37 protein-coding genes and 3 pseudogenes (1 of these 40 running past the window's edge) are annotated in these 41,746 nt (G+C 43.9%); 19 read left to right on the forward strand and 21 right to left on the reverse strand.

The window, feature by feature from the left end; translation table 11 throughout:
* Nucleotides 1-104, forward strand: a pseudogene (locus tag ACED41_RS05375) (M15 family peptidase); its annotated part reaches 58 nt to the left of the window's first position; the annotation flags it as partial.
* Between the two features lie 61 nt (nucleotides 105-165).
* Here the strand turns inward: ACED41_RS05375 and ACED41_RS05380 are convergent.
* From ACED41_RS05380 to ACED41_RS05395, 4 genes and pseudogenes are all read right to left on the reverse strand, one after another.
* Nucleotides 166-690, reverse strand: a pseudogene (locus tag ACED41_RS05380) (helix-turn-helix domain-containing protein); the annotation flags it as partial.
* A 304-nt stretch (nucleotides 691-994) separates the two neighbouring features.
* Nucleotides 995-2,716, reverse strand: a complete 1,722-nt coding sequence (locus ACED41_RS05385) for an ATP-binding protein (protein WP_371724608.1) — start codon at nucleotides 2,714-2,716, stop codon at nucleotides 995-997.
* Nucleotides 2,716-3,900: an FIST signal transduction protein gene (locus ACED41_RS05390; protein ID WP_371724609.1), complete on the reverse strand. Its 1,185-nt coding sequence runs from the start codon at nucleotides 3,898-3,900 to the stop codon at nucleotides 2,716-2,718. The genes ACED41_RS05385 and ACED41_RS05390 overlap by 1 nt, the downstream gene beginning before the upstream one ends.
* A 114-nt stretch (nucleotides 3,901-4,014) precedes the next feature.
* On the reverse strand, nucleotides 4,015-4,380 hold the full coding sequence (locus ACED41_RS05395) for a hypothetical protein (RefSeq protein WP_371724610.1): 366 nt from the start codon (nucleotides 4,378-4,380) through the stop codon (nucleotides 4,015-4,017).
* A 252-nt stretch (nucleotides 4,381-4,632) separates the two neighbouring features.
* Between ACED41_RS05395 and ccoN the strand changes: the two genes are divergently transcribed.
* The 10 genes from ccoN to uspE all read left to right on the forward strand — a co-directional run bounded on the left by ccoN (nucleotide 4,633) and on the right by uspE (nucleotide 13,637).
* Nucleotides 4,633-6,066, forward strand: a complete 1,434-nt coding sequence (gene ccoN, locus ACED41_RS05400) for a cytochrome-c oxidase, cbb3-type subunit I (RefSeq protein WP_009846707.1) — start codon at nucleotides 4,633-4,635, stop codon at nucleotides 6,064-6,066.
* Between the two features lie 11 nt (nucleotides 6,067-6,077).
* Nucleotides 6,078-6,698, forward strand: a complete 621-nt coding sequence (ccoO, locus tag ACED41_RS05405; RefSeq protein WP_017059643.1) for a cytochrome-c oxidase, cbb3-type subunit II — start codon at nucleotides 6,078-6,080, stop codon at nucleotides 6,696-6,698.
* 9 nt (nucleotides 6,699-6,707) lie between these two features.
* The gene (locus ACED41_RS05410; RefSeq protein ID WP_004733679.1) at nucleotides 6,708-6,881 is read left to right on the forward strand and encodes a CcoQ/FixQ family Cbb3-type cytochrome c oxidase assembly chaperone; all 174 of its coding nucleotides are present in this window, start codon (nucleotides 6,708-6,710) and stop codon (nucleotides 6,879-6,881) included.
* On the forward strand, nucleotides 6,881-7,855 hold the full coding sequence (gene ccoP, locus ACED41_RS05415; protein ID WP_017063857.1) for a cytochrome-c oxidase, cbb3-type subunit III: 975 nt from the start codon (nucleotides 6,881-6,883) through the stop codon (nucleotides 7,853-7,855). Before ACED41_RS05410 ends, ccoP begins: the two co-directional genes overlap by 1 nt.
* A gap of 108 nt (nucleotides 7,856-7,963) precedes the next feature.
* Complete coding sequence (locus ACED41_RS05420) at nucleotides 7,964-8,443, forward strand: FixH family protein (RefSeq protein ID WP_017059641.1); 480 nt, start codon at nucleotides 7,964-7,966, stop codon at nucleotides 8,441-8,443.
* Nucleotides 8,444-8,448: 5 nt separating this feature from the next.
* The gene (locus ACED41_RS05425; RefSeq protein WP_029235846.1) at nucleotides 8,449-10,821 is read left to right on the forward strand and encodes a heavy metal translocating P-type ATPase metal-binding domain-containing protein; all 2,373 of its coding nucleotides are present in this window, start codon (nucleotides 8,449-8,451) and stop codon (nucleotides 10,819-10,821) included.
* Nucleotides 10,821-11,057 (forward strand): cbb3-type cytochrome oxidase assembly protein CcoS, encoded by a 237-nt coding sequence (gene ccoS, locus ACED41_RS05430; protein WP_017059639.1) that lies wholly within the window; start codon nucleotides 10,821-10,823, stop codon nucleotides 11,055-11,057. Before ACED41_RS05425 ends, ccoS begins: the two co-directional genes overlap by 1 nt.
* Nucleotides 11,047-11,721, forward strand: coding sequence for a sulfite exporter TauE/SafE family protein (locus ACED41_RS05435; protein WP_017059638.1), 675 nt, complete (start codon nucleotides 11,047-11,049; stop codon nucleotides 11,719-11,721). Before ccoS ends, ACED41_RS05435 begins: the two co-directional genes overlap by 11 nt.
* Nucleotides 11,722-11,807: 86 nt before the next feature.
* Nucleotides 11,808-12,554 carry an FNR family transcription factor gene (locus tag ACED41_RS05440; RefSeq protein ID WP_017059637.1) on the forward strand — a complete coding sequence of 249 codons (747 nt, stop codon included), beginning with the start codon at nucleotides 11,808-11,810 and terminating at the stop codon, nucleotides 12,552-12,554.
* A 132-nt stretch (nucleotides 12,555-12,686) separates the two neighbouring features.
* The gene (uspE, locus tag ACED41_RS05445; RefSeq protein ID WP_371724611.1) at nucleotides 12,687-13,637 is read left to right on the forward strand and encodes a universal stress protein UspE; all 951 of its coding nucleotides are present in this window, start codon (nucleotides 12,687-12,689) and stop codon (nucleotides 13,635-13,637) included.
* Nucleotides 13,638-13,740: 103 nt separating this feature from the next.
* Here the strand turns inward: uspE and ttcA are convergent, their stop codons facing one another.
* From ttcA to ACED41_RS05465, 4 genes are all read right to left on the reverse strand, one after another.
* The gene (gene ttcA, locus ACED41_RS05450) at nucleotides 13,741-14,634 is read right to left on the reverse strand and encodes a tRNA 2-thiocytidine(32) synthetase TtcA (RefSeq protein ID WP_017059635.1); all 894 of its coding nucleotides are present in this window, start codon (nucleotides 14,632-14,634) and stop codon (nucleotides 13,741-13,743) included.
* Nucleotides 14,635-14,954: 320 nt separating this feature from the next.
* Nucleotides 14,955-15,605: a DUF2987 domain-containing protein gene (locus ACED41_RS05455; protein WP_136974288.1), complete on the reverse strand. Its 651-nt coding sequence runs from the start codon at nucleotides 15,603-15,605 to the stop codon at nucleotides 14,955-14,957.
* 123 nt (nucleotides 15,606-15,728) lie between these two features.
* Entirely contained in the window at nucleotides 15,729-16,580 is an 852-nt protein-coding gene (locus ACED41_RS05460; RefSeq protein WP_371724612.1) for a glucosaminidase domain-containing protein, read from the reverse strand.
* Nucleotides 16,573-17,388, reverse strand: a complete 816-nt coding sequence (locus ACED41_RS05465; protein WP_371724613.1) for a hypothetical protein — start codon at nucleotides 17,386-17,388, stop codon at nucleotides 16,573-16,575. The genes ACED41_RS05460 and ACED41_RS05465 overlap by 8 nt, the downstream gene beginning before the upstream one ends.
* A 329-nt stretch (nucleotides 17,389-17,717) precedes the next feature.
* On the opposite strand from ACED41_RS05465, the gene potA reads away from it, so the two are divergent.
* From potA to ACED41_RS05490, 5 genes are all read left to right on the forward strand, one after another.
* Complete coding sequence (gene potA, locus ACED41_RS05470) at nucleotides 17,718-18,833, forward strand: spermidine/putrescine ABC transporter ATP-binding protein PotA (protein ID WP_017059631.1); 1,116 nt, start codon at nucleotides 17,718-17,720, stop codon at nucleotides 18,831-18,833.
* Nucleotides 18,817-19,674: a spermidine/putrescine ABC transporter permease PotB gene (gene potB, locus ACED41_RS05475; RefSeq protein ID WP_017059630.1), complete on the forward strand. Its 858-nt coding sequence runs from the start codon at nucleotides 18,817-18,819 to the stop codon at nucleotides 19,672-19,674. Before potA ends, potB begins: the two co-directional genes overlap by 17 nt.
* Nucleotides 19,674-20,444 carry a spermidine/putrescine ABC transporter permease PotC gene (potC, locus tag ACED41_RS05480; RefSeq protein ID WP_017059629.1) on the forward strand — a complete coding sequence of 257 codons (771 nt, stop codon included), beginning with the start codon at nucleotides 19,674-19,676 and terminating at the stop codon, nucleotides 20,442-20,444. The genes potB and potC overlap by 1 nt, the downstream gene beginning before the upstream one ends.
* 149 nt (nucleotides 20,445-20,593) lie before the next feature.
* Complete coding sequence (locus tag ACED41_RS05485) at nucleotides 20,594-21,628, forward strand: extracellular solute-binding protein (RefSeq protein ID WP_017059628.1); 1,035 nt, start codon at nucleotides 20,594-20,596, stop codon at nucleotides 21,626-21,628.
* Between the two features lie 210 nt (nucleotides 21,629-21,838).
* Nucleotides 21,839-22,876, forward strand: coding sequence for an extracellular solute-binding protein (locus tag ACED41_RS05490; RefSeq protein WP_017059627.1), 1,038 nt, complete (start codon nucleotides 21,839-21,841; stop codon nucleotides 22,874-22,876).
* Between the two features lie 94 nt (nucleotides 22,877-22,970).
* Here ACED41_RS05490 and cobB read toward each other — a convergent pair whose 3' ends face one another.
* The 11 genes from cobB to ACED41_RS05545 form a co-directional block, all read right to left on the reverse strand.
* Nucleotides 22,971-23,705 carry a Sir2 family NAD+-dependent deacetylase gene (gene cobB, locus ACED41_RS05495; protein WP_017063867.1) on the reverse strand — a complete coding sequence of 245 codons (735 nt, stop codon included), beginning with the start codon at nucleotides 23,703-23,705 and terminating at the stop codon, nucleotides 22,971-22,973.
* A 256-nt stretch (nucleotides 23,706-23,961) separates the two neighbouring features.
* Nucleotides 23,962-25,182, reverse strand: coding sequence for an ammonium transporter (locus tag ACED41_RS05500; RefSeq protein WP_371724614.1), 1,221 nt, complete (start codon nucleotides 25,180-25,182; stop codon nucleotides 23,962-23,964).
* A 376-nt stretch (nucleotides 25,183-25,558) separates the two neighbouring features.
* Entirely contained in the window at nucleotides 25,559-25,975 is a 417-nt protein-coding gene (locus ACED41_RS05505; protein WP_017059624.1) for a hypothetical protein, read from the reverse strand.
* Nucleotides 25,959-27,032, reverse strand: coding sequence for a formate dehydrogenase subunit gamma (locus tag ACED41_RS05510; RefSeq protein WP_102333340.1), 1,074 nt, complete (start codon nucleotides 27,030-27,032; stop codon nucleotides 25,959-25,961). Before ACED41_RS05510 ends, ACED41_RS05505 begins: the two co-directional genes overlap by 17 nt.
* A 13-nt stretch (nucleotides 27,033-27,045) precedes the next feature.
* Complete coding sequence (fdh3B, locus tag ACED41_RS05515) at nucleotides 27,046-27,654, reverse strand: formate dehydrogenase FDH3 subunit beta (protein WP_004733723.1); 609 nt, start codon at nucleotides 27,652-27,654, stop codon at nucleotides 27,046-27,048.
* A gap of 11 nt (nucleotides 27,655-27,665) precedes the next feature.
* Nucleotides 27,666-30,521: a formate dehydrogenase subunit alpha gene (locus ACED41_RS05520; RefSeq protein ID WP_017063869.1), complete on the reverse strand. Its 2,856-nt coding sequence runs from the start codon at nucleotides 30,519-30,521 to the stop codon at nucleotides 27,666-27,668.
* Between the two features lie 10 nt (nucleotides 30,522-30,531).
* Nucleotides 30,532-30,732: a twin-arginine translocation signal domain-containing protein gene (locus ACED41_RS05525; RefSeq protein WP_371724615.1), complete on the reverse strand. Its 201-nt coding sequence runs from the start codon at nucleotides 30,730-30,732 to the stop codon at nucleotides 30,532-30,534.
* 78 nt (nucleotides 30,733-30,810) lie between these two features.
* On the reverse strand, nucleotides 30,811-31,449 hold the full coding sequence (locus ACED41_RS05530; protein ID WP_017059621.1) for a molecular chaperone: 639 nt from the start codon (nucleotides 31,447-31,449) through the stop codon (nucleotides 30,811-30,813).
* A 9-nt stretch (nucleotides 31,450-31,458) separates the two neighbouring features.
* Nucleotides 31,459-33,126: a 4Fe-4S dicluster domain-containing protein gene (locus ACED41_RS05535; RefSeq protein WP_371724616.1), complete on the reverse strand. Its 1,668-nt coding sequence runs from the start codon at nucleotides 33,124-33,126 to the stop codon at nucleotides 31,459-31,461.
* Nucleotides 33,127-33,425: 299 nt separating this feature from the next.
* Nucleotides 33,426-34,139, reverse strand: a complete 714-nt coding sequence (locus ACED41_RS05540; protein ID WP_371724617.1) for a DUF3306 domain-containing protein — start codon at nucleotides 34,137-34,139, stop codon at nucleotides 33,426-33,428.
* Entirely contained in the window at nucleotides 34,129-34,593 is a 465-nt protein-coding gene (locus ACED41_RS05545; protein WP_136974282.1) for a DUF3305 domain-containing protein, read from the reverse strand. Before ACED41_RS05545 ends, ACED41_RS05540 begins: the two co-directional genes overlap by 11 nt.
* 397 nt (nucleotides 34,594-34,990) lie before the next feature.
* On the opposite strand from ACED41_RS05545, the gene ACED41_RS05550 reads away from it, so the two are divergent.
* Nucleotides 34,991-35,812 carry a formate dehydrogenase accessory sulfurtransferase FdhD gene (locus ACED41_RS05550; RefSeq protein ID WP_017068189.1) on the forward strand — a complete coding sequence of 274 codons (822 nt, stop codon included), beginning with the start codon at nucleotides 34,991-34,993 and terminating at the stop codon, nucleotides 35,810-35,812.
* 222 nt (nucleotides 35,813-36,034) lie between these two features.
* Here ACED41_RS05550 and ACED41_RS05555 read toward each other — a convergent pair whose 3' ends face one another.
* Nucleotides 36,035-37,618: an ABC-F family ATPase gene (locus ACED41_RS05555; protein WP_009846736.1), complete on the reverse strand. Its 1,584-nt coding sequence runs from the start codon at nucleotides 37,616-37,618 to the stop codon at nucleotides 36,035-36,037.
* Nucleotides 37,619-38,080: 462 nt separating this feature from the next.
* On the opposite strand from ACED41_RS05555, the gene ACED41_RS05560 reads away from it, so the two are divergent.
* Nucleotides 38,081-40,426 (forward strand): ATP-binding protein, encoded by a 2,346-nt coding sequence (locus ACED41_RS05560; protein ID WP_371724618.1) that lies wholly within the window; start codon nucleotides 38,081-38,083, stop codon nucleotides 40,424-40,426.
* A 1-nt stretch (nucleotide 40,427) separates the two neighbouring features.
* Entirely contained in the window at nucleotides 40,428-41,315 is an 888-nt protein-coding gene (locus ACED41_RS05565) for a mechanosensitive ion channel family protein (protein ID WP_017059614.1), read from the forward strand.
* A gap of 137 nt (nucleotides 41,316-41,452) precedes the next feature.
* Here ACED41_RS05565 and ACED41_RS05570 read toward each other — a convergent pair.
* A pseudogene (locus tag ACED41_RS05570) lies at nucleotides 41,453-41,746 on the reverse strand (IS4 family transposase); the annotation flags it as partial.

The raw sequence follows: 41,746 nt of genomic DNA on the forward strand, positions 1-41,746 counted from the left end.
CTTACGATGAAAACAACAACGTGACATTGGACTTTTGGGGCGGTGAATGGAAAAGCATTAGAGATGGTCCACACGTTGAATTGAATCGTTTGGTGTACCCATGATTAGCGCGTTACTGAATCTTGTGATCGGTAGCGTAGCGACGTATAAACAGCTTAATCAATAACTGAATCTTAGGTTCATCAAGCGGCCAGTTGCATCATCAATGAACACCAATAGGCAGCATTTGTCGCTTCGGCCTTCAAACCAGTCATGATGTGAGCCATCTATCTGAATCAATTCTCCAAGACAGTCTCGACGGTAACGAGGTTGATAGACTCTAGGTTTTCGTTGTGAGTGCGGGATCCAAAGATTGTCGGCAATCATCCATTGGCGAAGTGTCTCTAACGAGATAGCTAAATTATGATTTTCTATGATCTTTTCACGTGCAAATGTGGGCGAGAAATCAGAATAGTGTTTATGGATAGTCGAAAGAATCTCTTTGCGATATTCGTCAGAATAACGCCGATTACTGGGTTTACCTCTAGAAGCATGGGTTAAACTAGCCGCACCATGTTCACGTAGTTTGTTCATTAACCTTTGAACTTGACGCTCACTTAACGAAAGTATCTCTGCCGCATCAGTACGACGCAAACGATGTTCACAGACGTCTTGAATAACTTTGAATCGACTAATTTCTTTTTCACTCATGGCAATCAACATCTCAGTAGTCCTTAGTAACCGAAGCTGGTACATGAAATGTAGTCAGCAACCAGTACTAAGGTGACATTTTAATCTAGCTCAAAAGTGACATTACTATCTGGGGCTTACACTCAGATTCAGTGCGTATTATGTATATTATGTTAAATTGACTTTGGCTTTTACAAGGCAGGTCTTTGTGTGATGCCCTGCCTTTTGTTTATCTACCAAATTGGCGTTCTATTTAACAGTAAGGCTATTTACCATAAAATACCTAATAAACATATATCCTAATCTTCGATTAAGAATACGTTTATTAGACTTCAAGCATTAATCGATCAATTGCTTCTGTGATCTCTTTAGTTCTTACTGGCTTGGTCACGAAATCATTCATGCCGACATCTAAGCACGAACATTTGTCTTCTACTGATGTGTGTGCTGTTAGCGCAACGATTGGTGTTTTGATGTTTGCGTCTCTCATGTATTTGGTTGTGGTTAATCCATCCATGACCGGCATCGACACATCCATTAAGATAATGTCTATTGATTCGTTGCCTCTTTCAATAAAGCCAATCGCTTCTTCACCATTACTTGCGATGAAAACCTCGTGGCCTTGTCTTGTAAGGATTAACTTTATCACCATTTGATTCGTTGGATTGTCTTCGACAACTAACACGGAATAACGGCTTCTTAACTCTCGTGAAGATTCGTCTTCTTTGTTAGCCAGATTATTCGTAACTCTAGTAAGCACTGGCAACTGTACTTCGAATTTGGAGCCTTTTCCAGGCTCACTCTTTACCGATATGCGCCCGCGCATCAGTTCAACCAGTCTTTTAGTGATGGCCAAGCCTAAACCTGTGCCACCAAATCTACGTGTGATTGTGCTATCAGCTTGCACAAATGGACTGAACAGCGACGAAAGTTGTTGCGAGCTAATGCCAATCCCTGTGTCTTCCACCGTTATATAGAAAGAGCTCTGCTGGTACTTTATAGAAACATGGACATGCCCACGCTCAGTGAACTTAATCGCGTTACCGATCAAATTAAATAGGATCTGTGCCAAGCGACTTGGGTCGATGTAATGAAGTTCACCTTCAGGGATATCGCTAGTTACTGTTAGCGGCAAACCTTTATCGTCTGCTGTCTTCTTTTGTTCAGATAATACAAAAGTTACAGTGTCTCTTACGTTGCTCCATTGAGGAGCCAACGAGAAACACCCAGATTCAATCTTAGAAAAATCCAATACGTCACTGATAATTGCCAACAATAGCTCAGATGAAGTGCTCATATTAAGCAGTATAGACTGTTGTTCTTCGTTCAATGATGTGGATTTTAGGGCGTCTATTAGGCCAATTATGGCATTTAGCGGTGTTCTTAATTCATGACTCATCATCGCGAGGAATTCAGACTTGGCCTTGTTGGCTCTTTCTGCGTCTTTTCTTGCTGTGACAAGCTCTGCGGTACGTTCTCGAACGGTTGCTTCAAGCTTTTCTTTGTTCTCAATATCGAAAACAGCACGCTCTATCAACGGTCGAAAACGGTTTAGTGTGGCCTTAGTTTCAATACTAAAGTGCTTGGTATTCGAGTGGATAAAGATGATGACGGATTGTGTTAGTCCGCTATCGATACCAGTAATTAGAACAGAGTTGATTTGATCGAGGATAATGGGATGTAAGGAATTGAATTCACCCAGAGACTTGGGTTCAAAAAGGATGGCGCATTCTCCATTGATCACTCGAGATAACTTGCCACAATCACTCCAATTCATCTCTTCGAAGACTTTGTTATTGCTTAGCAGGGTTTTGAAACTGCCTTCGTTCCCTACCCTTGATACCACGATAAAGTCATCAAACTTAATGTATTTTTTGAGCACGAACTCGAGACTGGAGAATATCTCAGATATGTTACTTGCCTTACTGATCGCAGAGATGGTTGATAAGATCACCCTGTTCTCTTCAGCCAGCTTTCGCTCACGGGCTTTTAGTTTTTGCAGTTCAATACGTGCTTCTTGCAGCGCTTCTTGACCTTCAGAAACCATTACTTTTTCAACCTATAAAACGTTGCAGACGATACCATTAAATTCCCGTGTGCATTCTCGTCACCAGAGAGCCTGCCTTGTTCACCAAACGTAAATGGACATATGTATGGGAGCCCATTAAGTGCTTGATTTATTTGGTCACAAACCTCATCCATATCTTGTTTAAGGTTCAACATTGGGCCTGCACAAAAGATATTGATCGCCCCTAGTTTCTCTTCAAGATCCATGTCGTTGTAGTATGAGGAGTGAATGATATTCGCGGCGCGGCTAATCAACTGCTGCTTAGACCCTTGCATCAGGTAGATGGTGTCGCCTTCACTGATGTCTGTGAACAGCTCAATCCCATTACACTCCGTCTCTCTGATCGAATGAGACAATTTGAAATATGGGTAATCGTAAGAAGAGCCGACTTTCCTGCCTAATGGGTAGACTGACGACTTTTCGAATATGTAGCCATCATCACTGCCATCTAAGTGGAAATTAGTCCATTCGTTGTAAACGGTGACGGCTGGCCTGTGGTCTATCTCCAACAAAATTCGGTTTCTTACTTTGGTCACGGTGCCTGAATACCGCGTAGGCGTATGACCCGCGCTGAAAGAGGAATAGATGGACTGAGACGCAAACACTACCGTTAAAGACACACCATTTATAGACAGCGACTCTTCGGTGAAGATACTCCAATTTCCGGAAACCTGGTTGTCTGCAGCACTGCCACCAATAATTGGCACTTCAGTACCAAATTTCTTATCGATAGCCGCCATCACCTTTTCTTCGTTACCCGGTGTGGAATGCAGCAAGATAAGATCAGGAATTTCACCTTCTCGGTTGGCGTTCTTGAGTGCTTTGTCTATCGCGCTGAAGGTACTGCGGTCTATGGAGTCGCTGAAATGTTCGATTCCCGTACCATAGGCGTTGATCCCCGAGTCATAAATAATGAGGACGCCAATGACTGGACCAGAATGAAAACCAGTTTCGGTCATAATGCCGTGACAAGTAGTACAGCCATGTATGGGAGTGTTCGGGAGAGCATCTACGAAATATCTCTGCACAGCGAGTGTCGAATACTCTTCTGTGCAGTAGCAAATAAGACAAGCAATATCGTCAGGGTTTTCCACCCCGCTGAGCAACTCATCTACTGCGATTTTATCGTCTAGGGAGTAAGAGACTTTTGATAGAAATTTCATAGATTCTGGGTAACTTTATTAATGCTCTCTTTATAACACTTTAATGCATTGTGTTTCACTGATTTGGTACATGTTTCTATCAAAAGAACCGAGGTGTGCCCCAGTTTCTCTCTGTTACTCCTTAGAAAGGTTTACAGAAAACGTGCTCACCTGTTGTGGAAATGTAACCGTTATTGAGGAGGTCTTATCACTAGTTTGTAACAGCCAATTTGATGGTCTTTTTTCTTCCAGAATTCCGCTTTCATTATAGCTAATGATAAATTTGCCAGTTTTAGATGTTTCGATCGAATACCCTAGGTTATTGCTTGAAACTGAAACATTATGATTATCAATGCCAAATTTACAAGGTTTTGAAACTATACAGTTTACTGTTTCGTTATTATCGTATGTTACTGTTCTCCAAGTAAATGCAGCTATTAAAATAACCAACATGACGATAATTTGAACAAGCCTGCCTTTTGTTAGCTTTTGTGCCGCCATTATAATCTTTACTCCTTGTTACAAAGTTCAAAGTTTTTAAATAAAAATCCAATTCCAGACCAAGCGTAAGGTTACTACTCTGTCATTGATTTGTTAATTCAAGTATAGTGTCGCGTTGAAAATGCCACTTTTTTTTAAAATCAGCAAGTGGAAATAAAGCCCTGAATAGGCTGAATTTCCTTTTCTAATTTGGGTGGCATTACGACGTGAGTCGTGTTGGAAGTAAAGTGTAGTAAATAAGAAATTGGAAGCATGCAAATGAGCCAAGAAAAGCAGCTTGAACAAAACTACAACTATACGGTCGTCCGTCAATTTACCCTAGTTACAATTTTGTGGGGTATTGTCGGTATGGGCGTTGGTGTTTTGATTGCCGCTCAATTAGTTTGGCCACAGCTAAACTTTGATACGCCGTGGTTGACGTACAGTCGTTTACGTCCCCTGCATACTAATGCGGTTATTTTTGCGTTCGGTACAAGTGCGCTGTTTGCAACATCATATTATGTTGTACAACGTACCTGTCAGACGCGTCTCTTTGGTGGCCCTCTCGTAGCCTTTACCTTTTGGGGTTGGCAAGCGATTATCCTGTCCGCTGCAATTACTTTACCGTTAGGTTTAACCTCTGGTAAAGAATACGCAGAACTTGAATGGCCAATCGATATTGCTATTACTCTTGTGTGGGTAGCTTATGCGGTCGTGTTCTTCGGAACCATGATTAAACGTAAGACATCGCACATTTACGTAGCAAACTGGTTCTTCGGAGCCTTCATTATCACGGTTGCCGTGTTGCACATCGTTAACAGCCTAGCTGTTCCTGTCTCTGCGTTTAAATCGTACTCGATTTATTCCGGAGCGATCGATGCAATGGTGCAATGGTGGTACGGACACAATGCGGTAGGCTTCCTATTGACAGCTGGTTTCCTAGGCATGATGTACTACTTCGTTCCTAAACAAGCTGGTCGCCCTGTTTACTCTTACCGTTTGTCGATTGTTCACTTCTGGGCTCTCGTGTCTCTGTATATCTGGGCTGGTCCTCACCACCTACACTACACTGCACTTCCTGACTGGACTCAATCTCTAGGTATGGTTATGTCTTTGGTTCTGTTTGCTCCATCTTGGGGTGGTATGATCAACGGTATTATGACTCTATCTGGTGCGTGGCATAAGCTTCGCTACGACCCAATCCTACGTTTCCTAATCGTTTCTCTATCATTCTACGGCATGTCGACTTTCGAAGGCCCAATGATGGCAATCAAAACGGTTAACGCACTATCTCACTACACGGACTGGACTATCGGTCACGTTCACTCTGGTGCGTTAGGTTGGGTTGCAATGGTTTCTATCGGTTCGGTTTACCACTTAGTTCCTAAACTATTTGGTCAAGAGCGTATGTACTCTGTATCCCTAATCAATGTTCACTTCTGGTTAGCAACGATTGGTACGGTTTTCTACATTGTAGCAATGTGGATCTCTGGCGTGATGCAAGGTCTGATGTGGCGTGCAGTTAACTCTGACGGTACATTAACTTACAGCTTCGTTGAATCTGTAGAAGCGTCTTACCCGTTCTACTTTGTACGTTTCTTAGGTGGTTTCATCTTCCTATCTGGTATGTTCTTAATGGCATACAACACGTACAAAACTGTTTCTGCACCTAAAGATAGCCTTAAAGCTATCCCTCAACCGGCTTAAGGAGATTTAGAATGAGCTCAAATTCAAATAATCGCCATGAGTTGGTAGAGAAGAATGTTGGCCTACTAGCGATTCTTATCGTTATTGCTATCAGTTTTGGTGCTTTAGTAGAAATTACCCCACTTATTTTCCAAAAGCAGACTACTGAACCTGTAGAAAATCTACGTGTTTACTCTGCTCTGGAAATGGAAGGTCGTGATATCTACATTCGCGAAGGTTGTAACGTATGTCACAGCCAAATGATTCGTCCTTTCCGCTCTGAAACTGAACGTTACGGTCACTACTCTGTAGCTGGCGAAAGCGTTTGGGAACACCCATTCCTATGGGGTTCTAAGCGTACTGGTCCTGATTTAGCGCGTGTTGGTGATCGTTACTCTGATGAGTGGCACCGCGTTCACCTTATCGACCCTCGCGAACTTGTTCCTGAATCAAACATGCCTGGTTTCCCATGGCTTGCTGAGAATGTACTTGATGGCAAATTGACTAAACAGAAGCTTGAAATCTTCCGTAATCAATTTGGTGTTCCTTACACAGACGAACAAATTGCTAACGCTAAACAAGATGTTGAAGGAAAAACAGAGATGGATGCAATCATCGCTTACCTTCAATCGCTTGGCCACGCAATGAAATAAGGAATAATTATGGACATTATTACATTTCAAAGTGTTTGGACTGTTACTGTTTTTGCTTGTTTCATCGGCATCGTTTGGTGGGCTTTCGGTAAAAATCGTAAGTCGCGCTTCGACGAAGATGCAAACCTAGTGTTCGCTGATGAAGCACCTGCGAAAGATAAAAATCAAGGAGTGACGAAGTAATGAGTACATTCTGGAGTATTTGGGTAACAGTAATCACAATCGGTACATTGATTGGCTGTGCAGCCTTACTTCGTTGGTGTTCCAACGATAAAACAGGTGTAGAAGAAGGTCAGGATATGGGCCATGAATACGATGGTATTCGTGAGCTTAATAACCCGCTACCTAAATGGTGGACATACCTTTTCGTTAGCACAATTGTGTTTGCAGCTGTTTATCTAGCTCTATACCCAGGCCTTGGCAACTTTAAAGGTCTACTAGGTTGGACGAGTTCAAACCAAACAGTTCGTAGCGTAGAAGAGTCTCGCTCTGCAATCGCTGCTGCGCAAGCAAACAAACAGTTAGACGCATACGCGAAAGAACTTGATGATGCTGACACCTACTTTGGTGAAGCTTTCAGAAAGCTAGCTCACGACGAAAACGGTCTACGTTCTGTCCCTGACATTGCATCAGATGCCGATGCAATCAAAGTGGGCCAACGTTTGTTCCTACAAAACTGTTCTCAGTGTCACGGCTCTGATGCACGTGGTCAGAAAGGTTTCCCGAACCTAACTGATGACGCATGGCTATATGGTGGTGAACCACAAGCTATCGTTACTACCATCATGCATGGTCGTGTCGGTCAAATGCCAGGTTGGAAAGACGCTCTTGGCGAAGAAGGCGTAAAAGAAGTAGTTAGCTACACGCTTAGCCTTTCTGGTCGTAGCGTAAACGCACGTGAAGCAGAGGCTGGTAAAGCGCGCTTTGTAGTGTGTGCAGCCTGTCACGGTACTGATGGTAAGGGTAACCCTGCTGTTGGCGCACCTGACTTGACTGACCGCGACTGGCTATTTGGCGATTCTCGCGCTGATGTGACGGAAACAGTCATGTACGGACGTTCTGGTGTAATGCCGGCTTGGAAGGACATCCTTGGTGAGGATAAGGTTCAGCTCGTCTCTGCCTACGTCTGGAGCCTCAGCAACTCAGATAAAGAGTAACATAATAATAACAGCCCCTTCTTAAGGGGCTGTCTTTCTTTTACAGTTATAACCTTAAGTGTTTGTAAAAATTAGTTTTATTTCATTGTATATATTGAGAATAATAATATGGAACAACCTTGGTATAAGCAGTTTTGGCCGTGGTTTTTGATCTTCCTAACCGTTGGCGTTTCTATGCTAACATTGGTTCGAGTCGCGATACTTACCAACCATTCAGTTAACGTTGTCACTGAAGATTACTATAAAAAAGGTAAAGGTATTAATGTCGACATTTCGAAAGTAAATGTTGCTAAAGAGCTTGGCTTATCAGCTTCAGTTAGCGAGAAAGGTAACTCAGTTATCATTACTCTCGACAAAGGCAAACTAGACCACTTCCCTGCTATTAGCGCAATGTTCGTGCACCGAACGCTGCCTGACCGTGATTTTACTCAGCTACTGACCGCTGATGCGAGAGGCAACTACACGTTGACTCTGGATCATGAAATGCAAGGTCCATGGTTTATCGAGCTTTCTCCGCATGATTCTGAATGGTTAGTGCAAGGTCGCATGAACTTCCCTATTGATACTCCTACTCAACTAACGAACTAAATCTTATGTGTGAATCCTGTTATCACTGCGGTGAAGATGTACCAGCGGAAACGGATTTTAAAGTAGAAATCTTAGGATCGGTGCGACCTATGTGTTGTCCGGGTTGCGAAACCGTAGCCCAGACAATCGTTGATAGCGGTCTGGTCTCTTACTACCAATATCGTACCGCTCCAGCTGAAAAAGCGGATCTCGTGCCAGAGCAACTTCTGGCACTCAGTCATTACGACAACGAAGATGTTCAATTGGAGTTCGTCCGTAACTCTGAAAATACCTCTGAAGTGACATTGTCACTAGAAGGTGTCTCTTGTGCTGCTTGTGCTTGGCTTATTGAAAAGCAAGTCTCTTCAAAGTTAGGGGTTGTTAGTATTCGTGTTAATACCACGACTAACCGCGCCCTGCTCAGTTGGGACAACACTCAGACGAAACTGAGCGAGCTGTTGTCTGCAATCCATACCTTAGGCTACAAAGCCGCACCTTTTGAGGCTGATCAACAAGAAGCCGCCTATCATCGATCGATGAAGAATTATCTCTATCGTCTTGGTATTGCTGGTTTAGCAACCATGCAGGTCATGATGCTGGCTGTGGCGTTGTATCTTGAAGTCTTCGGTAACCTTGAGCCCGAATTCAAAAGCTACTTCCGTTGGGTGAGCTTAATCTTTGCAACACCGGTTCTGCTCTACTCTGCATTGCCTTTCTATATCAACGCGTGGCGTAGCCTCAAAGGTCGAACATTGGGTATGGATGTACCTGTGTCGATCGCTCTTTTGTTTGCCTACGTTGCAAGTTTGGTCGCAACGGTGACAGAGAAAGGTGAAGTATTCTTCGAATCTATCTCGATGTTTACCTTCTTCCTACTGCTTGGTCGTTTCCTTGAAATGCGCGCTCGTCGTAAAGCCGCCGCTGCTAGTGGTAACCTGCTTAAGCTCGTTCCTGCTATGGCAACAACGTTAGATGGCGAACAAGTTCCAGTCAAAACCTTAAAAGTTGGCGACCAAATTCGCGTTCTACCGGGTGAGCACATTCCTGCCGATGGCAAAGTATTGTCTGGCAGAGTTCATATCGATGAATCGATGCTGACTGGCGAATCTATCCATGTGGTCAAAAACGAAGGCGATACCGTCTTTGCTGGTACATTGAATGGTGATGAATCATTTGAATTGGAAGTAATGACGTCAAAAGCGGATTCGGTTATTTCCAATATCGTTCGCCTGCAAGACGAAGCGCAATTGTCTAAACCCCGCATTGCAGAAATTGCTGATGTTGTGGCTCGATACTTTGTTGCGGTGATCTTAATCATCTCATTCGGTACTTGGTTTTACTGGCACCAAACACGACCAGAAGACGCTTTCTGGATCATGCTTTCGGTATTGGTAGCAACGTGTCCTTGTGCTCTGTCACTGGCAACACCGACGGCGATTACTTGTTCAACGTCTCGCATGGGTAACTTCGGTATTTTGCTGCGCAAAGGCCACGTATTCGAAACCTTGTGCAAAGTGAATCACTTGATCATCGATAAAACAGGTACATTGACTGAGGGTGATATTCGTATCAGCCAAGTTGAAACCTTCGCTGAACTTGATAAAGACACTTGTCTCAAAGTAGCGGCGAGCCTGGAACAACACGCTAACCACCCTATCGCTAAAGCGTTCAAGACTCATCTTTCTGATGAGATCGAAGTAGAGTCAGTTAATAACGTGATTGGTTCAGGTATCACTGGTGAGTGGAATGGCCAAGAAGTTGCGATTGGTAGTAGTGAATTCATTCTAGGTGAAGCTCAACCATCGGAAAGCAACGGCATTTACTTGTCGATGGCGGGTCGTCATATCGCTACATTTACTTATGAAGATCCAATCCGTAAAGAAAGCATCGAGTTTATTAAGCAATTTAAAGAAGCGGGCATCAAAACAACTCTGCTTACTGGCGATTCTTTGATTAACGCGAAGCCTGTTGCTGAAGAGATTGGTATTACTGATATTGTTGCTAACGCGAAACCTGAAGATAAACTTGCTTACCTGAACTCTCGAGATGCAAGTGACATTACCATGATGGTTGGCGATGGCATTAACGATGCCCCTATTCTTGCAGGTGCCCACCTTTCTGTAGCTATGGGCGGCGGTACAGACGTGGCGAAAGCTTCTGCGGATATGGTGTTACTGGGTGATAAGCTCGATAGATTACTTAAGTCGCGTACTTTGGCGTTAAAAACACGTAAGATAATTCGTGAAAACCTAGCTTGGTCATTAGGATATAACTTACTTATCCTTCCATTGGCTGTCGCGGGTTTGGTTGCTCCATACATTGCCGTTGTGGGCATGTCTGCCAGCTCTATTATTGTTGTGTCTAACTCGTTAAGGCTTTTAAAAGAGCAAGGTAAATAATGGAAAGTTTATACATCCTGATCCCCATTGCGATTGTACTGGTGTGCATCGCTGTTGGTATTTTTCTATGGGCGGTGAAGAGCGAACAGTTTGAAGACCTAGAACGTCAAGGTCACAATATACTGTTTGATGAAGACGAAAAGGCTCACAACCATTCTGATAGTAAACCTGTCAAGAATGAGAAAGCTAACAGCGAAAGCCAAACTAACGTAGACAAAAAGAACGATGACGCCTGATTGGATCGGAGCCTTTGTTGTTGGATTGATCGGCGCAGGCCATTGCATGGGAATGTGTGGTGGTATTGCGTCGCTTCTTTCGATTGGCAACAGTAAACCTTCCCCTGTTATTCCCCTACTTTATAACCTAGGGCGCTTGCTAAGTTATGCCGTGATTGGTGGTGTGATTGGCGGTGCAATCTCTTCGATAGGTCAGCTAAGCGATTTTAACGCTCTGCTAGGTTGGCTGCGATTATTTGCAGCTGGCTTTATGATCGTCTTAGGTTTGTATATCGGTAAATGGTGGTTCGGCTTGTTGTTCTTTGAAAAAGTCGGGCAGAAACTATGGCGCTATATCTCTCCTTTAGGTAAATCATTTCTACCCTTGAAGCACCCTAGCCATGCTTTGCCGTTTGGCTTTATTTGGGGTTGGCTACCATGTGGCTTAGTTTACTCAATGCTTACGTGGGCGGCTGTATCAGGAAGTTGGTACAACGGTGCCGGTATCATGCTTGCTTTCGGTTTAGGTACGCTTCCAGCGATGCTCACAGTAGGCATGGGCGCTAATTTCCTCAAAAAACTGCAACAAGCTGACTTATTTCGCCAATTAGGCGCAATTTTAATCCTCCTTTACGGTTTCTATACCGGATATATGGCATTGCAGCTCATTATTTATACCGTATAGGTAATCTTTAAATCCGGTTTTTTTACTACCCAACTGGATAAAGGAATGCTAAAATATTGACGTATATCAAATAGTGAAAGATTGTTATGATTTCTGAAAAGCCTGTGACGAAACGTGTTCAGTCTGGTGGCTGTGCGATCCATTGCCAGGATTGTAGTATTAGCCAGCTCTGTATTCCGTTTACTTTGAATGAATCTGAACTCGATCAACTTGATCAGATCATTGAGAGAAAAAAGCCTATTCAAAAAGGCCAAGAGTTATTTAAAGCCGGTGACGAGCTTAAATCTCTATATGCTATTCGCTCTGGAACGATCAAGAGCTACACGATTACCGAGCAAGGTGATGAGCAGATTACTGCATTCCACCTAGCGGGCGATCTTGTTGGCTTCGATGCGATTACTGGTGACCAACACCCTAGTTTCGCACAAGCGCTAGAAACTTCTATGGTATGTGAAATCCCATATGAGATTCTTGATGACCTATCAGGAAAAATGCCTAAATTGCGTCAGCAAATTATGCGCCTGATGAGTAACGAGATTAAAGGTGACCAAGAAATGATTCTGCTTCTTTCTAAGAAGAACGCGGAAGAGCGTCTTGCTGCATTCCTTTACAACCTTTCGACTCGCTTCTCTCAACGTGGCTTCAGCCCGCGTGAGTTCCGCCTAACGATGACTCGTGGCGATATTGGTAACTACCTTGGTTTGACTGTTGAAACAATCAGCCGTCTTCTAGGTCGCTTCCAAAAAGCAGACATCTTGAGCGTTAAAGGCAAATATATCACTATCGAAGATCACGATGCGTTGATGGAACTTGCTGGCGTTTCAAAAGAATAGTCTAGATATCAATGATGTAGTTCAATAATGAGCTGCATCATGTTTCTCCCTTAAAACCTCTTATATTTCTCTTAATCTCTCCATAACTACGCTACATTATTTATATGTTCGGTCTGAAAAGTAGGCTTAGTTATGAGTATCTATAACAAAATTTTAGTTGTCGCAGACATTAATCACGATGAGCAGCCTGCTCTATTTCGTGCTATCCAACTTGCTAAGAAAAGCACCTCAACAAGCCACATCACTTTCTTTTTGTCGATATACGACTTCTCGTATGAAATGACATCTATGCTCTCTATCGATGAAAGAGACGCAATGCGCAAAGGCGTAATTCATCAACGCGAAATTTGGATGAATAAAGTCGCAGAACCTTACCTAGATGATTCTATTGAATTTAATGTACAAGTGGTTTGGCATAACCGCCCATACGAAGCGATCATTGCCGAAGTTTACAGTGGTGAGCACAACATCTTAATCAAAGGTACGCGTAAACACGATACTTTGGAATCTGTCATCTTCACTCCAACCGATTGGCATCTGTTGAGAAAGTGCCCTAGCCCAGTGCTATTGGTTAAAAACGATTTCTGGCCAGATCGCGCGAAGATTTTTGCTTCAGTTCATGTAGGTTCTGAAACAGAAGCTCATTTAGAGCTTAACGATACGATGGTCGACAGATTGCTAGAGATCACCGGTCGTTTGGATGCGGAACCGTTCTTGGTGAATGCCTACCCTGTGACACCTGCGAATATTACCATTGAACTGCCAGAGTTTGATCCAACGTCTTATACCGATGCGGTTCGTGGCCATCACTTAACGGCAATGAAAGCATTGCGCCAGAAGCACGGTATGTGTGAAGAACAAACTGTGGTTGAACAAGGCTTGCCAGAAGATGTTATTCCTCGCGTCGCTTCTGAAAATAACGCTGCGATGGTGATTCTGGGTACAACGGGTCGTACTGGCTTGTCTGCCGTGTTTATTGGTAATACCGCGGAACATGTTATCGATAAGATTAACTGTGATGTGTTGGCTCTTAAACCGTCTGGTTACGTCAGCCCACTAGACCCTAACCTTTCGAAAGGTTAGGTCAGGGATAGTTTAACTTATAAAAAAACGCCTCAAGCATTGCTTGAGGCGTTTTTGTTTGTCTGTTGTAGGCGCATCTATTGCTCTACAACGATTATTCTTATTATACGTTCGTTACGTCGATGAACATTGACTCATCGATGTTAGAAGATGAAATTTCAGCTTCTTCGAATTCGTACGCTTTGCGGTCTTCACTACGGTCTAGTGGAAGGTTCACGAAGTCAAACAGCTCGCGGTCAGCCAGTTGGCTTGGACTTACGTTCTGGATTGACTTGAAGATCTTCTCAACACGACCTGGCGTTTTCTTATCCCAATCAATTAGCATCGCTTTAATGTTCTGACGCTGTAGATTCTCTTGAGAGCCACATAGGTTACAAGGAATGATTGGGAACTCTTTATGTTCTGCGTATTTGATTAGGTCCGTTTCACGACAGTAAGTCAGTGGACGAATAACAACGTTACGACCATCATCTGAACGAAGCTTTGGTGGCATAGCCTTTAAGCGCGCACCGTGGAACATGTTTAGGAACATGGTCTCAACGATGTCGTCTAGGTGGTGACCCAGAGCGATCTTAGTTGCACCAATCTTCTCTGCGAATGAGTACAAAGTACCACGACGAAGACGAGAACATAGGCCACACGTTGTTTTACCTTCTGGCACTTTCTCTTTAACCACTGAATACGTGTCTTTATCTACGATGTAGTAAGGAATGTTCAGCGTTTCAAAGTACTCAGGAAGAATGTGTTCAGGGAACCCAGGTTGTTTTTGATCTAGGTTTACTGCCACAACATCAAATTTGATCGGTGCTGCTTCACGTAAACGTAGTAAAATATCTAGCATCGCAAATGAATCTTTACCGCCACTAATACATGCCATTACTACGTCATTCTCTTCGATCATGTTGTAGTCGATGATGGCATTTCCAACATTTCTTCTCAGACGTTTCTGAAGTTTGTTGAATTCAAGTGTTTCTTTTCTATTATCGTTTTGGTTCATTGCGACTCTCACACCGTCGTATTACCGACTGTAGATTGCTAGTGGGACTGTTTTAGGGCGTGGATTATACGGATTTTTATTTAATGTTGAAATAGTAACGGCAGGATAAACAAGCTGAGTAATAGAAAGATTCTGCTTTTATTGTTCGATAAGCTCCCTAGCTGGTAGAGAAACGCGGTTTCACATGCTCTCGGTTGGTATCGCAGATAAAGAAAAGCAGCCTGATCTAATTCGATGAGGCTGCTTTAAGATATGTCGTAAAAGCTTAGGGGAATGATTCCGCTAAGCTTTTACTTCACTAACAATGATTCCGTTAAAAACTATTGCGCGGGAATGTACGGCAATACGCGAACTGTTGGTTCTGGTAACGTGATGCTGTCACTTCCATGAAGTTCTTCTAAGGTGAATTTCGCTCGCCCTTCTTTGATTGGTAGTTGCTTACCATTTGAAAGCTCGATGTTGCCTTCCAGCTTATTAGCGAACTCTAGCGTTAACCCTTGGATATCTGGCGTGAACCAACCAGAGAACATGCCGCTGACGTCTTCAAGCATCGCCTGCATCTGTGGCAATAGATTTTCTATCTGTGTAACTTCAACAGTTCCAACTAAAGGCTCTTGAGTCATCACGACCAAAGAATACGCACATTCTTGTTCTTGAGTTTGTACAAAGATAAGAGGGTTTGCTGAGCGTAGGTTTTGATCTACCGGTAGAAGCAGTTCATTGGCCGGAGAGACTTTTAGCTCTTCGTAGTGCTCTTCTTTTTCCATCCAAGCTTTGCTGATGTGACAGGTTTGCTGAGCTTGTTGATCAACAAAGAAGACCGCAACTTTGACATCATCATGCCCTTCTTTGGTGTTGTTTTTCAGCTGAGTATAAAGCTTAGAATACGTGAACATGTATTCTTGCGCTGTAGCAGGAAGAGAAACCCCAAGGCTTAATGAGGCTAATAAAGCGAGTGCTGTCTTTTTCATTATTATAATCTTGTCGAAGTTGAGCGTTTATAAATAGAAAGAGCAGCCAATGAGCTGCTCTTTTTGTGATATTACTTGGTATAAGCCGACTATCGAAGGCAACCAAGTTGGTATCAAAATGAGTTACTTTTTCCAGTATACCTCGTTGTGACGGATCATAGCTTGTAAATCAGTCACATAGTCGGAACCTCGCTCAGAATATTTTAACAAGCCATTGGTGAGCTCTGTCGCCGTTGCAGTTGTTAAAAGATCATCACCTTGCGCATCAAGTTTTGCACGAATCACTCTTAGATCGGCGTAAGCACGATTACGATTAAGGTTCATGAAATACCGATGTACGGATTCTTGGCTTGAAGAGAATGTTGCGACTTCATGCGAGCTACCTTCGTTACGTTGTAGCGGAACAAGGCCACAACCTTTGGTGTAACACCAGTGTCCAAAATAGTTATTTGCTTTAGTGGCGAAACGAGATGTACCCCAAGCTGATTCATTGGCCGCCTGAGTTAACACAAGCGCTTCAGGTAGCACGTTTACACGATTCAACATTTCTTTCAGCCAAGCGTCATCTAAGCCCGATGAAGGTACAGGCAGGCTATACAGCTTCCCTAGTCTCTTTGCGTATGACGCGTCTTCAGAGTCAACATTGTTCAACCCCGTCTCTGAAAGCTTGGTTAGAAACGCACGTTCTTTGGTGATTCGCTTGTTTTCGATGTTGATACTTGGGCGAAGATAAGAAAAGAAGGTGCCTTTCTTTTTATTTACATCTTCAATCGCTGCGAAATCTGGCTTATCAGAAGAGACGGTCAAGTCACCAACGTTTTGCTCTGAGTCTGGAGCCTTTTGCCCCGCTCGCCTGCGCTCTTCTTCTTGTTGGTAAAGCATTGGGCCAACTAACGAGATCGAGCTAACTAAGGCTAATGCTGTCACTTTTAGCGCAAGTGATTTACTTGCGCTTAATTTAGAGTTGTTATGCATCGAATACCTGTGGGTCTTTATTGTTGCTACCGTTGTGGTCGTCGTCGCTCTTTGGTCTGTCTGACGCGATCAGTTTGAGTTTAATGCCAAACATCTCGCGGTAAAGAATCCCTTTCACGTGGAAGAAGAAAGGTAAAACGAAGATAAGGCCAATGCCGTACATCATTGCCGCGACGATGAACATCAGCATTACTAATAGGTAGATAGAAGCAACGGTGAAGATTTTTTTGTTGACAGCACGCAGAGAAAGCAGCAGCGATTGCATTGGCGGCACTTTCTTATCACAAATCAGCAGAATCGAATGGCTGAACGCCAGTGAGAAGTAGATAGACAAGAACGGCAGAATCATACCTGCGATGCCTTGAAGCATCAGGCTGAACAGAGTCACAAGAATTACTGGAATCGTAAACTGTAAGCCTTTACCAATGTGGCGTACTTTGGTCTGTAGGCCAGCGGCGTGGCTCATTGCCATTAAACAGATACCGGCATAGATAGGCGCGCTGATCACTTCATAGCTAAAGTTCGCAATAAAAATCGATTCAACGATTTGTGGCGTGAACGACTCTGGGTCGATAACCGCATCCAAGATAACCGCAGGATCACCAAGCTGTAGTTTTAGTGCGATATAAAAGATAGCGAGCTGCACAAACATCAAAGCAATAATCGCTGGGGAAAACGAAAGAAAGTGACTTATCGTATGTTTCCAAGCTTCTTGGAATACAGCCGTTGCTTTGAGCTCATAATCGCCAGAAAGTGCACGGTTGATACTACCGCCCAAATTAAAATCTTTTTCGATGTCGTTGTTCATATTGATACCTAGGTGTGCCGATTAAGCGAAGCCACCTAACTTATTGATAAAAAATTACCTTCATTATACTCATATGTCGGATACAAACTAAAATATGAATCTGTAACAAGGCTTGCTTTTGCGTCTTGATGGTTAATAATTAGACACTTGTTAGGGTGTAAACCCAGTAAATAACAGTATGGTAAAGGATGTTTACTTTTACCTGCGAAATTTTTTATCTTCGAAAGGTAAAAAATGCTTTGAATTCACGTTTTTGGTGATTATGATGCGCGCCTTAAAGGTGTATAGCAACAGGTCTCAAATAGAACCAAGGTGGAGAAAAACAGACGTTGAACGCTAAAAAATCAGTAGGAAAGCCAGTAGTACAGCTAACTGGCATCAGTAAAAGTTTCGATGGTAAGGAAGTCATCGGCAATCTGGATTTAAACGTAAATCATGGTGAGTTTCTCACGATTTTAGGCCCATCAGGTTGTGGTAAAACAACCGTGCTAAGAATGATTGCGGGTTTTGAAACGGCAGATAGTGGTCAAATACTATTAGCTGAACAAAACGTAACCCAAGTTCCTGCTGAACAAAGGCATGTAAACACTGTATTCCAAAGCTATGCCCTATTCCCGCATATGACCGTTTTCGACAATGTGGCATTTGGCTTACGCATGCAGAAAGTTCCAAACAGCGAGATTGAACCTCGTGTAATGGATGCTTTGAAAATGGTGCGCCTAGAACAAATGGCACAACGAAAGCCACACCAGCTATCTGGTGGCCAACAGCAACGTATCGCAATCGCTCGTGCTGTCGTTAATAAGCCTAAAGTTCTTTTGTTGGATGAATCTCTATCTGCTCTGGATTACAAACTACGTAAACAGATGCAAATCGAGCTGAAACAATTACAACGCCAACTTGGTATCACGTTCATTTTTGTAACGCATGACCAAGAAGAGGCGCTGTCTATGTCTGACCGTATTATTGTTATGCGTGATGGCGTGATTGAACAAGACGGAACACCAAGAGAGATCTACGAAGAGCCTAAGAACCTATTTGTAGCGCGTTTCATTGGTGAAATTAACGTATTCGAAGCGACAGCGAAATCTCGTCAAGATGAAAAACGCATTGTTGCGACAATCGAAGGTGAAGAGTCCATTATCTATCACGATAAAGACGTAACACCGGGTCAAAAACTGCAAGTATTGCTTCGACCTGAAGATCTTCGAATCGAAGAAATTAAAGAGTCAGAGCAACGCGGTATTGTTGGCCACATTGTCGAGCGAACCTATAAAGGCATGACATTAGATTCAGTCGTAGAACTTGAATCTGGTATGCGTGTCATGGTTAGCGAATTCTTCAACGAAGATGACCCTGATGTTGATCACTCACTGGGCCAAAAAGTTGCAGTAACTTGGGTTGAGAGCTGGGAAGTGGTATTAGAAGATGAGCAAGAAGTTTAATTTACAAAACGCAATTGTTGCTTTAATCACAGGTTGGTTAGTGTTGTTCGTGATGATTCCAAACATCATGATCATTGGTACTAGCTTCTTAACTCGTGATGAAGCGAACTTGATCGAGATGACCTTCACTCTCGATAACTACGTGCGTTTGGCTGACCCGCTGTATTTTAAAGTGTTGATGCACTCTTTCTATATGGCAATTGTCGCAACCCTACTTTGTTTGATTATTGGTTACCCATTCGCTTACATCGTGGCAAAAATGCCGGCGAAGTGGCGTCCAATCATGTTGTTCCTAGTGATAGTACCATTCTGGACGAACTCTTTGATTCGTACATACGGATTAAAAATTGTACTGGGTACGCAAGGTGTCTTGAACAAAAGCTTGTTAGCGTTAGATATCATTGATAAACCGCTACGTATCATGTACTCAGAAACCGCAGTAATGATCGGTTTAGTGTACATCCTACTTCCGTTTATGATTCTGCCGCTGTATTCAGCGATTGAAAAACTGGACGATACGTATTTAGAAGCGGCTAAAGATTTAGGTGCGAACAAACTGCAAACGCTATTGAAAGTGGTACTACCACTAACAATGCCGGGCATTATTGGCGGCTGTTTGTTAGTGCTACTGCCAGCGTTAGGTATGTTCTACATCTCTGACCTATTAGGCGGAGCTAAGAACCTATTGATTGGTAACGTGATTAAGAGCCAAGTGCTCAACGCTCGAGACTGGCCGTTTGGTGCAGCGACGAGTATCGCACTGACCATGGCAATGGCTGTGATGCTGTATGCCTACTACCGAGCAGGTAAGCTATTGAATAAGAAAGTGGAGCTAGACTAATGGGGCGCACAGTTAAGTTCAGCTTTATGGCGCTGGTATACGCCTTTCTATACCTACCTATTATCGTATTGATCGCTAACTCGTTTAATGCCAATAAGTTTGGTATGAAATGGGGTGGCTTCACCACTAAATGGTATGACGCGCTTATTAACAACGACAGCCTAATGCAGGCTGCGTGGCACTCGATCAACGTAGCGGTGTTCTCAGCAACAGCCGCAACGATTGTCGGGAGCCTTACAGCAGTAGCCCTATTCCGTTACCAATTTAAAGGTAAAGGCATCGTAAATGGCATGCTGTTCATCGTAATGATGTCTCCAGATATCGTAATGGCGATTTCGCTTCTTGCGCTATTCTTGGTAATGGGTGTTCAACTTGGGTTCTTTACCCTACTTGCTGCTCACATTACCTTCTGTCTACCGTTTGTTGTAGTAACGGTATACAGTCGCTTGAATGGCTTTGATGTGAAGATGCTAGAAGCCGCAAAAGACTTAGGTGCAAGTGAATGGACGATTCTAAAACAGATCATTCTGCCTCTTGCTAAGCCAGCGGTTGCTGCGGGTTGGTTATTGAGCTTCACTCTGTCTTTGGACGATGTAATCATTAGCTCTTTCGTAACCGGCCCAACGTATGAAATCTTACCACTGAAGATTTACTCAATGGTTAAAGTGGGTATCTCTCCTGAGGTAAACGCCCTAGCAACAGTGATGTTAGTGGTGTCGTTAATACTGGTGATCATTTCTCAGTCATTAGCGAGAGAAAAAATCAAGTAAGTCTCCTACTCTATATAGAGACTGGCTTGATTAAGAAGTTAAGAGACTTCAAGTTCAAAAAAAGTGTTAATCATAAACAGAATGGTAAATTGCCATTCTGTTTTTCTATCTACTGCCTTCGGGCAACGTTTAGTTTGGAGCTAACGTCAATGAAAAAATGGGCTACTCTATTAGCTGGTAGTGCATGTGCGCTTTCAATGTTATCTGCACCATCATTTGCAAAAGATAACAAAGAATTGGTATTCATGAATTGGGGACCTTACATCAACAGTGAGATTCTAGAACAGTTCACTGATGAAACTGGTATCAAGGTGATCTACTCGACTTACGAGTCGAACGAAACCCTGTACGCAAAGCTAAAAACACACAACAAAGGCTATGACCTAGTTGTGCCGTCGACTTACTTCGTATCTAAGATGCGTGACGAAGGTATGCTACAAAAGATCGACAAAACTAAGCTGAACAACTTCAAGAATCTAGATACTAACTATCTAGATAAGCCGTACGACCCAAGCAACGACTACTCTATTCCACACGTAGTTGCGATCACAGGTCTTGCTGTTAACACTGACATGTACGATCCAGAAGATTTCCAAAGCTGGGCTGATCTATGGAAGCCAGAGCTTGAAGGTCAACTGATGATGATGGACGACACTCGTGAAGTGTTCCACATCGCACTGCGTAAGTTAGGTTACTCTGGTAACACAACCAACGAAAAAGAGATCGACGAAGCGTACGCTGAGCTACAAAAGCTTATGCCAAACGTTCTAGTATTTAACTCAGACAACCCAGGCGCGCCTTACATGTCTGGTGAAGTCGGTCTTGGTATGCTGTGGAACGGTTCTGCTGCTGCAGCGCAAAACGAAGGTCTACCAATCAAACTGGTTTTCCCTAAAGAAGGCGGTATCGGTTGGGTTGATAACTTTGCGATTAGCTCTGGTGCGGTAAACGTAGAAGCAGCTCATAAGATGATTGATTTCCTACTTCGCCCTGAAATTGCTGAGCAAATTTCTCGTGACACAGGCTACCTAACGGCCGTTAAAGCGTCTAACGAGAAGTTCAAAGATAGCCCTGCGCTATTCCCATCGCAAGAAGACCTTGATCGTGTTGAATGGCAAGCTGCGGTTGGCGATAAGACAGTGAAGTACGAAGATTACTTCATGAAACTTAAAGCAGGTCAGTAATTTAGCTTATTATCTAACTGTGGCTAAGTAACCAGTTTACTTAACAGGTCAACGCAGATAATCAATAAGTTAAAAATAAGAATATCAATGAATAGGCAGCTTAGGCTGCCTATTTTATTATATCGCTGCTATAATATAGCGCGATTTTTCGAAATCCTTTACCTTGGGTTCACTACCCAGCTCCAAATCAAACAAATGAACGGAACAGTAATGAAAAAAACACTGTATACCGGCGCATTGTGTGCTGCTACTTTACTTTCTACACCCTCTTTCGCAGCTGACCAAGAACTGTATTTTTACAACTGGTCTGAATATATTCCAAATGAAGTACTAGAAGACTTCACAGAAGAGACGGGCATTAAAGTCTACTACTCAACTTATGAGTCTAACGAAAGCATGTACGCTAAGTTAAAAACTCAAGGTACGGGTTACGACTTAGTGGTTCCTTCTACTTACTTCGTTTCTAAGATGCGTAAAGAAGGCATGCTTCAAGAGCTTGATAAAACCAAGCTAAGCCACTTTGCAGATTTGGATCCAAATTACTTAGATAAGCCATTTGACCCAAATAACAACTACTCAATCCCATACATCTGGGGTGCGACGGGTATTGGTATCAACTCAGACATGCTAGACAAGTCTTCAGTTAAAAACTGGGGCGATCTGTGGGATACGCAGTGGGAAGGTCAACTGATGATGATGGATGACTCTCGTGAGGTTTTCCATATCGCTCTATCTAAACTGGGCTACTCTCCAAACACGACTAACCCTGAAGAAATCAAAGAAGCCTACGAAGAACTTCGTAAGCTAATGCCAAACGTATTGGTATTTAACTCAGATTTCCCAGCGAACCCTTACCTAGCAGGTGAAGTGTCTCTTGGTATGCTTTGGAATGGTTCTGCTTACATGGCACGCCAAGAAGGCGCAACGATTGACATTATCTGGCCAGAAAAAGGCGCTATCTTCTGGATGGACAGCCTAGCAATTCCAGCAGGCGCTAAGAACACTGAAGCGGCTCATAAGATGATCGACTTCCTTCTTCGCCCAGAGAACGCTGCGAAAATTGCTCTAGAGATCGGTTACCCGACACCAGTTAAAACCGCTTACCCTCTTCTTCCTAAAGAATTTGCTGAAGACAAGAACGTTTTCCCACCACAATCAGTGATGGATAACGGTGTGTGGCAAGATGAAGTTGGTGAAGCGAGCGTTATTTATGACGAGTACTTCCAAAAACTTAAAGTAAACAACTAAGTTATTGTTAGTTAAGAAGTTAAGTAAATAAAGCGGCGTAAGCCGCTTTATTTTTTCAGATTCAGAAACTGATGTGTGTTATTAAAGACAAGGCTTAGGCCGTTAAAGAACCTTTCTCTGTACATAATAACTCGCCAACCAGTTTAGGCACCTCGATACTCGCCTTGCCGTAGCGCTTCTCTTCAAATTCACTTTCAACCGCACTTGGTTCGAGGTTTATCTCGATAGTATGTGCACCATGCATTTTCGCATCGTGAACAAAGCCTGCCGCTGGATAAACAACACCTGAAGTTCCGATAGAGATAAACAGATCCGCTTCTTCCAGTGCGGAATAAATGTCGCCCATTCTTAGTGGCATTTCGCCAAACCAAACAATATGTGGACGCATTTGTGCAGGGATTTGGCAGCAATGACAAAGTTCACCCGTTTCAATATCGCCTTTGTGCTCTACAACTTGATTGGATTCACTGCAACGCGCTTTTAAAAGTTCACCATGCATGTGAATAATGTTGTTGCTACCGCCTCTCTCGTGCAAATTGTCGATGTTTTGAGTGATGATGGTAACTTTGCCATCAAGCTTGTCTTCGAGCTCTCCTAGCGCCTTGTGGGCTGAATTGGGCTGAATGCTCTCACTTTGCAGGCCGTGACGACGCTTGTTATAGAAGGCTTGTACCAAGTCAGGATCTTTTGCGAACCCTTCAGGCGTCGCTACATCTTCGATTTTGTGGTTTTCCCATAGCCCGTCTTGTGCTCGGAATGTTTGTATCCCCGACTCTGCAGAGATGCCAGCGCCAGTAAGAATTACGATATTTCGATATGGGAAATGCATATAACGTCCTTTTAGATATGTCACTTTGTAACAGCTTAGCACTGTTCAAATTCCAACAATAGTTTTGGGGATTAGACCATAGTCTTAGGCAACTGAATTCATTGGCTATTTGTGACATAACTCGCTTGATAGTTGTGGCTGTTATTACTCAAATTCTCTGTTTTGCTATCCATAGAAACAAAAAAGCGACCGAAGCCGCTTAGTTCTGTTCAACAGTTGTCTACTTGATGTGCTTTAACCCACCAAGTTAATAACGTTAGTCTTCGTTGATAGAAGAGATCTTATGGATAGAAAGATCCGCACCGTTGAACTCATCTTCTTCACTTAAGCGTAGGCCTGTTAGTTTGCTCAACACACCGTATACGATTAACGCGCCGACGACAGCAACTGCAACACCTGCGACTGTACCAATCAACTGAGAAGCTAAGCTCACGCCGCCTAGACCCCAGAAAGCTTGTTGGCCGAAGATACCAGCTGCAATGCCACCCCAGGCACCACATACGCCGTGTAGAGGCCATACACCCAATACATCATCAATCTGTGTTTTGTTTTGCATGTAAGTAAATAGGTAAACAAACAAAGCGCCCGCCACGCCGCCAGTAATCAGAGCGCCTAATGGGTGCATTAAGTCTGACCCTGCACAAATTGCTACTAAGCCAGCCAAAGGACCATTATGAATAAAGCCTGGGTCATTTTTACCTGCAACAAGCGCCGCCAGAATACCACCAACCATTGCCATCAGTGAGTTCATCGCCACTAGGCCGCTGATGCCGTTGATTGCTTGTGCAGACATCACGTTAAAGCCAAACCAACCCACACATAAGATCCAAGAGCCTAGTGCTAAGAATGGGATATTCGATGGTGCGAAGTTGGTGTGTTTGCCTGCACGGATTCGACCTTTACGCATCCCTAAGAAGTAAACTGCGACCAAAGCAATCCAACCACCTACGCCGTGAACCACTACCGAGCCTGCGAAGTCATGGAACACGTAACCAAACTGACCTTCTAGCCAATCTTGGAATCCAAAGTTGCCGTTCCAAATGATGCCTTCAAAAAATGGATAGATGAAACCAACCGTAAACAGTGTCGCAATCAAAATTGGATAGAAACGAGCACGCTCTGCGATACCACCAGAAACAATCGCAGGAATTGCCGCTGCGAATGTCATTAGGAAGAAGAACTTAACCAGTTCATATCCGTTGCCTTGCGAAAGTGTTTCTGCGTCTGCAAAAAAGTGTGCACCGTAAGCAACCCAGTAACCGATAAAGAAGTAAGCAATGGCGGAGACACCAAAGTCGGAAAGGATCTTAACCAGCGCGTTGACTTGGTTCTTCTTTCGAACGGTACCGACTTCTAGAAATGCAAAGCCAGCGTGCATCAAGAAAACCATGATGGCGCCGAGTAATAGGAATAAAGTATCTGAACTTTGGGTAAGGGTTTGTACTGCACTATGAACTTGAGTCACCGTTTCACTCATTAAAGCATTCTCCTTCGCTTTATTTGATTTGCACTGATATCGTGCGATTCAATGTTGTAATTAATTAAAGACTCAACAGTGAACGCAAGATGCGTTCCAAGTGTGTGGTGTAATTTTCGTGCAACAGTTTTTGCTTTTAACTTACTGATTAATTGATAATAAATTTATCGGTGCACTTTCTTGGTTCTTAATGAGCGTGAAAATGGAAACAAGAATTGCACCAATTAAGGGAGTTGCACCATATTGAAGCGGTCAATACTATGCTTCATTAAGTTTCGTTGCTGATTAGAAACAAAAAGCCCAATGACCGAAATCATTGGGCTTTCAAAAGGACTATTGTGCTAGATAATTCGCTATCTAGTGAGCCGATACTCGACTACAAGTTTGGACCTGTTGTCGGGTTTTGCGGTAGGTTTTGACTTAAACGCTGCATACCTTGATACATACGAATAAACCAAACCACAATCGCAACACCACCGAACAACATGCCTACATACGGTATGTAGTAAGCGATGTCATCGATAATATGATTTTGATACCAGTAATCGTTCACACCGATCAACACGCCATTAGAGGTCGCTACTGTCACGATAAGTACAACAAAGAACGTCAAGTTCAAGAAGAACGAGCGAATCAAGCCGTAGTAATGGGTATCCACTACTTCACCATCTTCGCCTTTATCTAAACGATAGCCCGCGTAGATGATGGCAACCACACCAGAGAGAAGACAAGTAAATGGCGTAAAGCAGCTTAGTATGTAAGCGACCCAAATACCTTTATGAGGTTTGTTCATTCTTATTCACCCCTTCCGTTTTCTCTGTTGCTGCGTTAGCGCTTTGTTCAACGCCGTTTTTCTCTTGTTCCATCACTTCTTTGTACCAAAGATCATGGTGCTCTTTAGCCCAAGTCTCATCAACTTCGCCTGTTACCATGCCTTCTAGTGCCCCTTCCATACCGAACAAGCCGATGTAGATGTGGAACACGAAACCACAGATAAGGATCAAAGCAGCCAACATGTGGACTAGGTTTGAGAGCTCCATATCTCGACGGGTTTGACCGAAGATTGGGAAGTCTAAAACCAAGCCACTGATCGCAGCCACACTACCCATAACAATCAATAGCCAGAACAGTGCTTTTTCACCCGCGTTGGAAAACTCTGCAGATGGATGAGAACCTTTATGTTTCCCGACCATACCACCCAGTTTCATGAACCACTGTACATCGACCATCTTGAAAATAGACTTGCGCCACCACTTGATGAGAACAGCCATCAACAGCACATAGAAAATCGGGCCGATGTAGTTGTGGTATTGCTTCGCCAATAGAACGATGAAGCCCCAAAGGTCTGTTGGAATGTACGGCTTCAAGAAGTGCTTACCGTAAACCAACATCAAACCACTGAACGCCAGTGTTAAGAAGGTAAACGCCATACTCCAGTGCAAGGCACGGTCTAGTCGAGACCAACGTTTGATCTTACGGCCTGTTCTTGGCGCACTCAGCATTAATGGGCCAATCACAACGTACATTAGAGTAACGAAAGCAATACTGCCAAAGATAGCGACAGCACCGGCTGGTGACATCCACTTCTCTTTCAATATGTACCACGCTTGACCTGGGGTACTGATCAACACACCGTGCTCAGCCGATTGAGATGTGGTGTAACCTTCTTCACCGTTTCTTACTTGTCGCCAAAAATCAGCGCCAGCAAGTTGTGTGATTTCTCTTTCAGCAGAGCTCGATTGAGTTTGTGATGAGTTCGTCTCAGATGCATGACTCAAAGGAGACAGCATTGTTAGTGCTGCCAACATTGGCAGCACAACAAGGAAGAGACGCTTAAACATTGTAAGCATATGTCTCTCCTAACTAGCTCTTCATCGCATCGTAAGAAAGGTCATTGCCGTCTGTCCAGCCTGCACCCTTCGCACCACGTTCAACAACACGCTGGCGGAATACATCAGAGACTTTCTCTGCATCACCCGCTAGCAGTGCTTTGGTCGAACATAAAGAAGCACACATTGGTAGCTTGCCTTCAGCAATACGGTTCGCACCGTACTTCTGACGTTCTTCCACAGAACCTGGCTCTGTTTCTGGGCCGCCAGCACAGAAGGTACATTTGTCCATTTTACCGCGCTCACCAAAGGCTTCCTGTTTAGGAAATTGAGGTGCGCCAAACGGACAAGCAAACAAGCAGTAACCACAACCGATACACAGATCTTTATTGTGAAGTACGATGCCGTCTTCCGTATGTTCAAAACAGTCTGCCGGGCAAACTGCCATACAAGGGGCATCAGTACAGTGCATACACGCTACTGAGATAGAGTTTTCACCTGGTTCGCCATCGTTCAGTGTCACAACGCGACGACGTTGAATACCCCATTCCAGAGCATCATCATTTTCATTCTTACATGCAGTGACACAACCGTTACATTCGATACAACGCTTGGTGTCACAAAGAAATTTCATTCTAGCCATTTTAAGACTCCTTACGCTTTACGAATATTACAAAGGGTTACTTTCGTTTCCTGCATTAACGTGACAGGGTCGTAACCGTATGTGGTTGCTGTGTTAGCAGCTTCACCAATAACGTAAGGATCAGTGCCTTCTGGGTATTTAGAACGCAAATCTTCGCCTTGGAACTTACCACCGAAGTGGAATGGGATGAATGCCAGACCCGGTTTCACACGACGTGTAACCATCGCTTTCACCTTAATACGGCCCTTCTCTGCACCCTCAACCCAAACATCGTCACCGTCTTTAAAGCCGATGTCGTTTGCATCTTTCGGGTTCACTTCAACAAACATCTCTTGCTGTAGTTCTGCTAGCCAAGGGTTAGAACGGGTTTCTTCACCACCACCTTCGTACTCAACCAAACGACCAGAGGTCAGGATAATCGGGTATTCGCCAGATTTGTCTTGCTCTTGAATCGACTTGTAAAGCGTAGGAACACGGAAGATAGCTTCTTTGTCGTCCCACGTTGGGTAATCAGCAACTAGGTCGCGACGTGGCGTGTAAAGTGGCTCACGGTGCAGTGGTACACGGTCTGGGAATGTCCAAACAATCGCACGTGCTTTCGCATTACCAAATGGGATACAGCCGTGTTTAATTGCCACACGTTGGATACCACCTGAAACGTCAGTCTTCCAGTTTTTGCCTTCAGCAGCCGCTTTCTCTTCTGCAGTTAGATCATCCCACCAACCCAGTTGTTTCAGTAGTTTGTCACTGAACTCTGGGTAGCCGTCTTTGATCTCACAGCCTTTCGAGTAGCTGTCTTCTGCCAGTAGGCTTTGACCTTCAAACTCAACACCAAAACGAGTACGGAAGTTACCACCACCTTCAGCAACCGTCTTAGACGTATCGTAAAGGATGTGTGTGCCTGGGTGTTTCATTTCTGGCGTACCCCAACATGGCCAAGGAAGACCGTAAGTCTCACCATTTGCTGGACCGCCTTCTGCTTCTAGAGACGTTTTGTGGAATGTGTGCCAATTCTGTTGGTGTTCTTTCAAACGCTCAGGGCTTTGGCCTGTGTAGCCGATTGTCCACATACCTTTGTTGAATTCACGTGTAATATCTTCAATCAGTGGTTGGTTGTTCTCAACACGGATGTTTTTGAACAGCTGATCAGAGAAACCAAGCTTCTTAGAAAGCAGGTACATGATTTCGTGGTCAGGTTTAGATTCGAATAGAGGATCAACAACCTTGTCACGCCACTGTAGAGAACGGTTTGACGCCGTTACACTGCCGTAGGTTTCAAACTGAGTCGTTGCTGGTAGCAGGTAAACGCCGTCGGTACGATCATTCATTACCGCTGCAACCGTTGGGTATGGGTCAACAATAACCATCATATCCAGCTTCTGCATCGCTTTTTTCATCTCTGGACCACGAGTCTGAGAGTTCACCGCGTGACCCCAGTAGAACATGGCACGGATGTTTTCGCGTTGGCGAATCTTGTCTTTGTCTTCAAGTACGCCATCAACCCAACGAGATACAGGAATACCTGCACTGTTCATTGGTTTTTGACCGCCGTATGCGTTGTCGTCGAAACGGCCTTTCACCCAGTCAAAGTCGATATCCCAAACTTTTGACCAGTGACGCCAAGAACCTTCAGACAAGCCGTAGTAGCCTGGAAGTGTGTCTGACAGTACGCCAAGGTCAGTTGCGCCCTGTACGTTATCGTGACCACGGAAGATGTTTGCACCGCCGCCTGATTTACCGATGTTACCTAGCGCAAGCTCAAGTACACAGTAAGCGCGTGTGTTGTTGTTACCAGTCGTGTGCTGAGTACCACCCATACACCAAACGATACAACCCGGACGGTTTTCAGAAAGTAGTTTCGCGGTGTGGTATACGTCTTTTTCACTAACACCAGTTACGCGTTCAACTTCTGCTGGGTTCCACTTCGCGACTTCTTCACGGATCTCGTCCATGCCGAATACACGTTGTTTAATGAACTCTTTGTCTTCCCATTGGTTTGCAAAGACGTGCCATAACACACCCCAGATAAACGCAACGTCAGAACCTGGACGAAGAGAAACGTAGTGATCTGATTTCGCAGCAGTACGCGTACGACGAGGATCCGCAACAACGATCTTACAGTTGTTCTTCTCTTTCGCGATCAAGATGTGTTGCATCGCTACTGGGTGAGCTTCCGCTGGGTTTGAACCAATGAACAGCATCGATTTACAGTTGTGCATGTCATTGAACGAGTTTGTCATTGCACCGTAACCCCAAGTGTTCGCAACACCGGCTACTGTGGTTGAGTGACAAATACGTGCTTGGTGGTCAACGTTGTTGGTGCCCCAAAGCGAAGCCATCTTACGGAATGCATAAGCTTGCTCGTTACTGTGTTTCGCACTACCTAGGAAGTAAACTGAATCAGGGCCAGACTCTTTACGAAGTTCTAGCGCTTTGTTACCGATCTCTTCAATCGCTTGTTCCCAAGAAAGCTTCTTCCACTTACCGCCTTCCAATTTCATTGGGTACTTAAGACGACGTTCACCGTGGCCGTGCTCACGAAGTGCTGCACCTTTCGCACAGTGTCCACCAGCGTTGAATGGGTGATCGAATGCAGGCTCTTGACCTGTCCATACGCCATTTTGAACTTCAGCGTAGATACCACAACCCACAGAACAGTGAGAACAGATAGTACGTTTCACTTCTGTTTTCGCTTCTGGATCGACTGATTTAGCCTGTGCTTTCTTCATCATACCTGGTGCAAATAGACTTGCGCCTACCACTGCGCCACCAGCAGCTAATGAAGTGTTTTTCATGAAGGCACGTCGAGACACACCTAGCTGATTGGTTTCTTTGCTCACACTATCGGAGCGTTTGACAAGTTTCATCCGTTATCTCCTAAAGTGTGTCGTAGTAATCGCGAATGTGTTGCGTCTCACGATACCCTGTCTTCTTCACGTCTTCTGTCGAAATTTCAACAGTTTCTGAAGCGGTTGCCACTTTAGTTGTACCAGCGACAACGGCACCAGCAACGGCTGCAGTCGTCAAGCCTTTGAGTAGATCCCTACGGCTTGTATTTATATCTTTATTATCTTTCATCATTGCTTCCTTACCTTACGGTAGATCTTTTTTTGGAGGCTTAATGCCCCTCTATCGATATAATCGCGTACTGCTCGATTACTCGTAATCAGTGACGTTTTTCACATCAATCTTTAATTTGTGCTTACTGCTTTTTGTATTCACGCTAAAACGCACTTGTTCTAACGTTAAGAATGCTTCACAGAGTTGAGCGGCCGATTTGTAGAAGTTCGCGCTTTCTGCCCCTTCAAGCTGACGCGTGAAAGAGTTAAACCAAGGGCCAAGGTGCTTATTGAATACCGCCTGTTGCAGTGCTTCTTCTTCAGCCGTTAGCATCGCCATCACTTCACACAGTGCTGCGATATGATCTTCCGGCTCTTTCACTTGATCGTCACGCTCAATGCCTAAAAGCTCTAAGTCATGACGAATCTCTGCCAATGGTTTTTCCATCATGGCGCCAGTGCGATGCCAAGAACCAAATGGAACGACTTCTCCACGCCCAATACCGATGAACAAATCTTGATATTCGTCTTCAAGAGCTTCACGGTTTGATTCTGTTGCCGCTTGTTGAATGGCAATCCAAGCCTTTTGCATTGCGCTTTCAGACGCTTCAATATCGAGTGTTTTTAGAAAGTCGATCACCTCTTCAGAAGGTGCGCTGCGAAACAGTGCGGATAGAACCAAATAGATCTCAGTTCTTAGTGTCTGTTCTTGTGCCTGATCCAAATTCGTTTCCAAGGCTAACTCCTAGTATTTCAATTGTTTCAATGGGTCTTGAGCCATTGAATCGAACATATCCACCACACGGCAGTCTTCACACATAGCGATACGATTAATCGCTGCTTCATCTGAAAAGTGAGAGTGACCGCGTAACTTGTTCTGTAACATGTCAATCATAGACTGAGGTGCGAATGGTTTATGGCAACGTACACATTCCGCAGCTTTCTCTTCATGAATCACAACTGCTTTTTGACGTTCTTCTTTTACCCAGTTCATACGAGGCGTAAGAGTCAGAACATTTTCAGGACATGCCTTTTCACACAAGCCACATTGAATACAGTCTTGTTCTACAAATTTAAGTGATGGAGAAGCCCCGTCGGTATGAAGTGCACGTGTCGGACACACAGCCACACAGCTCATACATAACGTACAATCTTTGCTATCACACGAAACGTTGCCGTAAGGTGCGTTTGACGGAAGCTCAACAATATTTTCAACAGGAATACGAGCTGAAGACATCGCATCAAGTGCTGTAAATAGACGTTGGCGCTTGTTGCCTTGAAGATCGCCAAGTGCAAGGTCGAATGAATCCACACAAAGTGTTGGAGGACATTCACGTAGAGATTCTAAGTACAGAATATCGATGGTTTCTTTTGGAATACCGATTTGATCTAGTAGTTCTTGAGCAATCCCTACTTCGTTATTTAGAACACGAATGATCGTTTCTGGCATAAAGCGAGATGCGGCAAACAGAACCTGAGTTGCGCCATTAACTAAAGCTGCAAACCAAGTATCGATACCAATAGATGGCAGTTCTTCTACGACAATTGGAATCACGTTATCTGGTAGCGCTTTAAGAGCCATCACGTTGTAAGTCTCATGACGTGAGCTACAGATAAGTACGATTGGATCCAGACCACCCGCTTGCTCGTAGTTAGCTAGCGTACGTTCAATGAATTTTTGAGTATCGTCAGGGTTAGGTAATGCGTAAGAGATAGCTTCTGTCGGACAGCTCGTTGCACACGTACCCACGCCTTGACATAGGTAAGGGTTAATCTCAATCTTGTGACCCGTCTTATCAGAGCCTTCACTTGATAGTGCGCCAGCAGGACAAGCATCTACACAACGCTCACAGCCTTTTACGCCACGAGAACTGTGCGCGCATAGGTCTGTGTCCAAACGGAAGAACTTAGGCTTATCAAACGTGCCCATTAACGTAGGAATTTCTTCTAACGCTTCAGCCAGTTTTGGATAACCACGACCTACTGGGTAATAACCAGGAACAGGCACTTCTTCAGTCATGCAGCTATTCAGACATAAGTCCAAAACCACATCAAAACAGTCATGATTGATTGCTACTTTTGCAAGGTTATTGGTTAGGCCTTTGTTTTCGATTAGAACTTCGAACGTACCAAGGAAACCAGAAACTTGAACCGCGTTCGCGTAGTAAAGCTCTGACTCAGTATTCGTTGCCTTCACACCATCTGTCGAAAGCAGTGTTAGGCTTGTTAACTGAGGTAATTGAGCCGCAGCACTTTCAATGATCGCAGTTGGACCAATAACAAGTGTATTACCGCCGCTTTCGTAGCTAACAGTAGGTGGAATCAGATTTGTTAACTCAACTGTATTTTCAAATGCATACAGTCTTGCTTTAGCGTTATTTGAATTTGCTTGTTCTAATAATTGTTTAAGCATTGCTCAGTTCCATCTTTGGACATGGATAATCTGTTCAACCTTTATTGTAGTAAGCGAGAGAGAACTTGCTGAGTAATCCGTTAACAACTAACCCTTTAGCCAGTGTGTCGTTCGTCAGACCGTGAACTCGTCTATCTACAAAAAAGTTGATAATGAACGTTATTTTGCAAATGCCATGCCAATTTAATATGCCTTATATTTCAGTGATTTAATCCTATATAACGTTTATTGTGCGTATAAAAAAACCGCTTGGGACATTTTGTCGCAAGCGGTTCATTGAGTGTTTAGTCAAAATGTACCTATTCTTTGTGTGGTATATTTTGTCCCACCTCTTTCAGGTCTGCTTCGTCTGACATTGTAGCGTTATTATTCGATACTGTTTTTTTATACAGTTCTTTTTCTTGTTCGGTTATTTCGGCACTTTCTGACGTTTCAAGTTTATTATCAGATACCTCAAGATCGCTTTCAGAATTTTCTAAAACTTCACCTTCGTCTTTATTATCAATGATTTGCTCTTCTTCTGGCGCAGTTTCTTCTTCCGTTTTGTCTTTAACCCAATCACGCAAGGTTTCCGCAACCCCTTCAGAAAGAGACTTCAAATTACTGTAATCGTCGTCGTAATCATCTAAACCATCACGAACGTTGAATTCTTCTGAGAGGAATAATTTACGCAATGCCGCTTTTTTTACGCTTTCTGAAGCTTCTGACACCAATAATTGAGCAACAGACAAGTCTTCAGTCGTTTCTGATGCTATCTCCTGAGTGTCAATAGCTTGAGAATCGACAGCGTGAGCGTCTTCATTGTGTTCTGGAGACTCATTTTCTAAAGCACCATTTTCTAAAGTATCACGCTCTAATGACTCCGATGTTTCTGCGTCTATAGATGAAGCAGCAAACGAAGTCTTTGCGGAAGTAAGCTCAGTTTCCTCAAGCGTTTGTTGCGCTTCTAAAGGTTGGTCGGTTGATTCATCAAGCTTTCGTTGAGACCAACGGCTAAAAAAGTTAGTTGCCATTTGATCGACCCGCGCCTTTACGTTTCTTACGTCTTGCTTCTAATAACTCACCATGACGACCGATGAACGCTTCCATCCAAGCTTGTACAGGTAACGGAATGTCGTATGAAAGGACTTGGTTGTCACCGTCCATGTATTGCCCTGCAACGGTTTGTGATGCTGTAAGTAACTGAATGACGGGCTTAACGCCTGAATCGACATTATCCATCACTAAGAAAAGCTTAGGTTGCTGAGAGCTTAGATTGAAGCGGTAGTCGGTACGTTCGTCTTTGTGCAACTGAAGCGAACATACGTCTGGGGTTTCATGTTCAGGTGATAATTCAAAACCGATGAGTTCCCATTGAGTTGTTACCCAAATGCCAGTTTTGATCTCTTTCTCTATTCTTTGGACACCTATTGGCCAAGCTGATTCTGTTTTTTCGTAGTGTTCTTGGAATTCTTTTATCTCAGACATACTGCACCCAATTGATTTTCTTTATTCTGATCGTACGTAGGACATTTTGTACTTCGCATAATCATATACCCTCTACAAAGCAATAAACACGCCAATACATTTTAAGTCCTGCTCCGTCTTTAGTGCGTTTGTCGTAAAGTTACCCCTATAACGTTAGTCGATCGCGCTGGTTTGAGACAGTTAGTCTCGGTGAACTCTCATATTTTGCGCTATTTTAATCGAATGCTTCATGTTTTCTCGAATAGCCGCTATTTTGGAATGAGAATTGCTAAATGCTTGAGTTAAAGCTAAGACTGACTAAGTGACAGAGAACGCATGTATTCTAAAGAGTCGTATGATGACTCTTGCCTAACTTCTTATCCCTTATAATCGCTATCTCATTAAGTAGGACGTGACTGTGGTAAAACCAAACATAATAAAAACCAGTGAAAACCCACTTCAGACCATCGAAGTTGAAGTGTTTGATGAATATGGCGAAAAGCTAACGAAACAAATTGCGTGCGAGCGCCCTCTTACCGTTATGTTGAACTGGAAAGAGATCGTAACTCTAATGACATTGGGTTCACGCCCGGAAGCATTAGTCTTGGGTTATTTGAAAAACCAAAGCTTCCTTTCTGATCCAGAAGCCGTTGAATCAATCATCATCGACTGGGAAACCAGCTCAGCAGCGGTTATCACCAAAGAAGATACGAGCCAACTTGAGCAAGCGCTTAAGAAGAAGACAGTTACCTCTGGCTGTGGCCAAGGTACCATGTATGGCAACGTGATGAAGCAATTGGAAGATTACCAAGTGCCTCAAACCAAGATTAAGCAATCTGAAATCTATACGGCTCTAGAAGCGCTGACTCATTATAACGACACCTACAAGAAAGCGGGTGCGGTTCATGGCTGTGCTGTTTGCAAAGACGACAAGGTTCTATCGTTTGTTGAAGATGTTGGCCGACACAATGCCGTTGATACATTGGCTGGTGAGATGTGGCTTAACAAAGAGACAGGTGAAGATAAGATCTTCTACACCACAGGCCGTTTAACGTCTGAGATGGTGATTAAGGTTGCGCAGATGGGAATCCCTGTTCTACTGTCACGCTCTGGCGTTACACAAATGGGCTTAGATTTAGCGCAGAAGTTCGGCATCACTACGATTGCTCGCGCTAAAGGTTTACGCTTCCAAGTGTTCACGGGTGCAGACAAGATTGACTTTGATGTGAAAGGTGAATAATCAGCAGTCGGAAAAAAGCGTAGGTTTGATTGGTGATTCACTAACCGCTTCTAATTGTAAAGTTCTGATGTAAATAGTTAGTGACCCATCAAGGATAAATACATAGAAACTTAACTAGATACAAAAACGCCGTCATGCTTTTTAGTATGACGGCGTTTTTAATTTTCAATTTATAGCTTAATTTCCAACGCATAGAGTTGAAAACTAAGGCTAACTTAAAGCTTAGCCGCGTGCTTTCAAGAACTCAGCGTAAGTACCGCGGAAATCGTTGATCTTGCCATCTTTGATTTCAAGGATACGAGTTGCAAGCGAGTCTACGAATACACGGTCGTGAGATACGAAGAACAATGTGCCTTTGTAGTTCTCAAGAGCCAAGTTAAGCGCTTCGATAGATTCCATATCCATGTGGTTTGTTGGCTCATCCATTAGCAGGATGTTTGGTTTATGCATCATGATCTTACCAAGAAGCATACGACCTTGCTCACCACCAGAGATAACCTTTACAGATTTCTTAATGTCGTCTTGACCAAATAGCATACGACCTAGGAAGCCACGAACAACTTGCTCGTCTTCGCCTTCTTGGCGCCATTGGCTCATCCAATCAAACAAGTTCATGTCTGTCTCGAAATCGTGTGCGTGATCTTGAGCGTAGTAACCGATGTTTGAGTTTTCAGACCACTTGTACTCACCTGTGCGAGGCTCAAGAGCGCCAGCTAGTGTGTTAAGTAGTGTTGTTTTACCCACACCGTTCTCACCGATGATAGCAACACGCTCACCTACTTCGAAAATACCGTCGAACTTGTTGTATAGGTCTTCTTCAAAACCTTGAGATAGGTTTTCAACCACAAGTGCGTTACGGAATAGCTCTTTAGACTGTTCGAAACGGATGAATGGGTTTTGACGGCTAGACGCTTTAACTTCGTCTAGTTGGATCTTATCGATCTGCTTAGCACGTGACGTTGCTTGCTTCGCTTTAGATGCGTTAGCAGAGAAACGAGATACGAACGTTTGAAGTTCAGCAATTTGTGCTTTCTTCTTAGCGTTGTCAGACAGTAGACGCTCACGAGCTTGAGTCGCAGCCGTCATGTACTCATCGTAGTTACCTGGGAATAGACGAAGTTCGCCGTAATCAAGGTCAGCCATGTGTGTACAAACAGAGTTTAGGAAGTGACGGTCGTGCGAAATGATGATCATTGTGCAGTTACGTTGGTTTAGCGTATCTTCCAACCACTTGATGGTGTCCATGTCCAGGTTGTTCGTTGGTTCGTCAAGAAGCATGATATGCGGGTCTGCAAACAGTACTTGAGACAATAGAACACGAAGTTTCCAACCCGGTGCTACTTCGCTCATCAGACCGAAGTGCATTGATTCTTCAATACCTACCGCTAGAAGAAGCTCACCAGCTTTAGCTTCTGCCATGTAACCGTCCATTTCAGCGAACTGAACTTCAAGGTCAGCCACTTTCATGCCGTCTTCTTCGCTCATTTCTGGCAAAGAGTAAATGCGGTCACGCTCTTGCTTAATAGCCCAAAGCTCTTTGTGACCCATGATAACCGTGTCGATTACCGTGAATTCTTCGTAAGCAAACTGGTCTTGGTTTAGCTTAGCAACGCGCTCGTTTGGATCGTAGCTTACGTTACCAGCACTTGGCTCAAGTTCACCAGATAGGATCTTCATGAACGTCGATTTACCACAGCCATTCGCGCCGATTAAACCGTAGCGGTTGCCTTCGCCGAACTTAACTGAAATATTTTCGAAAAGTGGCTTAGCGCCGAATTGTTGGGTGATATTTGCTGTGGAGATCAATGCCATTACCTTTTTAATGTGAAAAACGCCGCAACGTTACTTGTTCAGGGCTTTAACTGCAAGTATTGATTGCAATTACTGGCCATTAAGTAAGTGATAACCTAGCCAAATCATAGTTTGAACTGACTCACATTTTTGGTTTTCTATTTATCGCCGTAAAACCGTCGATTTTAAGGAAAAACAAAATATCGAACAGCGCACCATAACGGGCGGTATATAACGTCCCAAATCATGCCAACCATTGAATATATCGTATGCTGATTGGTCACAGTAAAAGCCAACCCGATCAACGCAACAGAAGACATAATAAAGATGCTCAAATACTAGCCTAATCCCTGACAATTTCATGACAAAATCGCTCGAAACAGGAATAAAGTACTCGCCCCCGACACGGGGTTGGATTTCACAAAGTCAGATTATCTAACTATAGTAATCCTAACCTCATAATTCTAAGAGACTTTTATGCGTTCACTATCGCGCTTCTTAATCCTCACTTTGGCCATTCTCTCTTGGCCTAGTCATGCCAACTTGGAATATGACTTACAATCTCAGCCGCAGGTATCCGATTCTGCTGTTGATCTCGATGATCGAATTGATTCGTTACCCGACCCACTCTTTATGGAACCGTCGGACAGACGCCAAGTCAATATATTGCTCGCTGAAGTGCTACAAGTTCAAAAGCAGGAAATCAAAACCTTCGAGCAACAGATAAAAGCCTACAGAGCGAACAACGACGCCGATCAATGGTTTGCCGTTCAAACCAGTTACGTCACTTTGAATAGCTTGAATGTGAGCAAGCAACACCTGTTAGAGCAGACGAATTCCGCTGATAAAGAGCGCCTAACGGGTTTTGGCCCCTACGGTGTAACTCAATTTAAGCAAGAGTGGGAATTAACCAAGCTCAACATTGAGTATCTTGTTTACTTCCAAATTCGTAGCTTTAAAGCGCTCGTTAAAGACATCTTTATTTCGCCAGTGCCTGTGATTGGTGCATCGTTAAAAGTGTTGTTTATCTATTTTGGTTTAGCGTGGTGGCTTGCCAATAGCACTCGTTTGATTGAGTTGTTCAGAATTAATTTTCTTGAAGCGAAAACGAACCCTCCATTTTTAGTACGTGTGATCTGGTACATCAGCCGCGCTGATCGTGCGATTGCTTGGTTAATTGCGATTACGCTTTCTCTAAGAGTGCTCTCCAGCATCCCTAGCCTGCAACACCTGATTTTCCTTGAGATCTTCACTTGGTGGATTCTAGGTGGTTCGATTGCTATCAGCTTTATTTTGGAATTTGCGTATCGTTTGGGCCGCACATCCAATCAAGAAGTGATTGCGCTGCGCCTATCGACCATTCGCCGTTATGTTTGGAGCTTCATTGTTGCGGGTGTGACTTTGCAAATATCGAGTATCACGCTAGGCAAAGGCACTATCTATAGCTGGATCTACAGCGCCCTATTTTTCTGGTTTGTACTGGTTACCATTTCAGTGCTTAGATTATGGCGTGCGAAAGTCTTCGATACGCTGCAACACATCTCTGATCGTCCGGTATGGGTGAACTGGGCAGCAAACCGCAAGGATACCTTCTTACTTAATATATTGGCGACGGCCATTGGCATCGTATGGTTGAGTGTTTACAACTTCCAACACCGCATCATGGCCTTGCTGTCTAATTACACACTGTTTAGCCAAGCTTTGGCGTACCTGTTTAGAATTGAAGTGGCTAAGCAGTCTGACCTTGACAAGAATCAGCAAAACTTGGTTCGAATCAAAGGCGATCAAACCTATGAATACATTCTTCCGGGTAATATCGACAGCACGCTGATTGATTACGCCGGTGATGAGGTTAAGCAACTGTCTCGCTACTTGATGTCAGACAGCCCTGCTATCTGTATTGTTTCAGGTGAACGTGGTGTGGGCGCAACAACGCTGCTTTATACCCTGCTGCACAAAGTCTCTAACGCTGAACCTGTCTACGTAAGTTGCCCTTACGCTGGTTATCAAGAGCTGTTAGCGCATCTAGCGGTGAGCATCGGCTTGGAAGAGAAAGCGACTGAGATTCAGATCTTGGCTCACCTTCGTAAAAGCAAGACCACGTACTTGATTGCGATCGATAATGCACAACGTCTAGTTAAGCCAATGGTTGGCGGCTTGTCTGATCTGATACGTTTAACCAATCTACTGCGTCGTTCTAAAAAGAACCACCGTGTCGTGATATCGATCGCCAAATCAAGCTGGCGGTTTGTCGATCGAGCGCGTGGCGAACGTTTGCTGTTTGACTTGGTGTGTTTCCTTCCGCGTTGGACAGAGAAACAAGTCGGTGAGCTTCTAAATAGCCGTATTAATACGGAGCTTGAGAAGCCGTTATCGTTTGATGGTTTGGTGGTGCCTAAACAGTGGGACCAAGATGACATGAGCGAGGAAGATCGCGCACGCCAAGGCTTCTACCGAATCTTGTGGCATTACTCTGATGGTAACCCTACCGTTGCGTTGCGCTTCTTCCGACTCTCATTGAATCGAAACAAAGATACCGATCAAGCCGTGGTGCGCTTGTTCCATGTTCCAGAAGCACAAGAACTAGAAAACATGCCAAAACCTATGCTGGCTGTGCTTCGTTCTATCGTGCAGTTGGAAATCGCGTCTCCGGAAGTCTTGTCTGATTGTACGCAGCTAAGCACGGCTGAGATAACCGGCATTCTGCGTTACTTTGAAAGCCGTGGTTATATTGGTTGGCATGAAGAAAAGGCTCGAATTTCCGAGCACTGGTTCCGCCACATTACTAACGTTCTCGACCGTCAACATCTACTGGTGAAGTAAAATGAAGAAGTTATTTATCCTACTATTTGTTGGCTTGGCAAGTGCTGTCAGTTTCCCGATCTTTGCGACGGAAGAGTTAGCCAATGTAGAAAACATCTCAAAGATAGCGAGTCTAGTGCGATGGAGCGGCGTGTTCTTCTCCATGATCGTTATTGCGGCGATGTGGTTACTGCTTAAGTTTATCAACTCGATGGTGACCAGTTTTGGTAGCCAATTCGTGCAATACCGAATGCTGCTACAGAAACTGCAGTCGTTTACTCAGTTCTTTATCTATGTGAGCACAGGTCTTATCGTGTTCATGATGAGCTTTAGAATCAACGACCAAATACTGGCTTTGATTGGTGGTACCCTCGCCGTGTCAGTCGGCTTTGCGCTTAAAGATTTGGCAGCTTCATTCATCGCGGGCATCACGGTAATGATTGATAGGCCCTTTCAAGTTGGTGACCGCGTCACGTTCGAAGGCAACTACGGTGATATCATTACCATTGGTTTGCGTTCAGTGCGAATGAGAACCCTGAACGATGACATCATTACCATTCCGAACAACAAGTTCTTAAATGAAGTGACCACCAGTGGTAACTACGGTGCGTTGGACATGCAGGTGGTGATTCCGTTTTACGTTGGTATGGATGAAGACATCACCCTAGCCCGCGATCTGATTCAAGAAGCGGCGTCTTCAAGTCGTTATATCCACTTGCCGAAACCTGTAACGGTTTTGGTTAAACAGACGATTACCGATAACTACCTAGCAATACAGCTAACTTGTAAGGCTTACGTTGTGGATACTGCGTATGAGAAGCTGTTTGAAACCGACATTACTTTGCGTGTGATGAAAGAGTTTAAGAAGCACAACATCAACCCACCGAAAATTTCAGTAGCGGCGCATTAGGCTTGATGCTTTAGACGTTTGTTGCTTATAGCAAATGACTAGCCATAAATAAAAACACCTCCGAACTTATCGCAAGTGCGGAGGTGTTTTTTATGAGCTTTTTATCTTTAAGCTAATAGTCCTACATAGACAGAACCTTAAGCACTAAGCTCAGCGTAAATTCCGTCTAACGTAATGTTTTTTTTAGACTTCCTCTGCGCGGACTTTTGAGCGTTCCTTGATATATAACTGGTAGCCCATTCGATTTTATTGCTGATTTCTGACCATGCGCCGTGACTGATACATTCAAATATTGGTAACAGCCAGACATCCACATTTTTTGCCGCTTTAAACAATGAGACCGATGGCATTATCTGAAGCGCAATACTACGCCTAATGATCAGCGCAAGTAAACTGGCCCAGATGAGCCCATCAACGATGGCCTTTTGTGC

The sequence above is a fragment of the Vibrio sp. 1F255 genome (genome assembly GCF_041439145.1).
GTDB classification, from domain to species: domain Bacteria; phylum Pseudomonadota; class Gammaproteobacteria; order Enterobacterales; family Vibrionaceae; genus Vibrio; species Vibrio crassostreae_C.

What these genes read in the sequence shown, in the direction of transcription:
- ACED41_RS05490 (WP_017059627.1), top strand. Translation starts at nt 21,839, where the DNA reads ATGAAAAAAACACTGTATACCGGCGCATTGTGTGCTGCTACTTTACTT.
- fdh3B (WP_004733723.1), bottom strand. Translation starts at nt 27,654, where the DNA reads ATGGCTAGAATGAAATTTCTTTGTGACACCAAGCGTTGTATCGAATGT.
- ACED41_RS05485 (WP_017059628.1), top strand. Translation starts at nt 20,594, where the DNA reads ATGAAAAAATGGGCTACTCTATTAGCTGGTAGTGCATGTGCGCTTTCA.
- ACED41_RS05440 (WP_017059637.1), top strand. Translation starts at nt 11,808, where the DNA reads ATGATTTCTGAAAAGCCTGTGACGAAACGTGTTCAGTCTGGTGGCTGT.
- ACED41_RS05435 (WP_017059638.1), top strand. Translation starts at nt 11,047, where the DNA reads ATGACGCCTGATTGGATCGGAGCCTTTGTTGTTGGATTGATCGGCGCA.
- potC (WP_017059629.1), top strand. Translation starts at nt 19,674, where the DNA reads ATGGGGCGCACAGTTAAGTTCAGCTTTATGGCGCTGGTATACGCCTTT.
- ACED41_RS05510 (WP_102333340.1), bottom strand. Translation starts at nt 27,032, where the DNA reads ATGCTTACAATGTTTAAGCGTCTCTTCCTTGTTGTGCTGCCAATGTTG.
- ACED41_RS05385 (WP_371724608.1), bottom strand. Translation starts at nt 2,716, where the DNA reads ATGGTTTCTGAAGGTCAAGAAGCGCTGCAAGAAGCACGTATTGAACTG.
- ACED41_RS05460 (WP_371724612.1), bottom strand. Translation starts at nt 16,580, where the DNA reads ATGCATAACAACTCTAAATTAAGCGCAAGTAAATCACTTGCGCTAAAA.
- ACED41_RS05565 (WP_017059614.1), top strand. Translation starts at nt 40,428, where the DNA reads ATGAAGAAGTTATTTATCCTACTATTTGTTGGCTTGGCAAGTGCTGTC.
- ACED41_RS05540 (WP_371724617.1), bottom strand. Translation starts at nt 34,139, where the DNA reads ATGGCAACTAACTTTTTTAGCCGTTGGTCTCAACGAAAGCTTGATGAA.
- potB (WP_017059630.1), top strand. Translation starts at nt 18,817, where the DNA reads ATGAGCAAGAAGTTTAATTTACAAAACGCAATTGTTGCTTTAATCACA.
- ACED41_RS05425 (WP_029235846.1), top strand. Translation starts at nt 8,449, where the DNA reads ATGTGTGAATCCTGTTATCACTGCGGTGAAGATGTACCAGCGGAAACG.
- ACED41_RS05505 (WP_017059624.1), bottom strand. Translation starts at nt 25,975, where the DNA reads ATGAACAAACCTCATAAAGGTATTTGGGTCGCTTACATACTAAGCTGC.
- ACED41_RS05455 (WP_136974288.1), bottom strand. Translation starts at nt 15,605, where the DNA reads ATGAAAAAGACAGCACTCGCTTTATTAGCCTCATTAAGCCTTGGGGTT.
- ACED41_RS05420 (WP_017059641.1), top strand. Translation starts at nt 7,964, where the DNA reads ATGGAACAACCTTGGTATAAGCAGTTTTGGCCGTGGTTTTTGATCTTC.
- uspE (WP_371724611.1), top strand. Translation starts at nt 12,687, where the DNA reads ATGAGTATCTATAACAAAATTTTAGTTGTCGCAGACATTAATCACGAT.
- ACED41_RS05545 (WP_136974282.1), bottom strand. Translation starts at nt 34,593, where the DNA reads ATGTCTGAGATAAAAGAATTCCAAGAACACTACGAAAAAACAGAATCA.
- ACED41_RS05500 (WP_371724614.1), bottom strand. Translation starts at nt 25,182, where the DNA reads ATGAGTGAAACGGTGACTCAAGTTCATAGTGCAGTACAAACCCTTACC.
- ACED41_RS05465 (WP_371724613.1), bottom strand. Translation starts at nt 17,388, where the DNA reads ATGAACAACGACATCGAAAAAGATTTTAATTTGGGCGGTAGTATCAAC.
- ccoP (WP_017063857.1), top strand. Translation starts at nt 6,881, where the DNA reads ATGAGTACATTCTGGAGTATTTGGGTAACAGTAATCACAATCGGTACA.
- ACED41_RS05525 (WP_371724615.1), bottom strand. Translation starts at nt 30,732, where the DNA reads ATGAAAGATAATAAAGATATAAATACAAGCCGTAGGGATCTACTCAAA.
- ACED41_RS05395 (WP_371724610.1), bottom strand. Translation starts at nt 4,380, where the DNA reads ATGGCGGCACAAAAGCTAACAAAAGGCAGGCTTGTTCAAATTATCGTC.
- ccoO (WP_017059643.1), top strand. Translation starts at nt 6,078, where the DNA reads ATGAGCTCAAATTCAAATAATCGCCATGAGTTGGTAGAGAAGAATGTT.
- ACED41_RS05535 (WP_371724616.1), bottom strand. Translation starts at nt 33,126, where the DNA reads ATGCTTAAACAATTATTAGAACAAGCAAATTCAAATAACGCTAAAGCA.
- ccoN (WP_009846707.1), top strand. Translation starts at nt 4,633, where the DNA reads ATGCAAATGAGCCAAGAAAAGCAGCTTGAACAAAACTACAACTATACG.
- ACED41_RS05520 (WP_017063869.1), bottom strand. Translation starts at nt 30,521, where the DNA reads ATGAAACTTGTCAAACGCTCCGATAGTGTGAGCAAAGAAACCAATCAG.
- ACED41_RS05410 (WP_004733679.1), top strand. Translation starts at nt 6,708, where the DNA reads ATGGACATTATTACATTTCAAAGTGTTTGGACTGTTACTGTTTTTGCT.
- ACED41_RS05390 (WP_371724609.1), bottom strand. Translation starts at nt 3,900, where the DNA reads ATGAAATTTCTATCAAAAGTCTCTTACTCCCTAGACGATAAAATCGCA.
- ccoS (WP_017059639.1), top strand. Translation starts at nt 10,821, where the DNA reads ATGGAAAGTTTATACATCCTGATCCCCATTGCGATTGTACTGGTGTGC.
- ttcA (WP_017059635.1), bottom strand. Translation starts at nt 14,634, where the DNA reads ATGAACCAAAACGATAATAGAAAAGAAACACTTGAATTCAACAAACTT.
- cobB (WP_017063867.1), bottom strand. Translation starts at nt 23,705, where the DNA reads ATGCATTTCCCATATCGAAATATCGTAATTCTTACTGGCGCTGGCATC.
- ACED41_RS05560 (WP_371724618.1), top strand. Translation starts at nt 38,081, where the DNA reads ATGCGTTCACTATCGCGCTTCTTAATCCTCACTTTGGCCATTCTCTCT.